Below are 57,671 nucleotides of genomic sequence, written 5' to 3'. Positions count from 1 at the left end.
AGTGAAGATCTTAAAAAAGTAAATGCACGTAATCCTAACGACACGTTCATATCAAATCAATAATTATGAAAAAACTACTTAAATATTCCGTTTACATCTATTTAATCTTTGCTATCGTTTGTTTAATAACAGCAATTACAGAATGGAATGTAGAACGCAGCCGTGCCTACCTCATGCTTTTTATGGCAGCGGTAGCCCTGTTTATGTTTTTCTTCCGCAGGCGATTTATTCGTAGATTTGACGATCGCAATAAGTAAATATGATCAGCTCTATAGTGCTCATAGTAAGCATGCTCCTTCTCAGTGCTTTTTTCTCTGGAATGGAGATCGCTTATGTATCGTCCAACAAAATCCATATTGAACTTGAAAAACGTCAAGAGGATTTTTTAGGACGAGTATTACGCAATCTAACCGCACAGCCTTCTAAGTTTATAATCACCATGCTTATAGGCAATAGCATTGCCCTAGTAGTATATAGTATGCTTACAGGTGATTTAATTCTTGATCAAATTGCTCAATGGTATCCTGCTCTTTCAACAGGATTTCAAGGTTTGTTGCTACAAACTGTGATATCGACTATAGTAATCCTATTAACAGCTGAATTTTTACCCAAAGTATTTTTTCAAATTTACAGCAACGAGCTACTCAAATTCTTTTGTGTACCAGCCTATTTGTTTTATTTGATTTTCTGGCCTATTTCATGGTTTTGCATACAAATTTCAGACTTTTTTTTAAAAACCTTTTTTAAGTCAAATGGCGATCAATTACAACTTTCCTTCTCAAAAATTGAGCTAGGGAATTACATTACTGAGCAAATGGAAAGCGCTCAAGAACAAGAAGAAGTAGATTCTGAAATACAAATATTTCAAAACGCATTAGATTTTGGAGATCTAAAGGCCCGTGAAGTTATGGTACCACGTACCGAAATGATTGCCGTCCACAAGGACACCAGTATCAAAGAACTCAATAAAAAATTTGTTTCTACCGGACTTTCTAAAGTATTAATCCACGAAGACACTATTGATAATATCACAGGATATGTTCACAGCTTTGACCTCTTTAAATCACCAGATTCCATTGACCAAGTGTTACGTAAAGTTGTCAACGTCCCAGAAACTATGCTGGCAAAGGACGTACTCAACACGTTGATTAAAAGACATAAAAGTATTGCGATCGTTATAGATGAGTATGGTGGAACAAGTGGATTGATAACAGTAGAAGATATTGTAGAAGAACTATTTGGTGAAATTGAAGACGAGCACGATACCGATTCATTAATAGACACACAACTTACCGAAAACTCCTTTAAACTAAGTGCTAGATTAGAGGTAGATCAAGTTAATGAAAACTACAAATTAGATTTACCAGAAAGTGAGCAGTACGAGACTATTGGTGGACTTATAGTTAACACCACAGAAGGAATACCGGAAGAAGGAGATCATGTAACCATAGATCATTTCACTTTTACCATTTTGGAAAAATCAGATAATAAAATTGATTTGGTTCATCTAGAAGTAGGCGATTCAGAATAGCAGAAAAACTAGTCAACTACTGCTAACATTTTAGTTAAAAAACTTTCTTTTAGTAATTACGCTTTCGCGAAAGCGCACCTAACAACCTCACCATAAAACAATACTTTAATAGTTTGTATTAAAAACGACTGAGATAGCATACGTTTTCTATTTCATAATTTCAGGGAAAACCTTATTTTCGCCCTCATTACAAAAAGTTAAAGAACAATGGCGATATTACAACAGATCAGAAGCCGTGGCGTGATCTTAATATTAGTAATAGCACTGGCATTATTTGCCTTTATCGTGCAAGGAGCACTTACTTCAAGTGATCAAAAACAAGAAACATCAATCGGATATGTGGGCGATGTTGAAATCAATCAAACAGATTTTGCACAAAAAGTAGAAAACATGTCTCGTAATATGGGACCTAGTGGATCTACTGTACAAGCTGTAAATAGCGTGTGGAATTCTGAAGTGCGCAATGCCGTACTATCAGAACAAATGGAAGCAGCTGGTATTCAGGTAACCGATGCACAAGTAAGAGATCAAGTGCGTTCTTTCTATGAAAGCAATCCACAGTTTCAAAACGCTGATGGAACATTCAACGAAGGAGCTTTCAAAACTTATGAAGAAAGCTTTTTACAAAATGATCCACAAACTTGGAAAAACTACTTAAACGATGTACGATCAAATTTAAGGCAAGAGAAATTCTTTGAATTACTTAAGTCAGGATTTGTAGGTACAAATGCAGAGGCTAGAATGGATTATTTAATGGAAAATGAACAGCGTAGTTTTAACTATGTCCAAATTCCATACACAACTATCGCAGATAGCACAGTAGAAGTTTCAAAATCTGAGATTGAATCATACATAGCATCTCACTCTAAAGAGTTTCAAACAGAAGCACAAAGAGATCTTCAAATGGTCTTGTTTGCTGATGTAGCAAGCGATAGCGATAAGGAAGCTATAAAAAATGATTTAGCTAAACGTTTAAGAGCAGACTCAGTTTACAATAGTTCTAACGACAGTTTTACTAAAATCCCTGCATTCAACAATGCAAAGGATGTACAACAATACGTTAATCAGTATAGTGAACAAAGTTATTCTAGCGACTACCTGCTAGAAAGCCGTTTACCTACTGCTGTAAAACCAATTATATCACAAGAATTAGGCACTACTTTTGGTCCTTATGAAGATCGTGATATGATGAAGGTTTCTCTATTAGAAGACAAAAAATCTGTAATGGATAGCGTGCAAAACCGTCACATACTAGTTGCTTATCAAGGTGCTCAAAGAGCTGCTGCAAATATCACAAGATCCAAAGAAGAAGCAAAAGCTGTTGCTGACAGTATCTTTAACTTAATAGGTCAAAACAAAGGACGTTTTGATTCAAAATTTGAATATTTTGAAGAAAATACAAATATCGCTAAGGCTGAGGATATAGGTTGGGTAACCTACTCAGGTAACGCAAGAAACTTTGCAGAAGGTTTCAGAAATTTCCTTTATGACAATGACAAAGGAACTATTGGAATAGCAGAGTCTAGTTTTGGATACCACATCATCCGTATTGACGATACAGCAGCACCTGTAGATCTTTATAAAATTGCTAGTATCTCAAAAGCTGTTAAGCCTTCTAAAGCTACTACAAAAGCGATGAGAAAAGAAGCTATTAAGTTTCAACAAGCAGCAGTATCTGGTGACTTTACTGAAACTGCTAAAGAGTTTAAAAAGACTACTACTCCAGTAACCAGTATCAAGCCTATGGATGAAACATTACCATTGATTCAAAAGAATCGCGAGGTTGTTCGTTGGGCATTCAATGAAGAAACAGAGGTTGGAGATATGGAGAAATTTGACACTCCACAAGGAGTTGTAATTGTTAAAGTAACGCGTGCAAGTGAAGCAGGAAACATGTCTAGTGAAGAAGCAAGTGCTACGGTTACTCCTATACTACGTAATAAGAAGAAAGCAGAAATGATAATGGCTAAAATATCAAACAACGATATTAATGCTATTGCTAAGGCTCAAGGTCAATCAGTGCGTAGTGCAGCCTCAATCAATCGTAAAAATCCTACTATCCCGGGAGCTGGTCAGGAACCAGTTGTTGTAGGTACAGCGTTTGGTCTTTCAAAAGGTACTACTTCATCACCTATAGCAGGTGAAAAAGGAGTTTATGTAATTAACCTTACTGGTATTTCAGAAGCTCCAGAATTAGAAAACTTCACATCACAGGCCAAATTATTAGCTGATACAAATGCTAATCAAGCTAGCTCAAAATTAGTTGAAGCACTTAAGAAAAAAGTAGACATAGTTGACAATAGAAAGAATTTCTATTAGACTTTTTACCCTTATATAAAAAACGCCTCGATTTTATCGAGGCGTTTTTTTTGTTACTTGATACTAGTTCTTATAATACAATATCCTTCCACTTATAAATAACGTCGTATCCTTTCTTATTAAAATATTCTTGTTTTACTTCATCACCGGTTGCAAGAACAAAGTCTCCACCCCAACCACCTAATGATTTTACAACACCGGTATAATCATTAAACAATACCTTTTGAACCGGTTCTAGACCAATAAGTCTTGAGATAAGCTGTTCATGCTCATGAAGTATATTTTCAAACTCAATTAAATCCTTGCATGAAACTAACAAGTCTGGTATTTGATTTAAACGCATTCTAACGTTTTCTGAAAGCAAATCTTTATCAAATCTCGCGATACTTTGTCTGCTATCCTGTTTTTGATTCAGGTACACAAAAAATAAGTCATCTTTAAAATCAGGATCAAAATCTATAGATTCATAACTAGGCTGCTCAGGATGATATCTATATACAATGGGACCGTTTGAGGTAGCGCACGCAATATCATAACCACTGCCTCCAAAAGACTGAAATTGTAATGTGTATGGATCAACTTGAAACCATTGAGCAATTAATGAAATCAAAGTACTGCTAGAACCCATTCCAAACTGTCTATCAAAATCTAGATGCATTGTTATTTCACAACCTTTATCCAAAATAAAGCTGCCAGCTAACTCTTGGGCATGCTTAAGTATATCTATAAGCTTTTGAGTTACTGAGTCACTTGAAGATTCACTCCAAGAATTCACCGTAGTTTGCCAGTGAAACCAAATACCACCATCGGCATTGAAACTTTTCCAAATTATAGCTTGATCTGTACGTGGTGTAATTTGAATACGTTGCCCTAAATTTAAGGGCACTGCTAGTCCACGCACTCCGTCTAACACCACATATTCCCCAGTAATGAGAAATTTACCATTTGCATAGAACTGCAAACTATGTTCAATTTGAGAAACTTTCATTAGAACAAAAGTAAGGTAAAGTATAAAGGGAATTACATCCCAGATCTAATTGCCTCCACAGGATCTAAACGTGCAGCAGAAAAGGCCGGTATAATGCCTGCTATTAAACCTACAAACGCACTCACACTACATCCTATCAAAATGTTGTTCAAGCTTAGAATAAAGGTAAATTCGTCAGTCAAACTACTTGCAATCAAAGTTCCTAACCACACGAATAACAAACCAAAAGCTCCGCCTAATAAGGCTAGAATAATAGATTCAAATAAAAATTGAAACAAAATAAAAAAGCTTTTTGCTCCTAATGACTTTTGTATTCCAATTAAGTTGGTGCGCTCTTTAACACTCACAAACATGATGTTTGCAATTCCAAAACCACCTACTAGCATTGAAAATCCAGATATAATCACACCTATAAAAGTAAGTGTACTTGTAACCGTGCCTATAAAGTCGGCAAATCCTTTAAGTGGATTAATAAAAAAAGTGCTTAACTCATCGGGTTTAATTCCTCGGTAGTTTCTTAGTTTTTGTTCTAGCATAGCGATGAATTCATCCTGATCTGCTCCTTTTTTAGGTTTCAAGATAAAGGCACTTGTTTTGGTCCTATCGTTATCACCATAAATTCTTCTTACAAAGTTCACAGGTAAATAAGCACTACCATCTTTGGAAGGTCCTATGCTAGCTCCTGCTCCTTCCTTTTCAAGTACGCCTATAACCGTAAATTTATTCCCATACAGCCGTACTCTTCTCCCTATAGGATTAGCTTTGCCAAATAAGCTATTGGCAACTTCGGCACCGATTACTACTACTGGAGAACCGCTGTTGGATTCACTACCATTAAAAAATCGTCCTTCTGAAAGTTTAAGTTTTTCTAAGTCAAAAAAGGATTCTGTACCTGGAATGATATTCACACCAGTTGCTGTTTTATCCTCAAACTTGATGTTTTCAGGTGACATAAACATCGTGTAGGTAATGGCGTCTAGATCTGGCAGACTGCGCTCGAGCATTTGGAATTCATCATAACTAACGTCGGGCCAGTTTTCAAATTGATATGGTTCTAATTCTGTTGGACCAAAAGAAAATCTTAATACATAGATTGTAGAAATATCTAGTGCGCTTAAGCCACTTTCAATCTCTTTCTCTAGTGAATCAACTGCTGCCAGAATACCTATAATTGCAAAAATTCCAATGGTAATCCCAAGCAAAGACAAGAAAGCTCTTAACAGATTAGTACGCAAAGCATTAAGCGCAAAAATCAGACTTTCCTTAATCAAGCGTAAAAATACCATAAACGTTTTTTGACAAATTAAAAGTAATACAATTCATTTGACCTCTTACCAGCACAAATGTTACAACATTTTTAAAAATAGTGAGATTATAGCATTTTTAATGATCCATAGGACCTATGAATAAAAGCACCACTACCCTTTTAAAATTAATTTTAATTAATGAAGATATTTACAATGCCCTACTCTATTTAGAAGACTAAGGTCTTGTAGACTATCTTTGCTTTAAACAAAATTATCTTGGAAACAGAATTCATACTTCAACAAGAGATCAAGGAAATCACCTCGTTAACTACTACATGGCAAGCACCTAGTAATATTGCACTAGTTAAATACTGGGGAAAGCATGGCATGCAATTGCCCGCAAATCCCTCTATAAGCTTTACACTTAACGCCTGCCGCACCATTACTACAGTAAACGCTGTTAAAGGCGAGCACGGTTTTAAAATTTCATATGAAGGTGTTGAAAAACCAGATTTTGCACCCAAAATAAAAGCATTCTTTGAGCGTATATCTTCTTACAGCCCGTGGATAAAGAATTACTATTTCAATATTGATACTCGCAACACATTTCCACACAGTTCTGGAATAGCAAGTAGCGCAAGTAGTATGGCTGCATTAAGCGCCTGTATTATAGATTTTGAATCTCAACTTACTGGTTTGGATTTAGATTACGATAAAATGTCATTCCTATCTAGATTAGGTTCTGGTAGCGCTTGTCGCAGTTTACAAGGTCAATTAGTCGTTTGGGGTGAGCACGATGATACAGTAGGTAGCTCAAACTTGTATGGTGTAGATCAAACAAAATTATTGCATCCCACGTTTCAAAATTATCACGACACTATTCTATTAGTCGATAAAGGTCAAAAAACGGTAAGCTCTACAGTTGGTCATGGGCTTATGAATAATCACGCTTTCGCGAAAGCGAGATTTGAACAAGCACCGCAAAATCTTACTCTACTTAAAAAAGCTTTACAGGAAGGCGATATCGAGACCTTCATTAAAATCACTGAAAGCGAAGCGCTCACTTTACACGCAATGATGATGACTTCTCATCCTTATTTCATATTAATGAAACCTAATACATTGCGTATTATCGAAGAAATTTGGAAATATAGAAAAGAAACGCAAATCCCTGTGTGTTTTACCCTAGATGCAGGAGCTAACGTTCATTTACTGTATCCTAACAATCACAGAACTGCTGTATATGAATGGATTAACGAGAAATTGGCTGTGTATTGTCAAAACTCTCAGTATATTTGTGATCAAATAGGTAGTGGAGCATCAAAACTGCTAGCTTAATTTTTATGAAAGGACCACTTTTTTATTCTAAGATTTTACTCTTTGGAGAGTACGGGATCATCAAAGACTCAAAAGGTCTTTCAATCCCTTACAACTTTTATAAAGGTGCACTTAAAATAAGTGATGACCTTTCTGAAAAAAATCAACAATCTAATAAGAACTTAAGCCGTTTTGCCAATCATCTAGAAGAATTGAGCAAAGGATCGGATTTTCCAAATTTTGATATCACGAGTCTCAAAAAAGATATAGAGGCTGGAATGTACTTTGATAGTAGCATCCCACAAGGATATGGTGTAGGAAGTAGTGGTGCTCTTGTCGCAGCTATTTACGATAAATATGCTTTGGAAAAAATTACCGTTCTCGAGAATCTTACAAGAGAAAAATTACTGGAACTCAAGAGTATTTTTGGTAGAATGGAAAGCTTTTTTCACGGTAAAAGCTCTGGTCTAGATCCATTAAATTCTTATTTAAGTTTACCAATACTAATTAATAGTAAAGAAGATATTGAACCTGCGGGAATTCCATCACAAAAACAGTCGGGTAACGGTGCTGTTTTCTTAATTGATAGTGGTATTGTAGGTGAAACTGCTCCTATGGTAAACATTTTCATGGAAAACATGAAACAAGAAGGTTTTCGTAAGATGTTAAAGGACAAGTTTGTAAAATATACAGACATGTGCGTAGAGGATTTCTTAAGCGGTGATGTTAAAGGACTGTTTGGTAATGTAAAACATCTTTCTAAAGTAGTTCTAGACAACTTTAAACCCATGATACCTGCCCAGTTTCATGAGCTTTGGAAAAAAGGACTGGATACAGGCGACTATTATTTAAAATTATGTGGCTCTGGCGGCGGTGGATATATTTTAGGCTTTACAGAAGACCTAGAAAAAGCAGAAAAATCTCTTAAAGATTATAAACTAGAAGTAGTTTATAATTTTTAATCTCAACAAGAAAATAAACAAAAGCCGCTAGTTTCCTAGCGGCTTTTTTATTAGAATAATTTTACAATACTAGACTACTTCACCTTCACTAGCAGGCTCTTGTGTAATAGGACTTTTTGTAGGATAGTAATTGCGCTTGTAATGCTGTCGTTCATCATCACCTAATTTGCGTATGGCCTGATTACCTAAATCTGTGGTAACCAGCACTTCTTCCTGGTTAGGAAAATGTGGATAACGCACCTTCCAGGCCGGGAATCGTTGGTTTTTTCTAGCGTGATAAGCCTCGTACTCGAATTGCTCGTGATACGCGTGAATAAATTCATGAGCCAGAATACTGGCAGCGGTATTGCGACCCATATTTGATTTTATCCAAGGTTTACGCAAGTCTTTTCTAAACACACTTCCAACCTCATCATAAAAAGTAATAATATCACGAGTTCCCTCGTATTGATTTTTCTCACCATCGCGTATGATTAAATTTTTGTCATTACGGGACATAAATTCATCAAGGATATTTATGGTGCGACCATCGGGAAACTCTAGTAATAAGGCTTGCTTTTCCCAAATATGATCTAAAGTAAGGAAAACGTTTTTTAAAAATTTATTCGCATCAGTTGGAATAGATCGATTATTCTCATAACGATAAGGCTCGAACAGCCATTTACCTTCTTTATTCCATAGAATTTTGATACTACTCATTAGCCGCGATATTTTCTAATTGATTCCCTGATACGCTCTATTCTATTGTCTGGATCTGGATGGGTGCTTTGAAATTCCGGAACTCGATTAGGACCAGCTGCTTGCTTTAAAATTTTCATCACACCTATCATTTCTTGAGGTTCATAACCTGCATCAATCATCATTTTTACACCTAGATCATCACTTTGCAATTCATCGTCCCTACCATATTTCATGGTCAACATTTGTGCAACGGCAGCAGCAGTTTGTCCACCACCTTCGGTTCCTACACTTACACCTGTAATAACTCCTTGGGCTAGCCCTTGCTGGCTCATTCTAGCAGCGCTGTGCTTGGCAATCACATGACCTATTTCATGACCCATAACTCCGGCCAACTGATCTTCATTTTGAAGTTGATTAAATAAGGCTGCTGTTATAAAACACTGTCCGCCAGGAAGCGCAAATGCATTTATCGTCCTATCATCGGCCAGTAAATGAAAATCCCATTGATAATTGGATTCTTTGGCAATGCTACTTTGTACCAGATTGAAACCTACTTGATCCACTAGCGTTTGAGCACGATTATCGGGATGTAAACCACCGTGCTGCTCAATCATACTAGGAGCTGCTTGCAATCCAAGTGCTATTTCTTCTTCTACTGAAAGATCAATGTATTGAGTTTCTCCTGTAAACTCATTTGTTTCGGCACTACCGCAATATTTAAGCACGGCAAATGCTACAATAGCCATACCTATAAACAATCTTATTTTACCGGATCCACCTCTCATAATTAAGTATTTAGGTTTAAAATTACTATTTTAATTTTGGATTAATTCCTTTGATATGCTCCTCGAGATACCTAGTTAAACGCCCATCACTTATTTTATTCATTCCTAATATTTTGTGACTGCGTAAAAAAGGTATTAGATCAATTTCTTCAAGATATTTTTTATACCGCTTTCGCGAAAGCGGAACATAACTATAATGCCACGGTTCATAGTTGAATCCAGTTCGATTTTCATTCAAGGTATAAACTAATTCAAATCCATATTTACTGGCATGAAGTTCCATCCATTCTTTCATTTTACAAAAAGGGCCATTACCATGAAATTTATTTGGAACAAGAACATCGCCTTTATAAGTAGCAGCAGCGTCTATAATATCTAAATCGGTACCCCAATGATGGCGTGATGTTCCTGGCACGGTACTGTATTCTACAATTTTATCAAAAATTGCATCGGGTAACATACCTTGCTTTTCATACCGTTTGTATTTACGGTTCCATATAGCCTGTTGCCTTTCAAAACTGCGATAGCCAGAGACAACTTGTAGTTCAATACCATCTTTAAATGCAGCAGCTTTCATCCTATCAAATGCCTGTTGCGCCTCAATCTCTAACAAGTTGTTTGGATTAGGTGACTGCCCTGTGAGCTTACCCTTATCTTGAGAGCCCAGTACACAAAAAAGAAGAACAAAAAATAGGTGCTTCATGTCTTAAATACTTTTTAATTCTTTCCACATTCTATAATGAGGTCCTACCAGTGGTATGTCAAACATCTCACCCTGGACACTAAAGCCTAATTTCTCATAGAAAGGAACAGCATTAATTCTTGCATTACACCATAAAATATCAATTTGATTTTCTTGTAGTAATTGAAATCCTTTTTTCATGATAAGCGCTCCTATTCCCATTCCTTGTGCTTTTTCTACAACACCCATGCAACGCAATTGGTACTGAGTTTTTGAATGTACTGGAAAAGCAACCGGAGCCATGATTTTCATAAAAGATGCTACACCGTAAACCTCATCACTTATTACTGCGCCTAGGTGAATGGTACTTAAGTCATCATCACCTTCACAGTAACATGAATCTATAGGTCTACCCTGGCGCAATACTGGATGGCGCACTATATAGGTTTCTCTAGCGGTAATCTTTTTAATTTTTATGTCCATGAATGTTTTTCCATGACTAAAATAGAGAAACCTAAACAAATGTGATAATTAATACAGTGCTTTAGAAACTCTTCGTTTAAAGGATAAAAAGTTCGCTAGACACTAACCACAAATACTTATGTAAAATGTGAATTCCTATATTATTCCACAATATTTACTCTAGTACCTGAACTATGGCTTCCATATTCTGGAGCATACATTGATTCTATTCGAGTTATTCCATTAGAAAATTGACCAGCATTGTTTGCCCGTACGTTATAATCAAATACATAGGTCCCTTTACCAATTTCATCAAAAAAGAAATGAGAAGCTACATCCTTGGTACTTTGATAATATCCTAAACCATCTTGCCATTTATACTTTGAAATAACATCTACTGGTTCAAAGCCACTGCTACGCATGTCCTTTAAGTGAATGTATTCCATATCCTCTACCGCCGTGATGATAATACGCACTGTAATAAGATCACCTATTTTAACCGGGTTTTCTTGAGTGATTTCTTGCAAACTAGTACCATCATCGTTTGTAATATTTTTAAATAATTGTTTTTTAACCTTAAGTGGACCATCACCTGAATGCGCCTTAATCTTATCTAAGTCTTCAAAATATTGCCAGTACAAGGCTCCATAACCTGTAGTACTCGATTTGTTATCTACCGTAACGGTTGCATAATCTTTAGATATTTTTTCCTTGTCTATACTAGTTTTAAAATATCCCGTTCCCTCTTCAACCTGGTCTTCATTTAGCATTTCATTTATCACATCTTTGCCTGCCCAATAAATACGCGGTTCAGCGCTGATACTAGTGAAGTTATCTCCTTTTAACAATAAGGCGTAACAAGCCATAGCGGTAGACTTTGTTGAATCCCATCTATTTGCTCGTCCCCTTCTAATCAAAGAGACCTTCAAAGACTCTACTGTTTCTTGATCGTCTGTAATCTCAGCAAAAGCTTCAATAGCTAGTGCAACAGTGTTCACATCATTGTTGTACCATCTCCAGCCGTATTTAGTATTCTCCCAATACATTCCTCTTGCCTCGCTATTAATAGCAATTTGTTTTAAACCTTCTAGAATCCTTTGAGCATCATTGGTAAAGCCATTGCGATGTAAAACAAGTGCTATTAATAATTGTTGATACCTGGTATGGGTTGCAAATTCTGTTTTTGCTTTCGCGAAAGCGTAATCCTCATACTCCTTTAAAATTCCAGTTACAGGCTTCAGCCTTTTTTGAGACATCCCAAAGCTGCGCGCATATTGGTAATGCCAATAACCGTAATAGAAATTATAGTCCTCAGGACTTTTAAATTTAGTTGTATCTGTAATACGACCATAATTGGTACGATGATTCTTGAACTGCTTTTCCCATTTTTTATCAAGAGCATGAACACCTTTATCGTACATAGCCCTCATTTCTTCCTGATTTTCATGTCTAATTTGCAGTTGTTCCATTCGACCTATTCCCGAGACTATATGTCTAGAAATGTATTCATTGTCTGCACCGCCATTAAACCATGGGAACCATCCCGAATTATTTTGAAGTTTCTTAAGTTTTTTGAAAGTACGTTTCTGCTCTCTAGCTGTTCGATCCAGATCAAACAAAGTTGCTAGTCTTTTAAGCTGTTCTTTTTCATCCTGCGTATCTAGCACCCATGGAGTATGGGTAAGTAAAATGGATTTGAGTTGATCATTCTTTTCCAACTTTGATAAAGGAACGTCTAGTGCTGCCCATTTGTCAAAAACCTTTTTCACTTCTGGATGACTGTTTAAAATATGTGCCGATGTAGCATTGGCAAAATATCTAGAGAAAGTCTGTTCGGCACACTCGTGTTCATATTCCTTAAGATAAGGTAAGGCTTTAATAGCGTACCATGCAGGGTTTGAAGTGTATTCTAATGTAAGTTTATGATGTTCTAAAGTGCTGGAATTATTCTCTTTAAGATTGCTAAGGATGAAACTTTTATTAACACCTGATCTTACCCACATTGACTGTGTCTCAGTAACCAAGTCGCGATTAGTAAGAACAGGCAATACATTTTCTTCTCCATCTGAGAACTTGCCCGTACTTGCAGTAATTCTATAAGTGACTGGCGGCGCTCCTACTGGGACTACAAAAGTCCATGCTACTGATGTATTGCCACCGGCATCTACCTGAAAATTCTGAGTAGCGCTAGTATTATTAAATTTATCGTCAATACTTGAACCATCAATTGCACTTGATAATTGTAATCGAGCTATACCGTTATAATCCTCCTCAGAAAGGTTGGCTATTTTAGTAGATAATTTAATGGTATCTTTTTCTCTTAAGAATCGCGGTGCGTTGGGAACAATGCTCAAATCTTTTTGAGTCCGCACTGTTTTAGTGAGTTGTGCAAACTGACCTTGTTTGTTATGGGCTAGTAATCGAAATTTCCATTCGGTAAGCATTTCTGGACTCGTAAAACTTACTTTAAGATTCCCCTGTTTATCTGTTTTTAAGTGTGGCAGGAAAAAGGCAGTTTCTTTTAGGTTTTTTCTAGCCTTGACTTTGTTTAATTCTATTTCCTGATTAACAATGTCGGCAGTTGAAACACCTTGTTTGGTTGATATCACAATTACTCCATTTGCTCCACGATTACCATAAATGGATGTTGCTGCCGCATCTTTAAGAGTTGCGATTTCTTTAATATCATCTGGATTAAGCCCTTTGAAGTCTTCCTTATTCACAGGAACACCATCAACTATATATAAAGGTGATATATTGCTTTGACCAGATGATATTCCTCTTATTAAAACCTGTGGATTTGCACCAGGTTGACCACTTGAGTATTGCACTTGCAAACCAGGCACTTGACCTTGTAATCTTTGAATAACTTCTGAATTTGGAAGCATCTCAATAGAATCAGAAGTAACTATAGATACTGAAGAAGTTAATTTCGGCTTTTTAGTTGTTCTATAGCCTACAACTACAACCTCATCCAAAGAAGAGTTTAAAGATGCATTGATTACCGTATCCTCTCCTACCATTATTTCTTTACTCTCATAACCTACATAGGAAACTACCAAAACATCCTCCTTTTGAGCAACAATTTCATAACGACCATCAAAATCTGTAGTGGTAGCTATATTCGTTCCCTTTACATTCACTGTTGCGCCTACTAAAGGGCCATCATAATCGCTCACGACTCCTACTACAAAACCTTGTTTTGGTTTTAACTCCTTATGTTTACGACTTATGTTTTTAAGATAACTACTGTTTACAATTCCTGGATTATTAAAATTGAGTCCAAAAAACCGAAGTCTATCATACTCCAAAGTGGTCACTGTATTATCATAAGTACTATTAAAGAAGATACTATCAGAATCATCATTTAACGGTTCTATGTTTTCAAAATAACCTACATGTATACCGTAATTATAATTGTTGAAGTAAGGCAAACCCCAATAGCTAGGCTTAAACTGATCTAGACCCAAATCATACATACTCGCTAGTACCTCTGCCACCATAGGCTGGTCTTTTTGATTTTTAATTTTAAATGACCATATCTCTTCTTCGCCTGGGGCTAATTTATCCCTAAATGTACTTGTCTCAATTTTATAATTGACTGGTGTAATTTTCTGTAGACTTAATGTCTTGGAAATGGAATGTAAATGATTTTCTATGTAGGTGATAAATTGAAAATTCAAATTATCTCCCTTTACATCTTTAAATGTACATGAAACACTATTTGTTCCCTTATTGAAGTAAAGTACTTCATCTTTTAAAATACTTTTTTTATCCCATATGAGTACACGTGTATAAATACCATTCATACTAGTTTTTGCAGTAACACTAGTTAGGTCGTTATTTTGGGAGACATCAACCTCAAGAATTGTTGGAAACAATGGTTGACTTTTATCGGCATGAATGTTAACCTCTTGTCTGTTAGAAACATCTTCCTCAATAGATTTTACGAAGAAGTAATAAGCCCCATTTTGCCATTCTTCATTAATTGGAACTTTTACTGAGGTAATACTATCTATCACCACTTCTTTTTTATAAACGATTGGCATGTCCTTCCAATCATTTGCAGGACGGCTTTCATATCGATTAGAACTTGATACGAATTCCCGATTGTACGCTGCTCTGTATGGAAAAGCATTTATATGATCTTCGCGACTGTATTCGTAGAATTTAGGAAAGACTTCTGTATTTTCAGATTTCTCGTTTACAATGTAAGATCTATGAGAATAGTAGTTAGATTCTGTTCTTTTTTGAAATATTGGTCGGTTCTCATTTTCCTTTTTTCGGATTTCTAAAACCACCTTTGTAGATGCAAATTGACCATTAGCATTCCTTGCGGCTATAGTTATTGTATCATTGTCTATGGTTAAATCGTTTTTAGAAATGGATAAAGAAAAGGGTTCTGTACTTACTTTAACCTGAGTATTTGCCTCTCTAGTTTCACCATTTAAATCGGTGACAGCAGCATTTACTTCATAGGTATAAGATACCTTTTCCCCTTTCTTATAATTTTCATCTGGTAAAGCTTTAAAAACAATCTCGTAACTACCATCCTTTTTTGTTTTAACAGTTCCCGTTTGAAAACTCTCTTCTTTGTTTTTATACCTGTAATACCAATGGTATTGCGCTTTTCGTTTTACTGTATATTTAACCTGTGCATTAGTAATCGGGCTTCCTAATAAAGCCATTGCTTTCCCCACAACTTTTACACTATCATTGATTTTATACAATTCTTTTATTGGATCAAAACTAGTTTTAAACTTAGGTAATTTATATTCTTCTACTTGAAAGCTATATTGATTATTAATCCATCTGTCAACATTTCTTATTCTATCATTAATTTTATTTAAACTCAATGTAAACCTACCTGTTAAAACGTCTTGAGGTAACTTAAAAGATCCACTTACACTTCCATAATCATTAGTAGTCAACGTATCCTCATGAATCACTTGATAGTTAGCATCCTTTACCTCGAGTTTTACAGTAAAGTTATCGAGCGTTTTTGATTGCTTTTTATAGTTTTCTAAAACAATACCTTTAAAAAACACTTCTTGATTAGGTCGATAAATACCACGGTCCAAATAGAGAAATGATTTAGCTATACGCTCATGTTTATATTTAGTTTTTACTTCACGATATCCGTATAAATCAGTTTCTAGAGTATCCTTACCATTAATAATTAATAGATCAAAATCATTGGCGTCTTCATTCTTTTTTAAAGGTAATTTCACTCTACCATCTTGATCTACTTTAAAATTGCCTATAGGATTGTATGTATAATTATTAAATCTTTTTACACGAGCACTTCTTAAAGGAGCTCCAGTTTTTCGATTGTATAAACTCAATTCAATATAGGTTGGAGTCTTTCGCTCTATTGCAGCGATATTGCTTACATTGAATGAAAGAAATTTGATTTTTGAAACGTCATTTTCACAAACTTCAAGAACTGCATTATAATGACCAGCATTTAATCCAGGTACAACAAATTGATAATCATGAGAGTAAGTATCTTCCACATCGTGTAAAGGAAAATGTTCTGTATGAATTAATTCATTATTGGCTAGTGCTTTATTAAAAGTATCCCTAGCCAAACTATCGTTTTTATACAAATAGTAACTTTTACCAGGAATCACATATAAAGTAGCATTATCAATATTACGATATGTAAGGTTTCCTAAGATAGAATCATTCGGTGTTACGTAGTTATCGATATCAATCCTTGCAGTAGTTTCAAAAATGCTCGATAAAATTACTTGAGCCAGCAGACTACCGTAGGAATCTTTATAATCATCAATAGCAAGTTGAGCCAGTTGTATGCTTTTATTTCGGTAGGATTTAAAGTCTGGCAAAGAATAATCCAAGCTCAATTGATAATACTCTCTTGCAAGCAGATTCAAAACCAAACTTGCTTCCTTATTTCCCTTATTTGCACGATAGAGCTTTTCTAATGCATCTATATATAATAAGGTAAATTCATCATTACTTAAACTACGTTCATATTTCATTCTTTCTATAACCGTGTAAAGGTAGGCCTGATCGTTGCCCAGTCGACTATGTAACTTTTCCAATAAGTTATACATTTTTAAAACTGGATAAACTTTTAGCAAAGTAGCATTTGCACTGATTTCTTGCGTCGGCAAGAACATCTCCTTTTCTGTAGGTTTTATAGGCGAATAATATGATTTTTTGATTGGATCATTAAAAAAAGGAAATGCTTCTCTAAACAAAACGTCCAGTAAGGTAGGTTGTAAAAATCGTCCGTTTACACGTTGAAAGAATAATGCATCATATTCAACGGTTTTTATCTTGGCCAGTTCTAATGGCTCTTCTAAAGAGCTAGTGAATAAAGCATTGATTTCATCTACAAATTGAATCTTAGTCCATTGTTTAAAGTCATCAATAGCTCCATTTTGTTTATTTCTTCGATCGATAAGATACCTATTGGTATTATAATAATTAAATAGCAATTGAGCTTTGTAGGATTGATATATGTTACGCTCAGGAAACTGTTTGATAGTTATTAAGCTGTCTAACATTTTGAGGACTTTACGTTGCGCGTCTTCTTGATTAATTAGTGTGTATTTCGATTTAAATACCGTAACCTTAATCATCTCGTCATTAAGCTGATCTTTCTGAGCTTTTTCATAAATACCATTGAGTATCTTATGGGCTTCATTGATTTTATTTGAAAGCTCTAATTTTTCAATTTCTTCCCATTGATTTTGAAATGGAGATTGAGCAACGATAATTTGACCTAATAGGATAAGGACGAATAAAATGGCTGGCGTGCTTTTCATATCAATTTTTTATTAAAGATATGAGATAGGTACGCTTTCGCGAAAGCGAAATGAGTAAAACCCTATTTTTAATGAGTGAAAACCGATTATTGGACTGCTTTTTGATACTTTTGATGTTATGCAACGAGTATTATTATTAATTCTTTTCTTAGTAGCTTATACTATTCAGGCACAAACTGATTTACTAGATGCCGAAGCCTTGTATAAGAACAAAAATTACCAAGAAGCGTTAGTAAAGTACCAGAACATCTATGATAAGGACAGTACTCAACTTATAGCTATCGAGCGTTTGGGCGACATCGCTGGACATCAAAAAAAATATAAGAAAGCAATGTCTTATTTTGAGATACTGGTTGAACGTGATCCTAAAAATGCTAACTACCATTTTAAATATGGTGGAGCGATGGCTTTTTACATCAAGGGAATTTCAAAATTTAAAGCGATTAAATATTTGGACGATGTAAAGTTTCATTTGCATCAAGCTGCTATTTTAGATAAAAAGCATATTGAGTCTAGGCATGCTTTATCTCAAATGTACTGTGAACTACCAGGTATAGTAGGTGGTAGTATTAAAAAAGCAAAGTTTTATGCTGATGAATTACTTAAAATATCACCAGTTGATGGTCATTTAGCATTTGGTTTTATTTACACCTATGAGGAAGATTACTCAAAGGCAGAAGAATCTTACAAGAAAGCCATTGAGGTTGGAGGCTCTCCTACTACATACTTGCTGCTAGGGCAATTGTATGAGAAACAAGAATTACCATTGAAAGCATTAAAAATATACAAGACTGGTCTAGACAAAACAAAATCGGCACAACTACAAACCGCCCTAAGTCAATTGAACCAAAAGCTCAACTAATTTATGAAAGTACACTTTATAGCAATAGGCGGTAGCGCCATGCACAACCTAGCACTAGCATTACATCATAAGGGTTATCAAGTTACAGGTAGCGACGATGTGATATTTGAACCTAGTAAATCCAGATTAGAAAAATATGGACTTTTACCAAAGGAATATGGTTGGAACTCACAAGCAATTACCACCGAACTAGATGCAGTAATTGTTGGCATGCATGCTAAAGAAGATAATCCTGAATTAAAAAGAGCTCAAGAATTAGGTCTTACCATTTATAGCTATCCAGAATATCTATATGAACAATCAAAAAATAAAACACGAGTTGTAATTGCAGGTTCTCATGGTAAAACGACGATTACGTCAATGGTACTTCATGTGATGCATTATCACGACAAAGAAGTAGATTACATGGTAGGAGCTCAATTAGAAGGATTTGATACTATGGTGCACCTTACGGATGATAATGAATTTATGATTCTTGAAGGTGATGAGTATTTATCAAGTCCTATTGATCGACGTCCTAAATTTCACTTATACCAACCTAACATCGCTTTATTGTCAGGTATTGCTTGGGATCACATTAATGTTTTCCCTACTTATGAAAATTATGTAAGTCAATTTGAGATGTTTCTTGATTTAATGAAAGATGGAAGTATACTTGTTTATAATGAAGAGGATGATGAGGTAAAGAGAATTAGTGAGGCTGCAACAAAACCTACACGCAAGCACTCGTACCACATCCCAGAACATCAAATAATAGACGGCATTACCTATCTAGAAACACCTGAAGGTGCTATGCCTATAGAGATATTTGGTAAGCATAACTTAAATAACCTTGCTGGGGCAAAATGGGTTTGTCAACATATGGGTATTGATGAAGATGACTTTTATGAAGCAATAGCAAGTTTTAAAGGAGCTTCTAAACGTTTAGAAAAAATCGCGGAATCTAATGGTAAAGTGATTTTTAAAGATTTTGCTCACTCTCCAAGTAAAGTTAAAGCCACCACTGAAGCTGTACATGACCAGTATATCGAGCGCAAGCTCATCGCTTGTCTTGAACTACACACCTACTCCAGCTTAAATCCAGAATTCCTAAAAGAATACGCAGGAGCTCTTGATGCTGCTGATGAGGCAGTAGTATTCTTCAGTCCAGAGGCTGTTGCCATAAAGCAATTAGCACCTATTACAAAGGAGCAAATTTTCGAGGCTTTTGACCGAGATGATTTAATCATCATGACCGAGCCTGTGACCTTCAGCACATGGCTTCTTGAAAAAAATCTAGATCAGTCCGTTTTACTTCTAATGAGTAGTGGAAATTACGGCGGATTAGACCTAGAAAAAGTAAAACAAATGGTTGATTGAATCTATCCAAATAAAATTTAAAAGTATCGCAATATTTTATTTATAATGGAGTTCAAAATGAATGAGTTGAATTACTTTTGCAACTTGTTTAAATAACCCCAACACAACATGAGTAATATCACTGCAAAAAGCGCATTAATTTCTGTATTCAGCAAGGAAGGACTAGAACCTATTGTTCAAAAAATGAATGAATTAGGCATCACTATTTATTCAACCGGTGGTACTGAAAAATTTATTACAGACCTTGGAATTCCTGTAGTTCCTGTTGAAGATGTTACCTCATACCCATCTATTTTAGGAGGTCGTGTAAAAACTTTACACCCTAAAGTTTTTGGAGGGATTTTAAATCGCCGTGACAATGAAAACGACGTTGCTCAAATTAAAGAATTTGACATACCACAAATCGACATTGTAGTGGTAGATTTATACCCTTTTGAAAAAACGGTAGCAAGTGGCGCAGGTGAACAAGATATTATAGAAAAAATTGATATAGGCGGAATTTCTTTAATTAGAGCAGGTGCCAAAAATTATAAAGACACTTTATGCGTAGGAACCGTACAGGATTATACAGCTCTATTAGAGGTATTAGAAGAAGGTAATGGGGTTACTACCTTAGAACAACGCAAGCGTTTTGCAACAAATTGCTTCAATGTCTCTTCACACTACGACAGTGCTATTTACAATTATTTTTCTGGCCACTCAATAGATAAAGCACTTAAGATAAGTGAACCTACTGTCATGCCATTGAGATATGGAGAAAACCCGCATCAAAGAGGTTGGTTCTACGGCAACTTTAACGAGATGTTTACTAAACACCACGGTAAAGAACTATCCTACAACAACTTACTAGACGTTGATGCCGCTGTAAGTCTTATGAGTGAATTTGAGCATGATGCTCCTACATTTGCGATTTTTAAGCATAACAATGCTTGTGGAGTTGCACAACGCGACACTATCCATCAAGCTTATATTGATGCACTTGCTGGAGATCCTGTGAGCGCATTTGGTGGTATTTTAATCGCAAATACGAATATTGACAAAGCAACAGCCGAAGAAATACACCAGCTTTTTTGTGAGGTAGTTATAGCTCCATCTTTTGATGAGGACGCTATGGAGATACTTAAAGGCAAGAAAAATAGAATATTACTAGAGCTTGTAGATGGTGCGCTTTCGCGAAAGCGTGATCACAACACACTTGAGGTACGAGCTTCATTAAACGGTTATCTAGTACAGGATCCAAATATTAAGACAGATCAAAAAGCAGATCTAAAAACTGCAACTACAATAAGTCCAAGCGAAGAGCAAATTGAAGATTTATTATTTGCTTCAAAGATTTGTAAACACACAAAATCAAACACAATTGTTCTTGCAAAAGGAAAGCAGTTATGTGCAAGTGGTACTGGTCAAACATCACGAGTAGACGCTCTTAATCAAGCTATTCATAAAGCCGGTAGCTTTAATTTTGATCTTGAAGGTGCTGTTATGGCTAGTGATGCATTTTTCCCATTTCCTGATTGTGTAGAAATAGCAGATAATGCTGGAATTAAAGCTGTTATACAGCCAGGCGGATCCATAAAAGACCAACTTTCAATCGATTATTGCAATGAAAATAGTATTGCAATGGTATTTACAGGTACTAGACACTTTAAACACTAATTATTTGATTAGATTTGTAGGTGACGCTTATTAACTTATTCCTCTGAGGTTTATATGGGATTTTTTGACTTTCTCTCTGAAGATATTGCCATTGATTTAGGTACGGCAAATACTTTAATTGTACACAATGGTAAAGTTGTTGTGGACAGTCCATCTATTGTTGCTAGAAATAGAACTACGGGTAAAATAATTGCCGTAGGTAAGGAAGCAGCCATGATGCAAGGTAAAACTCATGAAAATATCAAAACCATTAGGCCGCTTAAAGATGGTGTAATTGCAGACTTTGATGCTTCTGAAAAAATGATTTCGATGTTTATCAAAGAAATCCCTGCACTTAAGAAACGACTTTTTACCCCATCGTTACGAATGGTGATTTGTATTCCATCTGGGATAACCGAAGTTGAAATGCGTGCGGTTAAAGACAGTGCCGAGCGTGTAAATGGTAAGGAAGTTTACCTTATTCACGAACCAATGGCAGCAGCAATAGGTATAGGTGTTGACATCATGCAACCTAAAGGAAACATGATCGTAGATATAGGTGGAGGAACAACTGAAATTGCGGTTATTGCTCTAGGAGGAATAGTTTGTGATCGATCGGTAAAAATCGCAGGTGATGTTTTCACCAACGATATCGTTTATTACATGCGCACACAGCATAATCTTTATGTAGGTGAACGCACTGCAGAAAAGATAAAAATTCAAATAGGTGCAGCTACCGAGGATTTAGAAGTTCCACCAGAGGAAATGAGTGTGCAAGGTCGTGACTTAATTAAGGGTAGACCAAAAGAAGTTAAGATCTCTTATCGTGAAATTGCCAAAGCGCTTGATAAATCAATCCTACGTGTTGAAGATGCTGTAATGGAAACTTTATCTCAAACTCCTCCAGAACTAGCAGCCGACATCTATAATACTGGTATTTATCTTGCTGGTGGTGGATCGATGCTTAGAGGACTGGATAAACGTCTATCTCAAAAAACCGATCTTCCTGTATATATTGCAGAAGATCCTCTAAGAGCAGTAGTACGCGGTACAGGACTTACATTAAAAAATCTAGATAAATATAAAACCGTTCTAGCAGGATAGACATATTTTAACCTATGCAGCAAATTATTAACTTTCTGATCAAGTACAGAAATTTATTGCTGTTCCTGTTTTTACTTGTTATATCAATCAGTTTAACTGTACAGTCACACGACTATACTAGGTATCAATTTATTCATTCTAGCGGCAACTTTACTGGCGGAGCTTTAAGTTCAAAACAGTCTGTTGCAGACTATTTTAATCTGAAACAAGTAAATCAAGAACTTGCAAATGAAAATGCAAAACTTAGAATGTTACTTGACGGTCTGAAAGCAGATACTTTAAGAATAGATACAACTACAGTTATTGCACAATCTACTTATAAAGTAATACCTGCAAAAGTTATTAAAAATAGTTTTCTCAAAAAGGATAATTATTTAACTCTAGACATAGGTGAGAAAAATGGAATTGAACCAGATATGGGTGTCATTACAGACAAAGGTATCATCGGTATAATTGATAGGTCCAATTCCAATTATTCTAGAGTAATATCTGTTTTGAGCTCTGATCTTTCAATTAATGCACAAATCAAGGGAAGTAATGTTATAGGGTCTTTAAAATGGGATGGACAGGATCCCTATTACCTAAGCTTAGAAGATGTTCCCAGACTTGCACAAGTTAAAAAAGGCGATACCATTATCACAGGTAAGCAATCCACTTTATTCCCACCTAATATAGAAATAGGCACTATTACAAAAGCTGAGCTTATCGATAATGGAGCCAAGTATAAAATCGATGTACAACTTTTTAATGACCTAACTGATTTAGGTTACGTATATGTGGTTAAAAACAAAATTTTACCTCAATTAAAGGAAATTGACACACTCGGACTAAATGACTAAAAAAAGTATATATACCGCTTTTTCAATACTGCTTATATTGTTCTTACAAGTTTTTGTATTGGATCATGTGTACTTCTTAGGGTTTATTAATCCAATCATCTATGTCATCATCCTGTTACTATACCCTGTAGAACATAATAGAGCACTTTATTTAATTGCTGCTTTTCTTTTGGGATTATTGATAGATACTTTTCAAGATACCGGTGGCGCACACGCCACATCCTGCCTGGTTTTAGCTTTTTCGAGACCGTTTCTTTTACGTATTATATATGGAGAAAGTTATAAAATGAAAAATTTAAAAATAATTCAATCCAATTTTGATCGATTATTACTACTACTGATTCTTGGAATACTAATACATCATTTTATATTTTTCAATCTTATATATTTTAACATGAGTCATATACTCATGGCCGTTAAAGACACGTTTGCCATAGGTGGCTTAAGTTTACTTATATCATTGCTAGTAATATATTTAGTAAAACCTAAGGTTGTAAGATGAAAAAACTCCTTCTTTTATTTCTAGTAACCGTAATTGGAATAGTGTTTATCGCTAGGCTTTTTTATTTACAAATCTCTACTGACAGCTATAAGCAAAAAGCAGTTGAAAATGCTCAAAAGGTAATTTATGATTACCCAGAGCGTGGTTTTATTTATGATCGCGATGGAGAATTAATGGTAGGTAATCAGGTAGCTTATGATATTATGGTAACACCTAGAGAAGTCAAAGAGTTTGACACTTTAGCTCTATGTAAGTTACTTAAGATTGACACCACTAGACTTCTCAACCAATTAAACAAGGCCAAAAGCTGGTCTACTCGTAAGCCCAGTGTTATCATACCACAACTTACTCAAGAGGAATATGCTCCAGTTCAAGAACAACTAAGAAAGTATAAGGGATTTTTCGTAAGACGTAGATCGTTAAGAAAATACCTTGTAGATCATAGCGCAAGTGTTTTAGGTTATATAAGAGAGGTAAACACTTCAAAGATTAAAAAAGACCCATACTACGACCTAGGAGACCTTGCAGGTAAAAGTGGGATCGAACTTCAATATGAGGATACATTGCGAGGAATTAAAGGTAAAAAAATATACCGCCGTGATGTTTACGGTCGAGAGTTAGAATCGTATGAAAATGGGAAATATGATATAGAAACAGTAGCAGGTAGTGATCTTACTGTTACTCTAGACAATGATCTTCAAGCTTATGGTGAACTTTTAATGAAGAATAAGCGAGGTGGAATTGTAGCTATACAACCAAAGACAGGTGAAATTCTTAGCTTAATAACTGCCCCTAATTACGACCCAAGTATTCTGATGGGTAGAGATCGATCAAAAAATATAAATGCGATCTTACGAGACACCATAAGAATTCCCGATTTTAATCGTGCTCTACAGGCACAATATGCACCTGGATCACCTTTCAAAGTCTTAAACGCACTTGTAGGTCTAGAAGAAGGAGTAATTAGACCTAACGAAAAATTAAGATGTAATCACGGGTATGATTACGGTGGCCGCAAACCTTTAGGTTGCCATTATCATCGCAGTCCACTAGGCATGGAGTTAGGAATAGCAGAAAGTTGTAACTCCTATTTTGCTCAAGTATATAGAAGAATCATAGAAAAAGAAAGTTCTCCAACGGCTGGAATGAATAATTGGAACAAGCATATTTCTAGTTTTGGTTTGGGAGATTATTTAGGTTATGACCTACCAGTAGGTCGCGCCGGTAGAATTCCAGACGGCGAGTTCTATAACAACAACTATAAGTTTAAGTGGTATGCTCCTACCACAATATCAAATGCAATTGGACAAGGAGAAGTTGAAGCTACACCTATTCAGCTCGCAAATATGACAGCTGCAATTGCTAATAGAGGATACTTTTACACACCACATATCATTAAAAAAATTAATGGAAAGCCTATAACAGAGGAAAACTACACAACTAAAAGATATACCACTATAAGTCCCGAACATTTTGAACCCGTGATTGAAGGAATGAGTGAGGTTTATAAAAGTGGGACTGCAAAATACTCACAAATTCCAGGTATAGAAATTTGTGGAAAAACTGGAACGGTTGAGAACAAAATGCGAATTGATGGAAAAACGAAACAACTTACAGATCATTCTGTTTTTATTGCATTTGCTCCAAAAGACGATCCACAAATAGCGATTGCAGTTTTTGTAGAGAATGGGTATTGGGGTTCAAGATATGCTGCTAAAATTGCCAGTTTAATGATTGAAAAACACATCAAAGGCGAAATTACCAGGACAGATTTAGAACAATATTTACTTACTCATAGTTTGGAATATGAGTATGCAAAACCCTACAGCGGTGAAGAATTTCTTATTAATGAAGCGGTAGATAGAGGTTTAATTACAGAGGAGAATAAACACATATATGCTCCAGACAATGGCTTACTTAAATAATGAGAATAGGAGACAAACCTAAATACGATTTTTACACTATTTTCATTTTTCTAGGTTTAATTACTATAGGATGGCTAGCGATTTACTCTAGTGTTAATGTTGAAACGTATTCCAGTATCTGGGATATGAATGTTGAGTACGGTAAACAATTCATTTGGATTGCCCTAGCCCTGCTTCTTATCGTTATTATTTTAGCTATAGAGCCTAAGTTTTATGAACGCTTTGCAGGTGTTATTTATGTCGTCTCGATGCTTTCCTTGTTAGGTCTTTTTGTATTTGGAAAAGAAATAAGCGGCGCCAGATCTTGGTATTCCTTTGGAAGTGTTGGTTTACAACCTAGTGAATTTGCAAAATTTGCTACGGCACTAGCAGTAGCCAAGTATCTAAGCCAGCTCAATGTAACTCTAAAAAACAAAAAGCATTTATTAATTGTAGGAGGAATTATCCTATTGCCACCACTACTTATAATCCCGCAACCTGATCCTGGAAGTGCTTTAGTATATTCCGCGTTTTTCTTTACTTTATATCGTGAGGGATTGTCTTTATGGTTTCTCACATTGGGCTTACTAGCGGTAGGACTTTTTGTAGGTGCACTTGCAATAGGACCAATACTAGTTTCGATAAGTGTACTAGTTGTTGTTGTAGTTATGTACTTGCTTTCGCGAAAGCGTAAACATAAAAAACGACTCGCTCCACCACGTAAATGGTTGTATATAATTACTGCATTTCTAGCAATTGGTTATACGTTTTCCACACAGTTTGTATTTGAAAACGTACTAAGCGATAGACATCGTAATCGTATTGATATTATTCTAGGACGTGTGGAAGACAATAAAGGAATAGGTTATAACTTAAACCAAAGTCTTATTACCATAGGACATGGTGGATGGACAGGAACCGGTTTACTTAAAGGATCTCAAACACAAGGTGGTTACGTCCCAGAGCAGCATACAGATTTTGTATTTACCGCTATAGCCGAGGAATTAGGGTTTGTAGGTGCTAGTGCCGTAGTGTTATTATTCATGGCACTTATTTACAGACTAGTCATAATGGCCGAAAGACAGCGTAATCAATTTGCTCGAGTTTACGGTTATGGTGTCGCCGGTATTTTTACTATTCATTTTTTTGTGAATATAGGCATGGTGCTAGGGCTATTACCTACTGTAGGAATACCTCTACCCTTTGTAAGCTATGGAGGAAGTGGTCTATGGGGCTTTACCGTATTACTCTTTGTATTTGTAAAACTAGATGCACACAGGATGAGCTACGACCATTAACCCTAATTGAATAAGTATTAACACAGTTGTGATAATTTGTCTGTAAATTCGAACTGTGAATCTGGAACAATCATATCAATCTAGGAACAAACAAAGTTTGCGCACGTTATTGGTTAAATCGTTAAGCCTTTTCAGTACGGTGAGGTTGTACAACGTGGGGCTAATAGCGGTAGCACAATTACTGGCTAGTATTTTTATCATCGCTCCAGAATTGCCAGTAAAAAGTCTTTTGCTAGACTATAAATTGTGGCTCCTTATTTTAGCTAGTGCTAGCGCCATTGCCAGTGGCTATATTATAAATAACTTTTACGACCGGGAAAAGGATTTAATCAATAGACCTCAAAAAACCTTATTAGAAAATCAGGTAAGTCGATCAACGTTATGGTCTGTGTATTTTACCCTTAATGCCATTGCCTTTTTGTTAGGCTCGATCGTCTCGTGGCGTGCTGGAGCATTTTTTGCATTTTACATTTTTGCCATGTGGTTGTACTCACATAAACTCAAAAGAATTTTATTTCTAGGTAATTTGATGGCGGCATTGCTATCCATAAGTCCGTTTTTTGTTCTATTCATGTATTATCGTAATTTCTTACCAGTGATTCTTATTCATGGGTCCTTTTTGTTTTTGATTTTGGGAATGCGTGAACTTATTAAGGACCTAGAAAATTTACGTGGTGACCTAGCTCAAAACTATCACACTATTCCTGTTGTTTTAGGAATTAAAGCGAGTAAAACCTTTTATACCTTTCTTACATTCATAGCAATTATCCCAGCATCCATTCTTATAACCACATACAATGTAGGTGACATGAAGTATTATTTTGCGATGGTTGCTGGAGCTCTACTGGTATGTTTACCCTTATTATGGTCTTCAAAAAGAAAGCGGGAATATTTATTAATCCATTTTATTCTCAAAGTTATAATTGGCGTAGGCGTATTTTCAATATTATTAATTGACTTACCAGCCATAATAAATAGATTAAAGGATTTCATATAATGAATAATTCTAAAATAAAAGTAGGACTAGCTCAAATAAGCCCTGTATGGCTTGATAAAAAAGCTACGTTAAAAAAAATATTGACTACGCTGGAGCAAGCAAAAAATCAGCAAGTAGAACTAGTAGCTTTTGGAGAAGGCTTATTACCAGGATATCCATTTTGGCTAGCACTTACCGATGGGGCTGCTTGGAATAAAATGATTGTCAAAGAACTTCATAGACACTACAGTTTAAACGCAATTTGTATAGAAAAAGGAGAGCTAGATGAGGTATGCGCTTTCGCGAAAGCGAATAAAATGGCAATTTATTTAGGAATAATCGAAAGACCAGAAGATCGTGGCGGCCATAGTTTATATGCAAGCTTTGTTTACATCAATCAAGAAGGTTTAATACAAAGCGTGCACCGTAAATTGCAACCTACCTATGACGAGAGGTTGACATGGGCACCAGGTGACGGCAATGGGTTAGTAACTCACCAATTGAAAGATTTTACGGTAAGTGGTTTAAACTGTTGGGAAAATTGGATGCCACTTCCTAGAGCTGCGATGTACGCACAAGGCACCAATTTACATGTAGCTTGCTGGCCTGGTAGTGACCACAATACTAAAGACATTACCAGATTCATCGCAAGAGAAGGACGCACCTTTGTTTTAAGTGTTGCGAGTACAATGTTTAAATCTGATTTTCCAGAAAACACTCCTCATCTAGATGAAATTCTAACAAATGCTCCTGAAGTACTAGCCAACGGTGGTAGTTGCATCGCAGGACCAGATGGGGAATGGATTATTGAACCCCAAGTAGGGAATGAAGAGTTAATAACGGCTACTCTAGACCTTCATCGTGTTTATGAAGAACGTCAAAATTTTGATGCAGTTGGACATTACTCTAGACCAGACGTCACTCAATTACATGTGAACAGAGATAGGCAGTCGACAATAAAATTTAAATAAATTCATCTCTCTCAAGCACAGGTCTTTCAAAATATTATCTTTGCAAAAAAATAGCAGAGATGAATAAGGGAAAAGGAGGACGTAAGGGACCAGCTAATAGTAATTCTAAAAGCAAATCTACACGCAACACTCGCGGTGGTAAAAATCAAATTATAGGCACATCTAGAACAGGGAAACCTGTCACTAAAAAACAATACATAAAACGCAAGAAAAACGAAAGTTCGTCAACTAGCGACGATACAAAAGGTATTCGTTTAAACAAATACATAGCCAATTCTGGAATTTGTAGTCGTAGAGAAGCCGATGTGTTTATTGCAGCTGGTAGTGTTTTTGTTAATGACAAACCTGTTACAGAAATGGGTTATCGAGTGCAGCCAGACGATCACGTGAAATTTGATGGCCAATCTATCACTCCTAGAAGAAATGAGTATTACCTACTAAATAAACCAAAAGGATTTATTACGGCTAATAAAGGAGACAAGGCTTCTAAAACAGTTGATGATTTAATGCGCAATGCAAGTGGATACCACCTACATCATGTAGGTAAACTTAATAGAACTGGATTAGGACTGATGATATTTACCACAGATATTAAAATGGCCAATAAACTTAATAATCCTAACCTAAAACTAAAGAGATTATATCAAGTCACATTAGAACGTAGTTTGAAACATGCTGACCTTCTAAAAATTCGTGAAGGACTGGTTATCGATGGACAAGAAATTCATGTTAATGATATCAATTACATTGAAAACGGTCGCAGTAACGAAATTGGTATAGAGCTTTCCATAAATAAGGAAAGTATCGTAAAAGAGATCTTTGAGAGTTTAGATTACTCAGTATCCTCTATGGATGTTGTTATGATTCACGGTTTAACCAAAAAAGACCTACCTAGAGGCCACTATAGAAAGCTTACTCAACAAGAAGTAATTAATTTACAGATGTTGTCGTAACCTCAACAAGTTTTTCGAGAGTCAGCGCATCGAGCTGTCCGTCAGGAAATAAGCTATGTGCTGCCTCGAATTTACTTACAGCTTGTGTAGTGATAGTGCTATAAACACCGTCAACTGCAATACTATCCTTCAGTGCCTTGTTGAGAAGTTTTTGAACCTCATAAACAAGTACTCCTCGACTACCAGTTTTTAATTCATTCTTGGGAAAAGTAACTAGCATATCCTTGTATAACGGCAATACTTTTGATGGTTGAGGTTGCTGTGTAATTCCTAGTTCCTTCTGTTGGATTTGATCATTGGTCCATCCCTCAGATTTTAAATGAGCACTATTTTCAAGTATATTTTCCAGGTATTTTACTAAAGCTCGTTTTGATACATATTTTTTAATCGCGCGTTGCGTTTCTATATCGTCATCTGATGGGTTAATTACATCCACATCATTCACACTCCATTCATATTGAACATAGGAGTTTAAATCTTCAATAGCCTCATAATAGGAATATAAAACGCTATTATCGTGATAAGTAATATCAATCTTTTCACTTGCCTCGTAATTTGCATTATCAGGATGCAATCGGCGCCAGTCTTTATAAAAATCATAGGCTAGAAAACCGACTATTATAATCAAAAGAACAATAATGATTTTTTTCATTTGATGGATGGTTTAACGGTATAAAGATACATTTTTATTCACATTTGTTGTGTTTTCCCGATTTCGGGAGAAATAAAATAACTCGTAAATGAAATAACCTATTACAACCACATATTCAAATGCAATCAACCACAAATTCTCTTGATAATTGGAATTTGAATAGGCATAATAGCTTAGAAATATGAAAGCAGACCAGACTACCATAAACCTATATTTGGTAAAAACACTAAATAATAAGGGTATTACTAGATACCAAGGATGTACGGTGGTAGAAAAGAGCAAATGCAAACAAAAGGCTAACATTACACTAGTGAATAAACCAACTGGTGTGCGGTTATCTCTAAAGTATGTAATAAGTAACACACTTATTAGAGTACAAAAAGGTAGAATCTTCCCTATCGTTCCTATAGTATTGTAACCTACAAGACCAAAACCTATTTCACGAACTAAATAATAAACAGAGGCATTAAATTCAAATTTACCAAACCACAAGCCTACACTATTACTGTATTTATCAAAAAGCTCAATGGACAAGAATGGTAAAAATCCTATTCCGACTACAATTAAAATGAATAAATAATAAGGGATTATTTTACTGAACTTAATTCGATTAAGTAATATAGGTAATATCAACAAAGGCATGAGTTTTAATAATACTCCATATCCCATGAATAAGGCGCTCCACCATTTTTTGAGTTTTAATAATAAGTAAAACGCTAGTAGCATAAAAAAGCCCATCACACCTTCCCAGTGTAAATTACCCGTCAATTCCACGAGGACAAAAGGGTTTAAGAAATACAACAGACTATAGTAATCAGGTTTACCCAGTTGTTTTAATAATTTAACCATGATTACAAGTGTTCCTACATCGGCTAGAATAATGAACAATCTCATAAAAATAACCGTAGCCGTTATACTTTTACCACCTAGTGCAGCCGCAACTGCAAAGAAAAACTGATTAAGCGGCGGATAGTTGGTATAATGACTAGCGCTTAAATCTCCCATATAAGCTCTTAATACCTGGGCATTAGGAATAAAGGACGATGCTTCTCCTATGATCTCATCTGGAATATATAAATAGGGATTATATCCATTAAGCAACATATGACCATCCCATATAAATCTAAAAAAATCTTGAGAGAGATTGGGAGTCACTTCCCAAATCATTAATCTTAATAGAACTCCTACACTTCCTATCAGGATAGTAGTTCTATGCTTTTGAAAGAGTGTTTTATCTTGATCAACTAGTTGAGAGTAAGATCTATTAAATTCCTTAAACAACCACCAAAAACAGGCTAAACCAATAAATAGTAATATATATGTAACTGTTAGTTGATAGAATTGCTTTCGCGAAAGCGTAAAGAAAAAAGCGTATAGTACGCAACATATAATGGTAGTAAGACCTAGACCGTTTTTAATACGGCGTTTCATTATTGTTTATCTGTTAAACTGCGAATAAAAACGAATCCAAACCCAATCATTAACATCAAATGGAAAGGAAGTAATCCAAAGTCTCCACCTTGATCACCTACATAAAAAGCTGCAACAATTCCAAACGCAAAATAGAGAATCAATAAAAACTCAATAATTAGATTTTTACTTAAGTTTTTTCGTAGATATTTATTGGATTTCCAATTTTTTCCTACTGCTGCTAGATTAAACTTTGGAGTGCGCACAAATTCGCTGCGTTTACCTATATGACCTTCAATAACAGCTATAGAATTATGTAATGAGAATCCCATAGCAATCGAGAAAAAGGTGAAAAACATTCCAATGTAGGAAATGAAGTTTTTAAAACCACCACCATAGGTGTTTTTATACATGAACCAATAACATATAAAAAAGATAATTGAGCTAAGAACAAAAAAGCTCATTGCATAAAAGTAAGGCGCTAGGTGAGCGTAAGTATTTTTAATGAACAACATGGGAACGCTTAAAACACCTACTATAAGTACGTTTAAAAACATAGTACTATTCAATAGATGTAATATACCGTGGACTTTTGACTTAAAAGATAGTGACTTGTTGGACACCACGCGTTTTGCCATTTTCCTAAAGTTTTCGGCACCGCCTTTATTCCATCTGAATTGCTGTGATCGAGCAGCACTTAAAACAATAGGTAACTCTGCTGGTGTAGTTACATCCTCTAAATATTTAAATTTCCAACCTTTGAGCTGCGCTCGATAACTTAGATCTAGATCTTCGGTTAGGGTATCTCCTTCCCAATTTCCTGCCTCGATAATGGTTTGTTTACGCCATATTCCTGCGGTACCATTAAAATTGATAAAATGTCCTTTACTATTCCTTCCAACCTGCTCTAGAGTAAAATGAGCATCGAGAGCAAAGGCTTGAACTTGAGTTAAAATGGAAAAATCTCTATTCAAATGACCCCAACGAGTTTGAACTACTCCTATTTCAGGGTTTTTAAAATAGATTACGGTTTTTTTAAGCCAATCAGACTCCGGCAAGAAGTCTGCATCAAAAATAGCTATGAATTCACCTTTTGCGATTTCTAAACCTTCTTTAAGAGCTCCTGCCTTAAATCCAACACGATTTGTCCTAGTGATGTGTTTAATATCTAATCCAGTTGCAGCCAGTTTTTCAACATGTGCTGCAGTGGTTTTAACTGTCTCATCCGTAGAATCATCTAATACTTGAATCTCTAACTTATGTCTAGGATAATCCATTAAAGCAATATTATCTAGCAGTCGCTCCATAACGTAAGCTTCGTTAAAAACTGGTAATTGTATGGTTACAAATGGAACCTCGGCAGTGTTTGTCAAATCAAAAACGGGATCGTTATCTGTTTGATTTTTACGGGCTTTTAAGTAGTTAACCAGCAGATTGAGTTGCGCAAAAGCATAAAGCATAATTAATATTAATGCTATAGAATAAATCACAATACATATCCACTCAAAAATCATTTCCTAATACCGTATTTAAAAATCCACGTTAAAATTTTAACGCCTGCAAAGATAGCACCTTTAACAGTACCTGACACCTTTGACACTCCTATTCTATTGCGGTACTTCATAGGAATCTCACAATAGGTATAGTTATTCTTTAGAGCCTTAAGCTGTAATTCTACAGTCCAACCGTAAGTTTTATCCTGCATATTCAAGGCTAATAGCTTATCATATTTGATAGCTCTGAACGGGCCAAGGTCTGTAAATTTACTTGCAAACATCCATTTCATAAGGGTAGTTGCCAACCAATTTCCAAATATTTGAGGTAGTGTCATACTTCCCTTTTCACGCAAATGTGAAACCCTAGCTCCAATTACTACATCAATATCGTCGTTTATTATAGGATTCACTAGCTCAATTAACTGTTCTGGATAATCACTATAGTCACCATCTAAAAAAACAATAATATCTGTGCGCTCATTTAATTGCGCTATGTAGTCCATTGCTTTTAAACATGCATTTCCGTAGCCAGGATTTGGCTCCTCAACCACAGTAGCACCAGCATTTCTAGCTACTAGGACGGTATCATCGCTTGAGTTGTTACTACAAACGACAACTTCTGTCACAATTTTTGGAATATCTTTTATCACATGACCTATCGAATCTTGTTCATTGTAGGCAGGAATAATTACTCGTATGATAGGGAAACGTTGCAGGGCTTATTATTTAACCGCGCAAGTTAATCAATAACCCAATAATATACTGTGATAACTGAGTACCATATATTATTTATGGTACTCAGTTATCAATCCATAAAAATGATTGAATTCTCCGATTTCTTTTTAGTAAAAGTTGAAAGTTTATACGTAAAACTAAACATGAAGTATTGTTGTAATACTAAAGTATTAGTATCCTGAACATAATCACTAGCTACAGTTCGTCTTGTACCTATTACTTGATTGAGAATATCATAGGCTTTAACTTTAAAATTAGCCTTATCATTTGCAAACGAGTAACCTAAGCTACCTATTAGAATCAAGGAATCATCATCAAACCCAGCTTCTATATTCCCAAACTTATTATACTCACCTCTTAGCCCAAAAGTGACCTTTTTAGGCCAGTATGTAGTTAGGTCGATTGATACTTGTTGATTAGTAAAATCTTGCTCTTGAAATGGCGCGTTATCAAATTTAGTTTTATTAAAACTAGGATCATAGGACAATTTTACGTCCAATAAATCATCGATATCATAACTCACATATACTCTAGGGTTAATTCTTGTACTTTTTGTAGTAAATAGGATATTCTGTGTAAAACCTTTGTTCTCATCATAACCTACATCTAGACCTGATCCTACTTTAATTTTTGAATTGTCTTTTTTCCAACTTTTGCTGTAACTCACATAAACATATGAATTAAACACACCATCAACATTGGTATAAGTTGTCGTCCTAATCAGATTTTCATCTGTTATGGTACTTGCTACAACTCTATCGTTTACAAAGTTTAAAGATCCACCGGCATATAATCCAGATTGCTCTTTCCAGTTATAATCGCTATAGTAGAAATTCACACGATTATTTTTTATAGCATTCAAATCCGGATTACCTATTATAATGTTTTGAGGGTTTGTTCTATCTTCAGCAGGCTGTAATTGATTTGCTGCTGGTAGACTAATATCATTCCTAAAGCTCAAACTTAGATAACCATTTTCTCCAAAACTTTTAGTAATCCTGGCGTTCAAATAAGGGTTAGTAAATTCTTTTTCAAAGTCAAATGATCTAAGACCATCATTATTATCTAAACTTTGTCGTATAAAACCTGTAGAAAGATTCAATCTGTATTTGCCCAACTTATATCTTCCTCCTAATACGGCCCGTTGTTCCAAGGTATTAATTTCCTGATCAGTACTTTGTGCTTGATTAAATAAATTCGTACCCGAATCTCTATCAAATACGCTTCGTATATTTTCCTGATTTTGATTCCTATAGGTATACTCAGTAAAAAAGCTTAATGAGTCATGAACCTTATAATTAATCTTGGGTGCTATTCTATATGACCTAATGTTATTTTCCTGATCAATTAGTTGATTTTGGATTTCAGTGCTAGGTGAAGATCCAAAAGTATTCCTTGTACTATTAAAATCATTGAGATTGTCAGAATTATTCAAGGATAAATTACCACTAGCTGAAAAACTCCATTTTTTGCCTAAAGTTCCTCTAAAAACATAAAAGTTCCCACTGAAATTTGTTGACTCAGAATCGTCGGAGCTTAAAGTTTCCACGTCATTAATTATACTTCCGTCGGGATTTGATGCAATTGAATTGCTACTGGAATTACTTTGATTTTGACTCGAATTAAATTCAGGTGTAAAAGTTATAGTCGTTAGAGTATCTGGCCTAACCTTTAATTCTGCACGCATTCTGTGATTAAAACCGTCTGATCTAGAATCATTTGAGGAATTATTGATAAAACTACGATCAGGTAAAAAGGTTTCTCTTCTCGATTGGGTGGCGCTTATCGTTTCACTGCCTCCGTAAAAATAATTTGCACTTAATTCTACCTTCTTACCCCAGTCATTAGAAATATTGATTCCGCCACTTTGACTAGTAGTAATACCATCACCACTACCACCGAAGTTGAATCCATTAACACCAAAGGAACCGTTTGAACTTCTGGATATTGAGAATGCCTGACTTCCCATTGCATCAAACACTTCATCAAAGCTAAAACCAGGTGAATTTATATTGTTACCAGCTCCTAGTACACTGATACGAAGATCCTTGTTAAAATAATTAGCAATACCACTCAAGGAGTATCGTTCATCAGTTCCAGCGCCAGCAGTGAATCTAGAGAAAAAACCTTTGTTCTTATCTTCGGCAATGACAACGTTAATTTCTGCCTCATTGTTATCACTTTTCTCTTTGAGAATTTTTTGTTCTTCTGTCTTAGATTCAGTTACTTGAATTTTATCAATAATCTCCTTAGGTAAATTCTTAAGTGCAATTTTGGGATCACTCCCAAAAAACTCTTTTCCGTTTACTAATAATTTATTGACCTTTTTACCATTTACCTTTATGGTGCCATCTTTATCTATTTCTACACCTGGTAATTTTTCTAGTAAATCCTCTAGTGTAGCGTTTTCTTTTGATTTGAATGATCCAGCATTAAACTCTAAAGTATCTTGTTTAATTCGAATGGGGGCAGCTTTGGCATTTACAAGCACACCTTCCAATTCTTCTACTTGATTACTTAAAGATATTTTTCCTAAATCTATTTCCCGGTTATCCTTTATAAAGAGCTCTTTTCTAAACTCTTTATACCCTTGATACGAGGCGTAAAATACTAGACTATCGACACTTGTGTTACCACTTATAGTAAATGCGCCATTTTCATCAGTTATCGAGTAGGCAATTAAGGTAGCGTCTTTTTTAGCTTCAGCAAATACGGTTGCACTTTGTAAACCTGTATTTGACAAGGAGTCCAATACAACTCCTTTAATTTCTATTTTTTGGGCAAATAGAACTGCACTGGTCATCAATACCAGCGTAAATAGCAAATTTTTCATGATTGGTTAGTTTCATAGCAAATGTAATTTACAAACGAAAACTAATTCAAACTATTGCCCTTTTATTTTTTTCTCATGTAAACGCTTACTGGAACTCCTGTAAAATCAAAATGTTCTCTCAACTGATTTTCCAGATATCTTTTGTAAGGCTCTCTTACATATTGTGGTAAATTACAAAAGAAGGCAAATTGGGGTTGTGGAGTTGGTAATTGGGTTACGAACTTGATTTTAACATATTTCCCTTTGGTTGAAGGCGGTGGTCTGTTCTCAATGATAGGCAACATAACCTCATTAAGTTTGCTTGTTTTTATTTTCTTTGACCTGTTTTTATAGACCTCTACAGCTGTTTCAATCGCTTTGTAAATTCTCTGTTTGTTTAAAACCGACATAAAAACAATAGGAACATCAGTAAAAGGTTCCATCTCACGGCGAATTTGAGCTTCAAAATCTCGCATCGTATTGGTTTCCTTTTCTACAAGGTCCCATTTATTCACCAGAATAACTATCCCTTTTCTATTACGTTCTGCAAGCCAAAAAATATTTTGAACCTGACCGTCAAATCCTCTTGTTGCGTCTAAAACGAGTAAACAAACATCACAATGCTCTATAGCCCTTACACTACGCATAACGCTATAAAACTCAAGATCTTCCTTAACCTTCTTTTTACGTCGTATTCCAGCAGTATCTACTAGATTAAACTCAAAACCAAATCTATTATATTTTGTATCAATAGAATCACGAGTTGTTCCTGCGATATCAGTTACTATATAACGATCTTCACCTATTAGAGCGTTAATAAAGGATGATTTACCAGCATTTGGTCTACCTACAACGGCAAAACGAGGTAATTCTTCCTCTTCAATTTCTTCCTTTTCTGGCAACTTTTCAACTACAGCATCTAGTAAATCACCTGTACCACTTCCATTTATACTAGAGATATTGAAATAATCACCTAGACCTAAATTGTAAAATTCATACGCATCTTGAATGCGCTGTACGTTGTCTACTTTATTTACTACAAGAAATATAGGTTTTGTAACTTTTCTAAGAATTTTTGCAACATCCTCATCCATGCTGGTAATTCCATCTTCCGCATCTACCATAAAAATGACCGCATCAGCCTCATCAATTGCAAGCTCTACCTGTTTATCAATTTCCGCTTCAAAAACATCGTCGCTACCTATTACATATCCACCTGTATCAATTACAGAAAACTCACGGCCATTCCAGTCGGTTTTACCATAATGCCTGTCGCGAGTCACACCACTTACGGCATCGGTAATGGCTTCTCTACGCTGTATTAATCTATTAAAAAAGGTAGATTTTCCTACATTCGGTCTTCCTACAATCGCAACTATACTCATCTCTTGTTTTTAGCATTTGCAAAGGTACTCATTTTAATAGAGTAACCTATTAGTATGAAAAGGTATACCTGCTTAAATGTAGTATGATTTGTTTTTAAAAAAAGGATAATTTGAATTACGCTTTCGCGAAAGCGTAAAAAGCTTCATACTTATTTTTTACGATCAATCACATAATCTACCATCATGCGTAAAGATTGTTTGTACTCAGAATCTGGATAAGTGTTTAAAATCTCCAAAGCTGCATTCTTGTATTGATACATAGCTTTAATGGCATAATCCAGACCGCCATGATCTTTGACAAATTGAATCACTTCTCTTACTCTTTTTTTATCCCGGTTGTGGCGTTTAACCGAATTGATAAGCCATTTACGCTTGTCTGCACTACAAGTATTTAATGTGTAAATGAGTGGCAAGGTCATCTTTTGTTCTTTAATATCGATTCCCGTAGGTTTCCCTATACGCTCGTTCCCATAATCAAAGAGGTCGTCCTTGATTTGAAAAGCAGTTCCTATAAGTTCACCAAACTTGAGCATTTTCTCAACATGGTCGCTTGATGGGGCTACTGCACATGCTCCTAGACTACAACATGCAGCTATTAAGGTAGCGGTTTTCTTTTTAATTATATCGTAATAAACCTCTTCGGTAATATCAAGACGTCTTGCTTTTTCAATCTGTAAGAGCTCGCCCTCACTCATCTCTCTCACAGCTACACTGATTATTTTAAGCAAATCAAAATCCTCGTTATCAATACTCAATAACAATCCTTTGCTCAGTAAATAATCACCTACTAGAACTGCAATTTTATTTTTCCACAGAGCATTTACTGAAAAGAAACCACGTCTTTTCAGGCTATCATCCACCACATCATCATGAACTAGCGTTGCGGTATGAATAAGTTCGATTACCGCGGCACCTCTATAAGTGCGTTCGTTTACTTGTCCACCACCTATCATCTTGGCCACTAGAAAAACAAACATGGGTCTCATTTGTTTCCCTTTACGGTTTACAATAAAATGAGTAATCCTATTGAGCAATGGAATACGAGATGCCATAGAAAGTCTGAACTTTTGCTCAAAAAGTTCCATTTCATGACCTATGGGTTGTTTAATTTGCTCAACAATCTTCATGGGATGCAAAAATATTAAGAAAAGCTCTAATTAATTTATAGAATTCATAAAAGTGAACTTTTGTTTTTACAGATTATCCTATGAAATGACATTTAATCTAAAATAAAATTTGTTTAATGTTTTTTAACGTTAAGTCAGTTAAAAATGAACCCGTTTCTCAATTAAAGTTCCTATTTTTAACGATTATTAATAAAACTTAACTCATGAAAAAAATTACTCTATTAACCTTATTATTGTTAAGCGCAATTGGTTTTTCACAATCCGATTGTTCAAACGCCTTACCAATATCATTAACTTCTAACAACACAGTTACCGCCTATGGAACTACAGTAGCTACTCCTGACTGTACAGGATATACAGCACAATCAACGGGATCTGCTTGGTTTTCTTATACAGCTACTGCAAATGGTGTGCTCAATTTAAGTTCAGATTTAGCTGCAAACAATAACGTAGATACTCAAGTCTCAGTATATTCGGGATCATGTTCAAGTTTAGTTTGTGAAGGTTTTACCGATGATGTGAGCTACCCATCTAACCTTACTTCAACTGGATCATTTAATGTTACAAGTGGGACAACTTATTATATTGCTTGGGAAGACAGATGGTCTTCTACGGTTCCATTTGATTTTACTGCTAGTTTTGTTCCTGTAACTGGTCCGCCTAATTCAGTAACTACGCCAACTCCTGCTGACATGGCAACAAATGTAACTATTGATACAGCAGATAATAACAACGATGGTGCTGCTGATAATGCAGTTCAACTTACTTGGGTTCCTTCAACTACAGGCTCTCCAGCAACTGAATATGATATCCTATACGGTACTGACCCTGCTGCTTTGAATAATCTTACTCAAGCAACTACTTTTACAGGAACTAGCGTAAGAATTACAGGAAATAACTTTAACACCACTTATTATTGGTCGATCGTCGCTATCAATGGAAGCGGTAGTTCAACCAATAACCCAGTTTGGTCTTTTACAACTGAAACTCCTTCTGGAACTCCTCCAACAAATGCGATTGGACCAACACCTGCGGATGGCGCTGTAAATGTAACAGTAGACACTACTGATGGAAACAACGACGGAAATCCAGATAATGCCGTAGACATAAGTTGGATGCAAGATCCTAGTGGTCAACAACCAACTGCATATACAATAAGATTAGGTGATAGTCCTACTACTTTAAACGATTTGACTACTACATTCACCAATACTGCTGCTAGATTTCTGAGTTTAACTGGGAACACAACTTATTACTGGCAGGTTGTACCAACAAACAATGGTGTAGAAGCATTAAATCAACCTGTATGGTCTTTTACAACTGAAAATGTCGCTTCAGTTGAAGATAAAGACGCTAACTTTTTTACAATCAGTCCTAACCCTGCACAAAATTTCTTAGAAATTGAAAGTGAATTAGTTATAAATAATATTGAAATATTCAATGCATTAGGACAAAATTTAATGAAAGATGTAACATTAAATGATTCAACACTAGATATATCTAAACTGAATTCTGGTTTCTACATTATTAAAGCTTCAAGTGATAATGGATCTCAATCAATCAAATTCATCAAAAAATAACTAATACTATTTGTATTTTTAAAGCGCTCTTTAAAAGGGCGCTTTTTTTATATCTATGAAATATTCCTACATTACCGTTTTAATCTTAGTAATCTCCTTAATTTCTTGCAATCAAGACGATAATCAAATTTTAAAACCAGCTCTTAATCAAGCTATCACAGTATATGAAAACGATCATTTTGAGGATGATTATATTTTAATAACGCCCATGAGACAAGACACGACCTATCTAATAGATCGAACTGGTAAATTACAACAGTCGTGGTCAAATGAAGGTGACGAAGTTCTCATGGCTTATTTGATGAAAGACGGTTCCGTATTAAGAAGTATATTCACGAATGCGGATAATGGAATTAATATTCCTGGTAAAACTGGAAAATTACAAATTATAGATAAAAATAACGCACTAGTTTGGGAATGGCATTTAGATAATTCAACTCAAGCTCTTCATCATGACATAGCGCTATTACCCAATGGTAATATTCTAGCAAGTGTTTGGGAAGTTATAGATTTTAATATGTGCGTGGAAGCTGGAAGAGATCCAAATAAACTGTTTGACAACAGGTTAGTTATTGATAAAGTAATTGAAATACAACCAGTAGGAAATAATCAGGCTAATATCATTTGGGAATGGTCATTATGGGACCACATAATCCAAGACTTTGATGTGAATCGAAGCAACTATGGCAATATCGCAGACCATCCTGAGTTATTTGATGTAAATCTTGGTGCTGGAGGAGAAAATTATACACACGTGAATAGTCTTAATTATATCACCGAATTTGATCAAATAATAATTAACAGTCGCACTTTGAATGAATTCTTTATAATTGATCACAGTACTAGTACCGAAGAGGCCAGGACTAGCTTAGGTGGAAATTATGGCAAAGGAGGCGATATATTATTTAGATGGGGAAATCCTGTAAACTTTAAGACAGGAAATAGTAATGATAGAAAAATAACAGGACAACACGACGCTTCATTTTTCAAGAGTAATGGACAATTCGAAAATTTTCTGGTTTTTGATAATCTGGATAATGTTGAATATTCAACAGTCAAGGCAATAAACGTAAATATTTCTGAAATCGGCAATTATCCAAACGTTCTAGACATCGGTAACATACCATCAAATGTAAGTTGGGAGTATTCTTCTAATTCTATTTTGTCAAAACTAACTTCAGGATGTCAAAGACTAAGAAATGGAAACATATTAATAACTAGCACAGCCGGTAATATTATCAGAGAAGTGACGATGGACAAAAGAGTTGTTTGGGAATATGATTTTAATCAAGAAAGCACGGATGAGCAAGATTTTAAAATGTACTCTAACGGTTTTAAAACACGGAGTTTAAGTATAAACTACTCCGGAATTCAATCCTTAAATCTTGAGAATTAATTATTCCTTATTAGCCAATTGTCCACAGGCGGCATCAATATCCTTACCTCGACTACGACGTACGTTAACAACTATTCCATTAGCTTCAAGTGTCTTTTCATACATATTTAAAGCTTGTTGTGAGGCTTGCTCAAATCTTGGATCATCAATACTATTGTATTCTATTATATTCACCTTACAAGGTATTATTTTGCAATAATTGACTAATGCATCAACATCTTCTTTTTGATCATTAATACCTTTCCACACAACATATTCGTAAGTAACCTTGGTTCCTGTTTTATTGTACCAATATTTTAAAGAGTCTGCAATATCTGCAAGAGGAAACTGTTCGTTAAAAGGCATTATCTGTGTCCTTTTTTCATCGATTGCACTGTGCAAGGAGAGTGCTAGATTGAATTTAGGCTGATCATCAGCCAGCTTTTTAATCATCTTTGGAATACCACTAGTTGATAAAGTAATCCGTTTAGGTGACATACCTAAACCTTCGTCTCCGGTTATTTTTTCAATAGACTTAAGAACATTATTATAATTCATTAATGGTTCTCCCATACCCATAAACACGATATTGGATAAAGGTCTATTATTATAAATTCTACTTTGTTTATCTATAGCTACTACCTGATCATAAATTTCATCAGGATTAAGGTTACGCATTCTTTTCAATCTTGCAGTAGCGCAAAATTCACAATTAAGACTACAACCAACCTGAGAAGAAACACAAGCTGTTGTTCTCGTAGGTGTAGGTATCATTACAGATTCCACTACTAGACCATCATGTAATTTGACCGCATTTTTTATAGTTCCATCATTACTGCGCTGCATGTGGTCAACCTTAATATGATTGATGATAAAATGCTCATCCATAAAGGCTCTAGTAGACTTGGATAGATTTGTCATTTCATCAAATGTGTGAGCCCCTTTTTTCCATAACCATTCATACACTTGGTTACCTCTAAAAGCTTTTTCACCATTCTCTTCAAAGAACTTTCTTAACTCCTCTTTGGTATAAGACCTTATATCTCTTTTTTTTATCATAACAAAAACGTCTTGCAAAGGTACAATTTGCAAGACGTTTATATTGCTTAATTACGTTTGATACGTTACTTCTTTATAAGCTTTCGCGTAAGCGTAGTATCATTTACTTCAACACTTAAAAAATACATACCATTAGAAAGACTTGATAAATCTAATGTTGAGCTATTATCGTCTAAAGGACCTGTTTTTATTAATTTACCAGACAGGTTATATAACGAATAACTAGATTTCTGAGAAAATTCTATCGTGAATAGTCCAGAAGAAGGATTTGGGTATATTTTCAGGGCTTCTTCTAAAGAATCATCTACACTACTGGTATCGGTAACATTAAATTTAGTTGTTTCACTAGCGCCAAATTGGCCACCTGTTGTTATAACAACACCTGTATCTGTAGTAAGATTATAGCTTCCCACACCAAATGAACAACAAATCCCGTCACTTTGTGAATCATTTATAGTAAAAGTGTAACACTCACCTTGCACTATAGGAATAGTACGACTATAAGTTGTAGCGTTTGCTGGAAGCGATCCTCTTGCTCCACTTGCAACTATAGCTCCAGAACTATCTAAACATTCCCATGAAGTTTCATTGGCATAATTATCCGTAGTAATATTAAACGTTACAAAGTTGTTTGCCACAAATGATTGAGATGAATCTCTCGTGAAATTTGCTATGACTGAATTATTGGACACATTTGGATCTGTTGAATTATTGGGATTAATTAAATTAACAAACAAATTATTACTTCCTGAATTTAATGTAAAACTAGGTAAAGAAACTACAGCCGTTGCATTTTGACTAAGGTTTCCTGTCCAACTAATAGTCGTATTACCTCCGTTATTAAAATTATAAACTATATCGACACTTGTCAACGGTTGTGTACCGGCATTACGTATAACAACATCTGGTGTAATGGTAGATCCACAAACCACCTGAGGCGCATTTTGCAAACTAACCGCAGCATCAATTGGAAACTGATTAATTGGAGGATATTGATCGAGTGTAACTGCACCAGTCCCATTTGGATCTAACCAATCACGTAATCGTGTAGATGCTGTTGTACCCTGATCCCACGCAACGCCAAATCTTCCATATATATCAAATCCACCGTTATCATTTGTTCCTACACACGCGGCAGATCCACCTGAAAGAACACCAATAACTCTACCATCTTGATCAAATAATGGTGAACCCGAAGAACCTCTCTCGGTTACACCTAAATCCCAGTCTGCAATTCTCCACATTTGAGCATTACCATTACCATTGAATGAAGTTGAAGTTCTCGTTGCTCCTTGATCGTCTCGACATGCCTTTTGTATATCACCACTAGGATGATGAACACCAAAATTTAATTGAGGAGTTGCGGTTGTAGATCGGTTCCAACCGTTCCAAACTACATCTGGCGGATTGGTAGAATTAAAGAAACCAGCATCTGTAATTCTAACTAAAGTAGTATCACTACCCGAGTTATTCATAAGTAATGTCGCTCCTACAGCAGTCTGATCAAAACCTCCGTTACCACTATTTGCAGTAGTTCCACAAGATGGATTATCACTACGCCAATTAAATCTGTAAGACCAACTTGATACTTGATTACCACAGTGATTTGCCGTTAAGAATAATGGTTCTCCATTTTGAGCTGTATTGTTGACTAGGGAACCAGTACAAACTCCAGAATTCCCAACTACCATCATAGCTACACTTTTCTTAACATCTTCCTTTTTCTGATTAACGTTAAAAGGATCGGCACCTGGTGGTGTTATATCACAATCAACATCTTGATTGCAGGATCCCGAGTCATTTAAAGCTTTTGCGTCTGGTGATTCTCCTATTGTTCTATAACCGTGAACTACGTTTGCGATTTCCAAAATAGATTGACCTACAACGTCTGATGGTTCATACAACTCAACCCAAACATCATCACTTTTAACTGGCCAAATCCCAATTGCGTCATTAGGATTATTTTGTAAATAAGTAAGTTCCTTTGTCCTATCCGATTGGTCATAGGCTGCAACAAATAACCTGGCGCCTTTTGCTAACTTGTACCAATCAAAAAATAAATTTATCGTTTTTGCACCTGGTGACTGAATTCTAACGCGCCATACCCGATCACCATTTGATAGATTAATATACTCACCATGAGTACCTGGGTCTATATTAGTGGCAAAATCATATCCAAATCGCCAAGGTGTACTTTTATCTAAATCATTTTTGGCATCTTCTTTAGCTAGTTTTTTAAAAGGAACACCAGTAAAAGATTCGATATTAGCCTGATAACTTCCTTCATAACTCCAAGAAAAAGGTTTTGACGAATCTTGTGCGTGACTAAACAAACTGAATATAAACACAGTTATTAATGAAAGGGGAAAATTTTTCATACTATTATTTAAAGAGGTCTTAAAAATATAATAATCAAGCTAATTATTCCGTGATAAAACGAAAAACCAGCCTTATAGGCTGGTTTTTAAGTAAATTCTTATAATTTTTATCGATTAATCAATGATTAACATTGCATCACCGTAGGTACTAAATCTGTAACCTTCTTTTAATGCAATATCATAAGCTTCCTTTAAAAAGTCATAACCAGCAAAAGCAGCCGCCTGCATCATTAAAGTAGATTTAGGAGGATGAAAGTTGGTTATCATAGCTGTTGCAATACTAAAATCATACGGTGGAAAAATAAATTTACTTGTCCAACCGTCGTATGTATTAAGGTGACCATCACTACTCACAGAACTTTCTAGTGTGCGCATAGTTGTTGTCCCAACAGCAACAACATTACGTTTATTATCGATAGCTTCATTTACAGCATCACAGGTAGCTTGTGAAATAAACGCCTGCTCGCTATCCATTTTATGCTTTGAAAGATCCTCGACCTCAACAGGAGCAAATGTACCTAATCCAATATGCATGGTAACATTTGCTACGTCAATACCTTTAATCTCCATGCGCTTCAACAAATGCTTAGAAAAGTGAAGACCAGCTACAGGCGCTGCTACAGCACCTTCATTTTGTGCAAAGATCGTTTGGTAACGTTCTTCATCGTTTTCCTCTACATCACGCTCCAGTTCTCTAGGTAATGGTGTTTCTCCTAGATCTTTTAATTTCTTTCTAAATTCTTCATAGGTACCATCAAACAAAAATCTCAATGTTCTACCACGACTAGTAGTATTATCAATTACCTCAGCGACTAGACTATCATCCTCAGTAAAGTATAATTTATTACCTATTCTAATTTTACGAGCAGGATCTACTAGCACGTCCCAAAGTTTGGTAGTAGGATTAAGTTCACGCAACAAGAAAACCTCTATACGAGCACCTGTTTTCTCCTTATTACCGTATAATCTTGCAGGAAACACCTTTGTATCGTTCATTACAAAGACATCCTTTTCATCAAAATAATCGATTACATCCTTAAAAAGTTTATGTTCTATCTTTCCAGATTTTCTGTGCAAGACCATGAGTTTAGACTCATCTCTATTTTCTTCAGGGTATTGTGCAATACGATCCTGTGGTAGATTATAACCGAAATTCGATAACTTCATTTAACTAATTTTGAATTTAATACAAATATACAATTTCGAGACAGGCCTTGTCAAGCAAAATAACTCTTAAATTTCTGTAATCGACACATTTATTGATTTTAGATGCTCATAATAGTCTGGGTAACTCTTTGTGACTACCATTGGATCATTAATTTGAACGTCAGTAAACTTACACAATGGAGCAAATGAAAGTGCCATTCTATGATCGTGATAAGTATCAACTACAAAATCATGTAACAATTTACTGTTGTGAGGCAGAATGAGTTTTATAGAATCGGATGTGGTGGTAATTACGCTTTCGCGAAAGCGTGATCCCACTTCCTTCATTGCTTCTACCCTATCTGTTTCTTTAATTTTAAGAGTGTGTAATCCTGTGAGTTCAACATTTATACCTAAACCTAAACAGGTTACAAAAATAGTTTGCGCCTGATCAGGCTGCTCTGTTAAATCAAAATGAAGTTGTTGATCTATCGTATCTGAGGTCTTAGTTAAAACTAGTTTATTCCCTTCAAAACTAGTCTCTACTCCAAATTTTTTATAAATATCCTGTAGTTTACTATCACCTTGCATAGAATCGCTGTAGAAGGATTCCAAGGAAATTTTATACCCAATGTTTTGAAAAGCGACCCAAGTATACCAATATCCAGTGCTACTCCAATCTGATTCGACTGTCTGAGATAGTTTATCAATGTTTTTTATAGGTTGAATACTTATTTTTTCAACATTATCATCAAAATTCTCGTCCCATTGGATATTACACCCTATTTTCTTTAAAATAGACAAGGTCATTTCTATATAAGGTCTAGAGGTAACCTCACCTATAAGTTCGATTTCAAGACCTTTTTCTAATACTGGTGCAATTAAGCATAAAGCAGTTATATATTGACTACTTACATTTGCTTGTAAGGTTACTGTTCCTCCTTTCAGTTTCTTTCCTGTAATTTCAAGAGGTGGATATCCTTCCTTATTTAGATACGTAATTTGAGCTCCAATAGATTGTAATGCGTTAACCAAAATTCCTATTGGTCTCTCTTTCATACGATCACTACCTGTAATCACTACCGACTTACCTGCTTGAGAAGCGAATAACGCAGTTCCAAAACGCATAGCCGTTCCCGCATGACCTATGTCTAGAATATGATCTGTAGAATCTAGTGCCTTTTTTAAATAACGTGTATCATCACTATTTGATAGGTTATTTAAAACGAGATCACTAAACAAGGATTGTAAAATCAACCATCTATTACTCTCGCTTTTTGATCCTGTAATTTTGAATAATTTATCAGTATCTGGATGGTCGCATTTATGTAACTTAAATGCTATCATTTTAATTTTTCATTATTATGATGCCTATCGTGATCTCTTTCAGTCTTTATTTTTAGTTTTTTATTGAAGGCATCTTCTAGATCAGTACCGGTTTGGTTTGCAAGACATAGTACAACAAACAGAACATCTGCAAGTTCCTCACCTAGATCCTTGTTTTTATCACTTTCCTTCTCACTTTGTTCACCGTATCGTCTAGCAATTATTCTAGCTACTTCACCTACTTCCTCAGTAAGTTGAGCCATATTGGTAAGTTCATTAAAATATCGAACACCGTGATTTTTAATCCACTCATCTACTTGCTGTTGTGATTGTTTAATTGACATGGTTATTTATTTTTACTATCTATTACTATTGTCACTGGGCCATCATTTATTAAGCTTACTCTCATGTCGGCGCCAAAGACTCCAGATTTTATAGGTGATGTTTTAAAGTTCGCTTTCGCGAAAGCGGAATTATCCACATCAGAATAATACGCTTCCTCCAATTCTTTTTTAAAACTTTCATATAACGGTATCGCTACATCGGGTCTTGCTGCGTTAATAAAACTGGGGCGATTCCCTTTTTTTGTAGATGCATAAAGTGTGAACTGGGATATCACCAAAACTTCACCAATTGTGTCAAGAAGGCTTAAATTCATCTTACCGTCGCCATCTGAGAAAATACGCATATTAAGAATTTTCTTTACTAAATATTCAATATCCTCTTGAGTATCTAATTTTGTTATTCCTAAAAATATGAGTAAACCTTTACCTATCTCATTATGAACTTCATTATTGATAGTAACGCTAGCATGATCAACACGTTGTAATACAGCTTTCATAATAGGAAAGAATTTTAATTTTGATATTTATCAACTCTATAGTGTTGATCGTCCTCACCAGTGATCATGCTTAAATAGCTTTGATATCTGCTTTCAAAAATCTCGCCGTTCTCCACTGCTTCTTTCACCGCGCATTTAGGCTCTTCAACATGCAAACAGTTATTGAATTTACAATTTTGTTTGAGGGCAAAAATCTCTTTGAAATAATCTCCTATTTCCTCTGGCTCCATATCAACAATTCCAAAGCCTTTTATCCCTGGCGTGTCGATCAAACGACCATCTAACTCTAGATCAAACATTTGGGCAAAAGTTGTCGTGTGTTGACCTTGTTTATGCTGTTCAGATATAATTTTTGTCTTAAGATCAAGCTGTGGCTCTATAGCATTTGCAGTGGAACTTTTACCTGCACCACTGTGACCGGCAAACATGCTAGTTTTACCCTTCATCAACTTCTTTAATTGATCAATATTTTTTCCTGTTTGTGCACTTATTGCCAGGCATTCATATCCTATAGATTTGTACATAAACATCAAATATCTTACTTGATCGAGCTCGGTCATTGTGGTCACTTCTTCACCTGTCTCTGGATCTATAGTTGCTTCTTGTTGATCATCACTATACGTATCTACTTTGTTAAATAGCAAAACTACCGGAATATCGTAGGCTTGTGCCGCAGCTAGAAACCTATCAATAAATGAGGTGTAAGTAGGCGGATTATTTAAGGTCACGAGTAAGAAAACTTGATCAACATTGGCAGCGATAATATGAGTTTGTTTACTCAAATTCACCGATTTTCTAATGATATAGTTTTCTCTATCATGTATATCGTGAATGATACCTACTTCTTCATCACCCTTTTGTTCAATATCAAATTCAACTATATCGCCTACCGCAACAGGATTGGTACTTTTTATTCCTTGAATTCTAAATTTACCCTTGATTCTACAGTTATAAAATTGTTGGTTTTCATGAGATTTCACCTCATACCAACTTCCTGTAGATCGATAGACCGTTCCTGTCATGTGTTTTCTTAAGTGATTTTCACAAATTTACAAGTTCACAATGTTATATCTTGTTTATAAGCTTATTTATTCTGCTTTAATCACTTTCTCTTGATGTGCAATTGATTCTTGATGTACAGCTTTGAATACCTTAAGAATGAATTCTTCACTCAAGCCTTGTTCTTCACCTAGTAAGATCATTCTTCCTAAGATCTCGTTCCACCTTTTTGATTGAAGAATTGCTACGTTACGTTCCTTTTTAAGAGCACCTATAGAGTCGGCTATTTTCATACGTCTACCCATAGTTTCAATTAAGTCTTGATCGACAACATCGATTTGAGCTCTTAATTGACTGAGTTCTTGTTTGTACACTGCTTCGTTATCGCTTGTTTTTCTTATTCTCAAATCTTTAAAGATTTGTTTTAGGGTATCTGGAGTAACTTGTTGGGCCGCATCGCTCCATGCCTTATCTGGCGTGTGATGCGTTTCAATCATCAAACCATCAAAATTCAAATCAAGCGCAGTCTGTGACACATCAAATATCATATCTCGTTTACCTGTAATATGAGAAGGGTCATTAATTAAAGGTATATCTGGAAACCTAGTTTGAAAGTCTACTGCGATTTGCCATTCTGGATTATTTCTATATTTAGATTTGTCATAGGTAGAAAATCCTCTATGAATCACTCCCAATTTATTGATACCTGCATTGTGAATACGCTCAACTGCTCCTATCCATAATGCTAAATCCGGATTGACTGGATTTTTTATAAGCACTACTTTATCTGTACCTTCTAGAGCATCGGCAATTTCTTGCACTATAAATGGACTCACTGTTGATCGGGCTCCTATCCAAAGCATATCAATATCGTGTTCTAGTGCTAGTTCCACGTGATTGCGATTAGCTACTTCGGTTGCGGTTAATAGTCCTGTTTCTTCTTTTACTCGTTGTAACCATTTAAGACCTATTGCTCCTACTCCTTCAAAATTCCCAGGTCTCGTGCGCGGCTTCCATATACCGGCGCGGTAATAGGTCACATCACTATCTTTTAATTCATGAGCAATTTTCAAAACTTGCTCTTCAGTTTCGGCACTACATGGTCCTGCAATCACTAGTGGATGCGGTAAGTTATGGCCTTCTAACCAACTTTTAAATTCTTTCTTATTCTCCATTTTTTATTCCTTCTAATATATTTTTTATTCTATTTGTCGACTCTAACTCTTTATACATGGTAGTAGTGTCGTTGTTGATTATGCTTTCGCGAAAGCGTGATAAATTTTCTACATACCTATCTAAACTAGCTATAACGTGCTCTTTGTTTTGAGAAAAAATAGCTGTCCACATAGCTGGCGAACTTTTTGCTAGTCTTACAGTACTTTCAAAACCACTACCTGCTAGATCAAAAATATCTCGTTCACTTTCCTCTTCCTGCATAACTGTTTTACCCAGCATGAAGCTGGAGATATGGGAAAGATGTGAAACATAAGCGATATGCTTATCGTGTGCTAGTGGTGTCATGTAACGCACTTTACACTTTAAAGTTTCAAAAATTTCTTTGGCTCTATTTTGTAATTTAAATTGTGTTTTCTCAATTTCACAAACAATCATTGTTTTGTCTATAAAGAGACCTTCTAAAGCCGCATCTGGACCCGAATACTCGGTTCCTGCAATAGGATGGGCTGCTAGAAATTGATGTCTGTTTTTATGATTTTCTACTGATTTACAAATGGCATTTTTTGTAGAACCCGTATCCATTACCAAGGTATTTGGCGATATACGATCTAGAATATCCTTGAGCTCATTTTCTATTGCATTTACTGGTATGGAGATTATCACCACATCCATGTTTTGCAAGTCGTTGATAGATCCTTGTTTATCAACCCAACCTAGCTCAACAGCCTTGCTTATATTCTTTGGATTAATATCAATCCCTGTACATTCTAAATTAGGCCATTTTTTCTTACAATCCCTTACTATCGAACCACCTATTAACCCGACGCCTATCACTGCTATTTTATTAATCATACGGTCATTAGTGTGCGATTCAACATTGTTTTTATTTGATCCTCGGGAACACAAAGTGAAAAACGAACATGTCCTTTACCTTCGTTACCAAAAATATCTCCAGGTGCAATAAACACTTCATATCTAGCAAGAACCTCATCCACAAAAGACAATGAATCCTTTTTACCTTGTGGCAATGCACACCATAAAAACATACCACCTTCTTTATTAATAGGCCTGCAATCTAGAGATCTAGCAAATTCTTCCATCAAAACTCTTCTGGATGCATAAGTATGATTTTGCTCTTGCAACCAATATTTCGAAGTTCTAAGCGCGGTAATTGCACCTTGTTGAATACCGTAAAACATACCGCTATCCATATTGGTTTTGACCTTTAGAACCTGATTTATTAACTCCTTACTCGCTATCATCATTCCTACTCGCCATCCTGCAATATTGAAAGATTTGCTTAATGAATTAAGCTCGATAATACCATTGGAAACACCTTCAATTTTCATTATACTCAATGGTCGTTCATATCCTATAAGACTGTATGGGTTATCATTTACAATGAGTATGTTATGTCTTTTACCAAAAGCAATCAATTTTTCAAAAACATCACGAGTAGCCCTAGCTCCTGTAGGCATGTGTGGATAGTTTACCCACATAATTTTTACCTTTGATAGATCTAATTTTTCTAATTGGTCAAATTCTGGTTGATAACCACACTCTTTTTTTAGAGTGTATGGTATTGCCTGAGCCTCACACAACTGCGCAACCGCAGAGTAAGTTGGGTAACCAGGATCAGGTACAAGAACCTGATCACCAGAATTTAAGAAAGCCAAGGAGATGTGCATAATTCCTTCCTTGCTACCCATGAGTGGTAATATTTGACCGTCGGGATTCACACACACTCCATAGTGGCTTTCATAAAATTGAGCCATAGCAGATCTTAATTCGGGAAGACCTAAATAACTCTGATATTTATTTGCATAAGGTTCTTTAACAGCCTGACTGATGGTGTTAACAACCTCTTGCGGTGGCAATAAATCTGGGCTACCAATTCCTGCATTTATAACAGGCTTGCCAGATGCTACAAGTTCTCGCACTTCTTTCAATTTTTGAGAGAAGTAGTATTCTTTGACATTATTTAATCTATTTGCTGCAACTAGCATGATAATTTTTATATTCTTATTTCACTTACTTGAGTGAAGCTTTAAAAATTTAATCTGATTGAAAAATGACCCAATAAAAAAAGTCCTGACTTAAAAGGGTCAGGACTTAGATATATTAGATTATTTCCACACGGTCCTGTTACCCTTTTGGGTAAAAGTAATATCCGTACCAGAAATGATTGTTGTTCATAATTGATGGTAAAAGTAATACAGAATTATTAAAAATCAAGTAAATATTTAAAAATGAGAAAAAATTAACCTTGATAACTAGGTGAATAAAAAATATAATGCTTTCGCGAAAGCGTAATAACGTTCTTTCTTTATCTTTACCTTATGTCAATAGAAGTAAGAAAAGTTACTAAACATTACGGTACGCAAAAAGCACTAAACCAAGTAAGTTTTACGATTAAATCAGGCGAAATAGTTGGGTTTCTAGGACCTAATGGCGCTGGTAAATCTACCATGATGCGTATAATCACCACTTATCTAAATGCGGACGATGGTGAGGTATTAGTTAACGATCATGATGTAAAGACCGCAGCGAGACAAGTTCAAAGCTCTATAGGATATTTACCTGAGCATAATCCCTTGTACCCTGATATGTATGTGCGTGAATATTTGAAATTTACCGCAGATGTTTATAAGGTAAAGAATGCCAAAGAACGAATAGACGAGGTGATCAAGGAAACAGGTTTGACCACTCATGCAGGTAAAAAAATAAAAGAGCTTTCTAAAGGATATAAGCAACGTGTAGGACTCGCTCATGCCTTGTTACATAAACCTAAGGTATTAATACTAGATGAGCCTACTACTGGTCTTGATCCTAATCAATTAGTAGAAATAAGAGAATTGATACGTAAGGTTGGTAAGACTACTACTATTCTTCTTTCTACCCATATCATGCAAGAAGTTGAAGCCATGTGTGACCGTGTAATCATCATCAATAAAGGCAATATAGTTGCCGATGATTTACTGAAAAACTTGAAAGGTGACTCAAATCAAGAAATTGAAGTGGAATTTGACTACCGCGTAGAAGTGGAGCTACTTTCTGAGATTAAAAAAGTACGAGAAGTAAAAGAACTTTCAGGATTCAAATACTTGTTAAGCTTTAACACCCATGAAGACATGCGCAGCGCAGTTTTTGATTTTGCACATGATAATGGATTAAAAATTCTATCCTTGAATAAGCTTAATCGAGATCTTGAGACTTTGTTCCATGAGCTTACAAAGAACTAGTCACAATATTTTAGATAATATTCGTGCAATTGCTGGATGCTATCACCTCGCCACTTGCGGTAATAGATATTCAAGTAATACCATTGCAATTTAAAGATACCTACATCCTTATACCGTCTAGAACTAGTAGTAAGAACTTGTGGTAAAACCGTATAACAGTTTATGGCATATAGCTTATTGATAAGATCATAGTCCTCGTAAATTGGTAAACTTGTGTCGTAACCACCAATTTTAGTGTACATCTTATTGCATATAAATTGAGACTGGTCACCACCACGAGATACTTTCCAAGAAAACCTTGTAAACCATCCCATAAGAAACAACCACCAATTGGGATTATCAAACTTCATTCTAAAACAACCCGCTTTTTGATTTCTATTTACTGCGTCAACAATTAATTGGTCAAATTTTACAGGTGGATAAGAATCTGCATGAAGGAAGTAAAGGATGGAACCTTGTGCATGCTGCGCTCCATGATGCATTTGTTTACTTCGACCCTTTTTTGAATGCAACAAGGTTACTGCTTTAAAACAATTAGTCGATAGTCGGTACTCTTCAATTAATACTGGAGTTCTATCAGTACTGCCGCCGTCTACAATCAATATTTCAAGCTGTCTAGAATCGCTTGCAGATTGTTCCAAATATTCAAGAAGTGAAATTATTCCCTTTTCTTCATTCAATACTGGAACAATTATACTTATCATTATATACTATTGTTTATTAAGCTTCCAATTGTAATCCTTATAATCTATGGAAGCATTTTTATTAATCTTTACCGTACTGTATTTGTTGAGGTAATCAATCAGACCTAACTCTTTTGAAGTAAAATCATCTTTATACCATTTAAAAATTTTACTTAAAGAGACCTTATCTCTTGAAATGTCATTTTTTGATGAGTTAATAAATTCACGAGCTCCTTTTTCCATCAATTCTTCCAAATTATCTTTAGTAAAAGCGCGATTTTGTAATTTGGGACAAGAATAACTAGCGCAGTTTATGGCAAAATGCACCCTTGGATCGCCCATTTTTAAAAGTATACCTTTTTCAATATCATTAAGTGAATACTTTTCCCCTTTAATCGAGATATATTCCTTATTCCACACTGAATTAAAAGTGCCTCCTATATCCTTAATACTTTCCGGCATATTATTTTCCAAAATCAGTTGTACTGCTGCCGCATTATATAAATTGATATAGTAAGCCAAGGTGCTCTTTTTATCCCAACTTGAACTAGGTTTGTGGTTGCCTAGATAAACTAAATATTCGTCTAGTTTAATCTTATCCTTTTTCCAACCCTTATAATCTACAAATCCTTCTTGATTCACATAGGTGCGTAACAAGTTATCAAATATCGAATGATCTACAGGTGAAACCGATTGACGAGAATCAAATTCTTGTACTAAAAGGTCATTACTCACATTACAAGTACCTAAAAGAAAAAACAAGTGTATTAATATATATTTCATGACTTCAAATTTTTAACGCAAGTAATGAAAATGAGTTCACAATAATGTCACAAACCTTTTTTTGACTTTACAACGATTCAATTAAGCTCTTGAAAAGCTCTACCATTTTAGGCTCCGCTTTTCCTGCCACTTCTATAATTTCTGGAACATTGATTGGCTGTAGGTTATCTGGATCGCATTCATCTGTAAGAACAGATACTGCAACAACAGGTAGTCCTAAATGATTTGCAACGATAACTTCTGGGACCGTACTCATTCCTACGGCATCGGCACCTAGAATTTTGAGCATACGATATTCTGCTCTAGTTTCTAATTGTGGTCCGACCACACTGGCATAAACACCAGTATGTAAAGTTATTTTCTTACTACTAGCGATATCTTTAATCTTAGCGCACATCTGTTTATCATAGGGTGCACTCATATCTACAAATCGCTCACCAAACTCTCCTACATTTTTAAATGCCAATGGGCTGCCACCTTGTAAATTGATATGATCATCAATTAACATCATGTCACCCTTTTTCATATTAAGATTTACAGCACCGGCAGCATTTGATATCAGTAAGTTTTTAATTCCTAGCTCATTCATTACTCTTATTGGATAGGTGATATCCATAAAATCATAACCTTCATACAAATGAAAACGTCCTTGCATAACAACGACTTTTTTTCCTCCCATTGTACCGTATATCAGTTTTCCTGTATGAAACTCAACAGTAGCTAAAGGAAATGACGGTATGTTATTATAATGAGCAACAACGGGTTGTTCAATTTTATCAACTAATTGACCTAGACCAGTTCCTAACACAATTCCTACTTCAGGCTTGTCAAATCCTAGTTCTTCTAGATACTTAACTGAATTTTCTAATTGTTTCTTACTTAACATCTATATTTTTTAAAAATGGTTGAAATGCTTGAACATCTTTTATATCCTCGTAATAATCGACATCATTACGCGGTTCTAAGGTAGCATAATTTAATTTCTTAAGATCTCTGATGGTGTCTTCATAAACTGTACCAGTTCCCCATTGCTTGTCTTCAAAAATTCCTTTTGGGATATTTTTATTAAAACCCAATAAGTAATATCCACCATCAGTGGCTGGTCCTATTACAGCATCATGAGTATTAAGCGTTTCAAAGGCTAGATTAAGGTCTTGAGAAGACAGATCGTACAAATCACTGCCTATAATCACAACTCGATCGTACTCTTTGAGAGCCTTTTCAAAAGCTGCACTCATCTTTATTCCCAAATCACCCTTTACCTGTACATGCTTTTTAAACACATCATCAGG

47 protein-coding genes (2 of these 47 cut by a window edge) are annotated in these 57,671 nt (G+C 35.4%); 19 read left to right on the top strand and 28 right to left on the bottom strand.

From position 1 onward, the window contains the following. From lptC to BST93_RS03325, 4 genes are all read left to right on the top strand, one after another. Nucleotides 1-63 carry the 3' portion of an LPS export ABC transporter periplasmic protein LptC gene (gene lptC / locus BST93_RS03340; RefSeq protein WP_105018071.1) on the top strand. Its footprint begins 522 nt before the window's first position, so only the last 63 of its 585 coding nucleotides appear in the window; its start codon lies off the left edge, out of view; the stop codon is at nucleotides 61-63. Between the two features lie 2 nt (nucleotides 64-65). After that, the gene (locus BST93_RS03335; protein WP_082586934.1) at nucleotides 66-257 is read left to right on the top strand and encodes a hypothetical protein; all 192 of its coding nucleotides are present in this window, start codon (nucleotides 66-68) and stop codon (nucleotides 255-257) included. A gap of 2 nt (nucleotides 258-259) precedes the next feature. Then, nucleotides 260-1,531 (top strand): hemolysin family protein, encoded by a 1,272-nt coding sequence (locus BST93_RS03330; RefSeq protein ID WP_042279643.1) that lies wholly within the window; start codon nucleotides 260-262, stop codon nucleotides 1,529-1,531. A 207-nt stretch (nucleotides 1,532-1,738) separates the two neighbouring features. Then, nucleotides 1,739-3,850 (top strand): peptidylprolyl isomerase, encoded by a 2,112-nt coding sequence (locus BST93_RS03325; RefSeq protein WP_105018070.1) that lies wholly within the window; start codon nucleotides 1,739-1,741, stop codon nucleotides 3,848-3,850. Between the two features lie 70 nt (nucleotides 3,851-3,920). On the opposite strand, the gene BST93_RS03320 is transcribed toward BST93_RS03325, so the two are convergent. Next, nucleotides 3,921-4,838, bottom strand: coding sequence for a GYDIA family GHMP kinase (locus tag BST93_RS03320; RefSeq protein ID WP_105018069.1), 918 nt, complete (start codon nucleotides 4,836-4,838; stop codon nucleotides 3,921-3,923). Nucleotides 4,839-4,870: 32 nt separating this feature from the next. Then, the gene (locus tag BST93_RS03315; RefSeq protein ID WP_042279638.1) at nucleotides 4,871-6,124 is read right to left on the bottom strand and encodes an ABC transporter permease; all 1,254 of its coding nucleotides are present in this window, start codon (nucleotides 6,122-6,124) and stop codon (nucleotides 4,871-4,873) included. 231 nt (nucleotides 6,125-6,355) lie between these two features. On the opposite strand from BST93_RS03315, the gene BST93_RS03310 reads away from it, so the two are divergent. Beyond that, the gene (locus BST93_RS03310) at nucleotides 6,356-7,423 is read left to right on the top strand and encodes a diphosphomevalonate decarboxylase (RefSeq protein WP_373420729.1); all 1,068 of its coding nucleotides are present in this window, start codon (nucleotides 6,356-6,358) and stop codon (nucleotides 7,421-7,423) included. Between the two features lie 5 nt (nucleotides 7,424-7,428). Then, nucleotides 7,429-8,364, top strand: coding sequence for a mevalonate kinase family protein (locus BST93_RS03305; RefSeq protein WP_105018067.1), 936 nt, complete (start codon nucleotides 7,429-7,431; stop codon nucleotides 8,362-8,364). Between the two features lie 69 nt (nucleotides 8,365-8,433). On the opposite strand, the gene BST93_RS03300 is transcribed toward BST93_RS03305, so the two are convergent. The 5 genes from BST93_RS03300 to BST93_RS03280 form a co-directional block, all read right to left on the bottom strand. Next, a complete protein-coding gene (locus BST93_RS03300; protein ID WP_105018066.1) occupies nucleotides 8,434-9,063 on the bottom strand; it encodes a hypothetical protein in 630 nt (209 codons plus the stop codon). Continuing rightward, entirely contained in the window at nucleotides 9,063-9,830 is a 768-nt protein-coding gene (locus BST93_RS03295; protein WP_105018065.1) for a M48 family metalloprotease, read from the bottom strand. Before BST93_RS03295 ends, BST93_RS03300 begins: the two co-directional genes overlap by 1 nt. A 25-nt stretch (nucleotides 9,831-9,855) precedes the next feature. Continuing rightward, the gene (locus BST93_RS03290) at nucleotides 9,856-10,533 is read right to left on the bottom strand and encodes a M15 family metallopeptidase (RefSeq protein ID WP_105018064.1); all 678 of its coding nucleotides are present in this window, start codon (nucleotides 10,531-10,533) and stop codon (nucleotides 9,856-9,858) included. Nucleotides 10,534-10,536: 3 nt separating this feature from the next. Continuing rightward, nucleotides 10,537-10,995, bottom strand: coding sequence for a GNAT family N-acetyltransferase (locus BST93_RS03285; RefSeq protein WP_105018063.1), 459 nt, complete (start codon nucleotides 10,993-10,995; stop codon nucleotides 10,537-10,539). 140 nt (nucleotides 10,996-11,135) lie between these two features. Continuing rightward, a complete protein-coding gene (locus tag BST93_RS03280) occupies nucleotides 11,136-17,771 on the bottom strand; it encodes an alpha-2-macroglobulin family protein (protein WP_105018062.1) in 6,636 nt (2,211 codons plus the stop codon). A gap of 118 nt (nucleotides 17,772-17,889) precedes the next feature. Here BST93_RS03280 and BST93_RS03275 point away from each other — a divergent pair, with 118 nt between their 5' ends. From BST93_RS03275 to BST93_RS03225, 10 genes are all read left to right on the top strand, one after another. Then, complete coding sequence (locus BST93_RS03275) at nucleotides 17,890-18,633, top strand: tetratricopeptide repeat protein (RefSeq protein ID WP_105018061.1); 744 nt, start codon at nucleotides 17,890-17,892, stop codon at nucleotides 18,631-18,633. A 3-nt stretch (nucleotides 18,634-18,636) separates the two neighbouring features. Continuing rightward, nucleotides 18,637-19,992 carry a UDP-N-acetylmuramate--L-alanine ligase gene (locus BST93_RS03270; protein ID WP_105018060.1) on the top strand — a complete coding sequence of 452 codons (1,356 nt, stop codon included), beginning with the start codon at nucleotides 18,637-18,639 and terminating at the stop codon, nucleotides 19,990-19,992. 108 nt (nucleotides 19,993-20,100) lie between these two features. After that, entirely contained in the window at nucleotides 20,101-21,648 is a 1,548-nt protein-coding gene (gene purH, locus BST93_RS03265) for a bifunctional phosphoribosylaminoimidazolecarboxamide formyltransferase/IMP cyclohydrolase (protein WP_105018059.1), read from the top strand. Nucleotides 21,649-21,702: 54 nt separating this feature from the next. Beyond that, a complete protein-coding gene (locus BST93_RS03260; protein ID WP_042279614.1) occupies nucleotides 21,703-22,731 on the top strand; it encodes a rod shape-determining protein in 1,029 nt (342 codons plus the stop codon). Between the two features lie 14 nt (nucleotides 22,732-22,745). Further along, a complete protein-coding gene (mreC, locus tag BST93_RS03255) occupies nucleotides 22,746-23,570 on the top strand; it encodes a rod shape-determining protein MreC (protein WP_105018058.1) in 825 nt (274 codons plus the stop codon). 498 nt (nucleotides 23,571-24,068) lie between these two features. Next, nucleotides 24,069-25,997 (top strand): penicillin-binding protein 2, encoded by a 1,929-nt coding sequence (mrdA, locus tag BST93_RS03245; protein WP_105018057.1) that lies wholly within the window; start codon nucleotides 24,069-24,071, stop codon nucleotides 25,995-25,997. Further along, on the top strand, nucleotides 25,997-27,274 hold the full coding sequence (gene rodA / locus BST93_RS03240) for a rod shape-determining protein RodA (RefSeq protein ID WP_105018056.1): 1,278 nt from the start codon (nucleotides 25,997-25,999) through the stop codon (nucleotides 27,272-27,274). Before mrdA ends, rodA begins: the two co-directional genes overlap by 1 nt. 55 nt (nucleotides 27,275-27,329) lie before the next feature. Further along, complete coding sequence (locus tag BST93_RS03235; RefSeq protein ID WP_105018055.1) at nucleotides 27,330-28,271, top strand: geranylgeranylglycerol-phosphate geranylgeranyltransferase; 942 nt, start codon at nucleotides 27,330-27,332, stop codon at nucleotides 28,269-28,271. After that, nucleotides 28,271-29,221, top strand: coding sequence for a carbon-nitrogen hydrolase family protein (locus BST93_RS03230; protein WP_105018054.1), 951 nt, complete (start codon nucleotides 28,271-28,273; stop codon nucleotides 29,219-29,221). The genes BST93_RS03235 and BST93_RS03230 overlap by 1 nt, the downstream gene beginning before the upstream one ends. Nucleotides 29,222-29,280: 59 nt before the next feature. Further along, nucleotides 29,281-30,174 carry a pseudouridine synthase gene (locus tag BST93_RS03225; protein WP_105018053.1) on the top strand — a complete coding sequence of 298 codons (894 nt, stop codon included), beginning with the start codon at nucleotides 29,281-29,283 and terminating at the stop codon, nucleotides 30,172-30,174. Here the strand turns inward: BST93_RS03225 and BST93_RS03220 are convergent. The 7 genes from BST93_RS03220 to BST93_RS03190 all read right to left on the bottom strand — a co-directional run bounded on the left by BST93_RS03220 (nucleotide 30,152) and on the right by BST93_RS03190 (nucleotide 39,791). Then, nucleotides 30,152-30,826: a peptidoglycan-binding domain-containing protein gene (locus tag BST93_RS03220; protein ID WP_105018052.1), complete on the bottom strand. Its 675-nt coding sequence runs from the start codon at nucleotides 30,824-30,826 to the stop codon at nucleotides 30,152-30,154. The genes BST93_RS03225 and BST93_RS03220 overlap by 23 nt on opposite strands. Before the next feature lie 12 nt (nucleotides 30,827-30,838). Further along, the gene (locus tag BST93_RS03215) at nucleotides 30,839-32,257 is read right to left on the bottom strand and encodes an MptA/MptB family glycosyltransferase (RefSeq protein ID WP_146104971.1); all 1,419 of its coding nucleotides are present in this window, start codon (nucleotides 32,255-32,257) and stop codon (nucleotides 30,839-30,841) included. Next, a complete protein-coding gene (locus tag BST93_RS03210) occupies nucleotides 32,257-33,750 on the bottom strand; it encodes a cellulose synthase family protein (RefSeq protein WP_105018051.1) in 1,494 nt (497 codons plus the stop codon). Before BST93_RS03210 ends, BST93_RS03215 begins: the two co-directional genes overlap by 1 nt. Next, complete coding sequence (locus BST93_RS03205) at nucleotides 33,747-34,448, bottom strand: glycosyltransferase family 2 protein (protein WP_105018050.1); 702 nt, start codon at nucleotides 34,446-34,448, stop codon at nucleotides 33,747-33,749. Before BST93_RS03205 ends, BST93_RS03210 begins: the two co-directional genes overlap by 4 nt. An 89-nt stretch (nucleotides 34,449-34,537) precedes the next feature. After that, nucleotides 34,538-37,300, bottom strand: coding sequence for an outer membrane beta-barrel protein (locus tag BST93_RS03200; RefSeq protein WP_105018049.1), 2,763 nt, complete (start codon nucleotides 37,298-37,300; stop codon nucleotides 34,538-34,540). A gap of 62 nt (nucleotides 37,301-37,362) precedes the next feature. Then, nucleotides 37,363-38,664 (bottom strand): ribosome biogenesis GTPase Der, encoded by a 1,302-nt coding sequence (der, locus tag BST93_RS03195; RefSeq protein WP_105018048.1) that lies wholly within the window; start codon nucleotides 38,662-38,664, stop codon nucleotides 37,363-37,365. A 149-nt stretch (nucleotides 38,665-38,813) separates the two neighbouring features. After that, nucleotides 38,814-39,791 (bottom strand): polyprenyl synthetase family protein, encoded by a 978-nt coding sequence (locus BST93_RS03190; RefSeq protein ID WP_105018047.1) that lies wholly within the window; start codon nucleotides 39,789-39,791, stop codon nucleotides 38,814-38,816. Between the two features lie 203 nt (nucleotides 39,792-39,994). Here BST93_RS03190 and BST93_RS03185 point away from each other — a divergent pair, with 203 nt between their 5' ends. Together BST93_RS03185 and BST93_RS03180 are read left to right on the top strand one after the other, a co-directional pair. Continuing rightward, the gene (locus BST93_RS03185; RefSeq protein ID WP_105018046.1) at nucleotides 39,995-41,371 is read left to right on the top strand and encodes a T9SS type A sorting domain-containing protein; all 1,377 of its coding nucleotides are present in this window, start codon (nucleotides 39,995-39,997) and stop codon (nucleotides 41,369-41,371) included. A gap of 55 nt (nucleotides 41,372-41,426) precedes the next feature. Next, a complete protein-coding gene (locus BST93_RS03180) occupies nucleotides 41,427-42,767 on the top strand; it encodes an aryl-sulfate sulfotransferase (protein WP_105018045.1) in 1,341 nt (446 codons plus the stop codon). Here the strand turns inward: BST93_RS03180 and rlmN are convergent, their stop codons facing one another. The 10 genes from rlmN to BST93_RS03130 form a co-directional block, all read right to left on the bottom strand. Further along, the gene (rlmN, locus tag BST93_RS03175; protein WP_105018044.1) at nucleotides 42,768-43,805 is read right to left on the bottom strand and encodes a dual-specificity RNA methyltransferase RlmN; all 1,038 of its coding nucleotides are present in this window, start codon (nucleotides 43,803-43,805) and stop codon (nucleotides 42,768-42,770) included. Nucleotides 43,806-43,870: 65 nt separating this feature from the next. Further along, on the bottom strand, nucleotides 43,871-46,183 hold the full coding sequence (locus tag BST93_RS03170) for a T9SS type A sorting domain-containing protein (protein ID WP_105018043.1): 2,313 nt from the start codon (nucleotides 46,181-46,183) through the stop codon (nucleotides 43,871-43,873). 114 nt (nucleotides 46,184-46,297) lie between these two features. Further along, on the bottom strand, nucleotides 46,298-47,350 hold the full coding sequence (queA, locus tag BST93_RS03165; protein WP_042279579.1) for a tRNA preQ1(34) S-adenosylmethionine ribosyltransferase-isomerase QueA: 1,053 nt from the start codon (nucleotides 47,348-47,350) through the stop codon (nucleotides 46,298-46,300). Between the two features lie 66 nt (nucleotides 47,351-47,416). After that, nucleotides 47,417-48,676 carry a 3-phosphoshikimate 1-carboxyvinyltransferase gene (locus tag BST93_RS03160; protein WP_105018042.1) on the bottom strand — a complete coding sequence of 420 codons (1,260 nt, stop codon included), beginning with the start codon at nucleotides 48,674-48,676 and terminating at the stop codon, nucleotides 47,417-47,419. Then, nucleotides 48,673-48,999: a nucleotide pyrophosphohydrolase gene (locus BST93_RS03155; protein ID WP_042279574.1), complete on the bottom strand. Its 327-nt coding sequence runs from the start codon at nucleotides 48,997-48,999 to the stop codon at nucleotides 48,673-48,675. The genes BST93_RS03160 and BST93_RS03155 overlap by 4 nt, the downstream gene beginning before the upstream one ends. Nucleotides 49,000-49,001: 2 nt before the next feature. After that, nucleotides 49,002-49,496, bottom strand: coding sequence for a D-aminoacyl-tRNA deacylase (dtd, locus tag BST93_RS03150; RefSeq protein WP_105018041.1), 495 nt, complete (start codon nucleotides 49,494-49,496; stop codon nucleotides 49,002-49,004). A gap of 14 nt (nucleotides 49,497-49,510) precedes the next feature. Beyond that, entirely contained in the window at nucleotides 49,511-50,518 is a 1,008-nt protein-coding gene (gene rsgA, locus BST93_RS03145) for a ribosome small subunit-dependent GTPase A (RefSeq protein WP_060523745.1), read from the bottom strand. A 66-nt stretch (nucleotides 50,519-50,584) separates the two neighbouring features. Beyond that, nucleotides 50,585-51,670 (bottom strand): bifunctional 3-deoxy-7-phosphoheptulonate synthase/chorismate mutase type II, encoded by a 1,086-nt coding sequence (locus tag BST93_RS03140; protein WP_105018040.1) that lies wholly within the window; start codon nucleotides 51,668-51,670, stop codon nucleotides 50,585-50,587. Further along, complete coding sequence (locus tag BST93_RS03135) at nucleotides 51,660-52,523, bottom strand: prephenate dehydrogenase (protein WP_181072532.1); 864 nt, start codon at nucleotides 52,521-52,523, stop codon at nucleotides 51,660-51,662. The genes BST93_RS03140 and BST93_RS03135 overlap by 11 nt, the downstream gene beginning before the upstream one ends. Next, nucleotides 52,520-53,677, bottom strand: coding sequence for a pyridoxal phosphate-dependent aminotransferase (locus BST93_RS03130; RefSeq protein ID WP_105018039.1), 1,158 nt, complete (start codon nucleotides 53,675-53,677; stop codon nucleotides 52,520-52,522). Before BST93_RS03130 ends, BST93_RS03135 begins: the two co-directional genes overlap by 4 nt. Nucleotides 53,678-54,010: 333 nt before the next feature. On the opposite strand from BST93_RS03130, the gene gldA reads away from it, so the two are divergent. Continuing rightward, the gene (gene gldA / locus BST93_RS03125) at nucleotides 54,011-54,913 is read left to right on the top strand and encodes a gliding motility-associated ABC transporter ATP-binding subunit GldA (RefSeq protein WP_105018038.1); all 903 of its coding nucleotides are present in this window, start codon (nucleotides 54,011-54,013) and stop codon (nucleotides 54,911-54,913) included. Here gldA and BST93_RS03120 read toward each other — a convergent pair. The 4 genes from BST93_RS03120 to BST93_RS03105 all read right to left on the bottom strand — a co-directional run. Further along, nucleotides 54,910-55,617, bottom strand: coding sequence for a TIGR04283 family arsenosugar biosynthesis glycosyltransferase (locus BST93_RS03120; RefSeq protein WP_105018037.1), 708 nt, complete (start codon nucleotides 55,615-55,617; stop codon nucleotides 54,910-54,912). The two genes, gldA and BST93_RS03120, sit on opposite strands and share 4 nt — an antisense overlap. Nucleotides 55,618-55,623: 6 nt before the next feature. Further along, nucleotides 55,624-56,379 carry a DUF547 domain-containing protein gene (locus BST93_RS03115; protein WP_105018036.1) on the bottom strand — a complete coding sequence of 252 codons (756 nt, stop codon included), beginning with the start codon at nucleotides 56,377-56,379 and terminating at the stop codon, nucleotides 55,624-55,626. 67 nt (nucleotides 56,380-56,446) lie between these two features. Beyond that, nucleotides 56,447-57,265 (bottom strand): purine-nucleoside phosphorylase, encoded by an 819-nt coding sequence (locus BST93_RS03110; protein ID WP_105018035.1) that lies wholly within the window; start codon nucleotides 57,263-57,265, stop codon nucleotides 56,447-56,449. After that, on the bottom strand, nucleotides 57,255-57,671 hold the 3' portion of the coding sequence (locus BST93_RS03105) for a TIGR04282 family arsenosugar biosynthesis glycosyltransferase (RefSeq protein WP_105018034.1). 207 nt of this gene lie beyond the right edge of the window; only the last 417 of its 624 coding nucleotides appear in the window; its start codon lies beyond the right edge, outside the window; it ends in the stop codon at nucleotides 57,255-57,257. Before BST93_RS03105 ends, BST93_RS03110 begins: the two co-directional genes overlap by 11 nt.

Origin of the sequence: Nonlabens tegetincola, assembly GCF_002954355.1 — a bacterium.
GTDB classification, from domain to species: domain Bacteria; phylum Bacteroidota; class Bacteroidia; order Flavobacteriales; family Flavobacteriaceae; genus Nonlabens; species Nonlabens tegetincola.
Note: the sequence above shows the minus strand (reverse complement) of the source record. Positions and strands in the feature narration are given on the sequence as shown.

Coding starts and splice junctions, on each gene's coding strand:
- BST93_RS03335 (WP_082586934.1), top strand. CDS start 66: ATGAAAAAACTACTTAAATATTCCGTTTACATCTATTTAATCTTTGCT.
- BST93_RS03330 (WP_042279643.1), top strand. CDS start 260: ATGATCAGCTCTATAGTGCTCATAGTAAGCATGCTCCTTCTCAGTGCT.
- BST93_RS03325 (WP_105018070.1), top strand. CDS start 1,739: ATGGCGATATTACAACAGATCAGAAGCCGTGGCGTGATCTTAATATTA.
- BST93_RS03320 (WP_105018069.1), bottom strand. CDS start 4,838: ATGAAAGTTTCTCAAATTGAACATAGTTTGCAGTTCTATGCAAATGGT.
- BST93_RS03315 (WP_042279638.1), bottom strand. CDS start 6,124: ATGGTATTTTTACGCTTGATTAAGGAAAGTCTGATTTTTGCGCTTAAT.
- BST93_RS03305 (WP_105018067.1), top strand. CDS start 7,429: ATGAAAGGACCACTTTTTTATTCTAAGATTTTACTCTTTGGAGAGTAC.
- BST93_RS03300 (WP_105018066.1), bottom strand. CDS start 9,063: ATGAGTAGTATCAAAATTCTATGGAATAAAGAAGGTAAATGGCTGTTC.
- BST93_RS03295 (WP_105018065.1), bottom strand. CDS start 9,830: ATGAGAGGTGGATCCGGTAAAATAAGATTGTTTATAGGTATGGCTATT.
- BST93_RS03290 (WP_105018064.1), bottom strand. CDS start 10,533: ATGAAGCACCTATTTTTTGTTCTTCTTTTTTGTGTACTGGGCTCTCAA.
- BST93_RS03285 (WP_105018063.1), bottom strand. CDS start 10,995: ATGGACATAAAAATTAAAAAGATTACCGCTAGAGAAACCTATATAGTG.
- BST93_RS03280 (WP_105018062.1), bottom strand. CDS start 17,771: ATGAAAAGCACGCCAGCCATTTTATTCGTCCTTATCCTATTAGGTCAA.
- BST93_RS03275 (WP_105018061.1), top strand. CDS start 17,890: ATGCAACGAGTATTATTATTAATTCTTTTCTTAGTAGCTTATACTATT.
- BST93_RS03270 (WP_105018060.1), top strand. CDS start 18,637: ATGAAAGTACACTTTATAGCAATAGGCGGTAGCGCCATGCACAACCTA.
- purH (WP_105018059.1), top strand. CDS start 20,101: ATGAGTAATATCACTGCAAAAAGCGCATTAATTTCTGTATTCAGCAAG.
- BST93_RS03260 (WP_042279614.1), top strand. CDS start 21,703: ATGGGATTTTTTGACTTTCTCTCTGAAGATATTGCCATTGATTTAGGT.
- mreC (WP_105018058.1), top strand. CDS start 22,746: ATGCAGCAAATTATTAACTTTCTGATCAAGTACAGAAATTTATTGCTG.
- mrdA (WP_105018057.1), top strand. CDS start 24,069: ATGAAAAAACTCCTTCTTTTATTTCTAGTAACCGTAATTGGAATAGTG.
- rodA (WP_105018056.1), top strand. CDS start 25,997: ATGAGAATAGGAGACAAACCTAAATACGATTTTTACACTATTTTCATT.
- BST93_RS03230 (WP_105018054.1), top strand. CDS start 28,271: ATGAATAATTCTAAAATAAAAGTAGGACTAGCTCAAATAAGCCCTGTA.
- BST93_RS03225 (WP_105018053.1), top strand. CDS start 29,281: ATGAATAAGGGAAAAGGAGGACGTAAGGGACCAGCTAATAGTAATTCT.
- BST93_RS03220 (WP_105018052.1), bottom strand. CDS start 30,826: ATGAAAAAAATCATTATTGTTCTTTTGATTATAATAGTCGGTTTTCTA.
- BST93_RS03215 (WP_146104971.1), bottom strand. CDS start 32,257: ATGAAACGCCGTATTAAAAACGGTCTAGGTCTTACTACCATTATATGT.
- BST93_RS03210 (WP_105018051.1), bottom strand. CDS start 33,750: ATGATTTTTGAGTGGATATGTATTGTGATTTATTCTATAGCATTAATA.
- BST93_RS03200 (WP_105018049.1), bottom strand. CDS start 37,300: ATGAAAAATTTGCTATTTACGCTGGTATTGATGACCAGTGCAGTTCTA.
- der (WP_105018048.1), bottom strand. CDS start 38,664: ATGAGTATAGTTGCGATTGTAGGAAGACCGAATGTAGGAAAATCTACC.
- BST93_RS03190 (WP_105018047.1), bottom strand. CDS start 39,791: ATGAAGATTGTTGAGCAAATTAAACAACCCATAGGTCATGAAATGGAA.
- BST93_RS03185 (WP_105018046.1), top strand. CDS start 39,995: ATGAAAAAAATTACTCTATTAACCTTATTATTGTTAAGCGCAATTGGT.
- BST93_RS03180 (WP_105018045.1), top strand. CDS start 41,427: ATGAAATATTCCTACATTACCGTTTTAATCTTAGTAATCTCCTTAATT.
- rlmN (WP_105018044.1), bottom strand. CDS start 43,805: ATGATAAAAAAAAGAGATATAAGGTCTTATACCAAAGAGGAGTTAAGA.
- BST93_RS03170 (WP_105018043.1), bottom strand. CDS start 46,183: ATGAAAAATTTTCCCCTTTCATTAATAACTGTGTTTATATTCAGTTTG.
- queA (WP_042279579.1), bottom strand. CDS start 47,350: ATGAAGTTATCGAATTTCGGTTATAATCTACCACAGGATCGTATTGCA.
- BST93_RS03160 (WP_105018042.1), bottom strand. CDS start 48,676: ATGATAGCATTTAAGTTACATAAATGCGACCATCCAGATACTGATAAA.
- BST93_RS03155 (WP_042279574.1), bottom strand. CDS start 48,999: ATGTCAATTAAACAATCACAACAGCAAGTAGATGAGTGGATTAAAAAT.
- dtd (WP_105018041.1), bottom strand. CDS start 49,496: ATGAAAGCTGTATTACAACGTGTTGATCATGCTAGCGTTACTATCAAT.
- rsgA (WP_060523745.1), bottom strand. CDS start 50,518: ATGACAGGAACGGTCTATCGATCTACAGGAAGTTGGTATGAGGTGAAA.
- BST93_RS03140 (WP_105018040.1), bottom strand. CDS start 51,670: ATGGAGAATAAGAAAGAATTTAAAAGTTGGTTAGAAGGCCATAACTTA.
- BST93_RS03135 (WP_181072532.1), bottom strand. CDS start 52,523: ATGATTAATAAAATAGCAGTGATAGGCGTCGGGTTAATAGGTGGTTCG.
- BST93_RS03130 (WP_105018039.1), bottom strand. CDS start 53,677: ATGCTAGTTGCAGCAAATAGATTAAATAATGTCAAAGAATACTACTTC.
- gldA (WP_105018038.1), top strand. CDS start 54,011: ATGTCAATAGAAGTAAGAAAAGTTACTAAACATTACGGTACGCAAAAA.
- BST93_RS03120 (WP_105018037.1), bottom strand. CDS start 55,617: ATGATAAGTATAATTGTTCCAGTATTGAATGAAGAAAAGGGAATAATT.
- BST93_RS03115 (WP_105018036.1), bottom strand. CDS start 56,379: ATGAAATATATATTAATACACTTGTTTTTTCTTTTAGGTACTTGTAAT.
- BST93_RS03110 (WP_105018035.1), bottom strand. CDS start 57,265: ATGTTAAGTAAGAAACAATTAGAAAATTCAGTTAAGTATCTAGAAGAA.